The following is a 57,671-nucleotide window of genomic DNA, read 5'->3' on the forward strand; positions in this document are numbered from 1 at the left end:
CAACCCAGAAGTTGGCCGAAGTTGCGAGAATATTTACCCCAAAGGATTTTATTTCCCAATTGGTAAGCACACAGCTTACTTTACAAAAGAAGACGGCTTCATTTTAGTTGTAGCGGTACTTAGTCAGTCACAACTACCACAAAACCACTTATGATTGATTCTTCACCCTATCCTTGAATTTAGGGCGAAGATCTTGATTGGTAAATTAACAGCGTTTTAAGCGACAAGTAATTGTTTGCCAAAATGTGAAACGAAGTGGAACCGAGCAAACTGCTACGAGTCTAACTTAAAAACCCTTGTTAGGTATTTAAGTTATTAATCAAATACGTACCAATTTAAAAGTGCATGAGGTTTAATTTTCATGATGTTTATCAAGTCTATATTTACTTTTTACTGCAAGCATCAATAAAATCTTGAGGTTCAATCACTATTATTTGCCTATTGTTTCCAACTTTTTTTTCTATCTCTTTACGGTCAAAAATAATGGTACAACCTGCATTATTTGTTGCCTCAACCGTAGATAAATCTTTATCCATTTTGTCTGTTAACAGTGATGACTGTTCATATTCCCATATACTATTTTCATTCGCTTTGATTGGTTTCATTTGCAAAAAATGAGTGCCGTATTCGTTAACAAAGGTAAGCTTCACTCTAATAACGTCGTTGGTTTCATTTATAATATTTCCCCAGTAAATGTTTGAACAGGCACTGAGTAGGATAGTCATCAGTGTTATCAGTGTTATCAGTAAATATTTATAGCTTTTTATTAAGCTTTCCATAGGATTTCAGAACTCCATATTAAGCGTTTAATATCTATTTCCATGGCGATTGAATCATTGACTCTTTGAAATTTTTCTTCTTTTTGCTTGTTCTTATCGTAATATTTCATTAAATCAAGGTTACCACTCATAGGGTATCCAAGTGTAGATGATTTTATATTCTGAAATAGCGGGTTAGTAGAACCTTTATGACCCCAAGATAAACTGATACCACCAACATACATTAATACAGAATGACCAAATTCATGCGCTGAAACCAACTTAAAATCATTATCAATTTGTTTTTCTGGAATACGGTTCGCGCTCTGACCTCTTTGGTAGATAAAGCTTGCATCTATACCTAATATTGCAGGGTTTATTGACCTGCTATAATCAGGACTGTCTTCTATTTTTAAGTCAACAGGAATAGCATCACTGCTGCTTTTATGTAAAGCGTTGACTATTACGTTAAAGCGCACCCCATCAACAGTTATAGTATTAGACCAATACTGCTTAATACCCTCCATAGCGAGAGCTTTTAATTTTCTATAATCTGCCTGACTTAAATTATTTTGCTTAAAGTTAAGAAATACATTAATGCTGATGGTTCTCAAACGGCTATTAATGATTGTTTTAGCCCATGTTGCTCGGTGAGCGCCATTATGAACTTTTATTTCTCTTCTTCTGCCTTGTCTAGAAGGACCTACTCTTATCATTCGAAAGTTTGTGGTTGGTTTATCAATCGCCTTATGTAGATGTTCTTCAAATCTTTCTAAAGTAAGGGCATTTTTTTGCGGGCTTGCGCTGGCTAAATCCATTTTTATACTCCATAATATTAGGAGATTATTTAACTAAAAGGTAGCTAACAATCATCCTTGAATCCTTTAAGTGTAGCACTATATCGCTTAGGGTATTTTATTGTCAATCAATATACTCCATACCAAATTTCTTAAATCCAGCCATTAAAAATATTGATATAACCAAGGTGGCACTAGTAGTTTATAAGAACTAAAACCATCTCTTAAATACCCAACACTTTAGTACTTATCCAACACGCAGTTTGTATTGCATAATCGCTTGTTTGACTGATAAGCTATCAGCTCGGTGTGTCCGAATTGGTGTTGTTTATTCTATGACTTTACCTACAAAAAATACCTTCTAGAAAACTTAATCAAATTTGCTATATAAACAACTTTATTTACACACGCCAAAAGACTGCTACCCAGCAATTAAGCAAGGTTAAATAATTGATTTTAAATTTAAGATTTAGCAGTAACATCACAAACAAAAAAAAGCATTGTATATAGCGCGATATAAACCGCGTTCCTACAATGCTCTTTAAAGACTATTTTAAAATAACGAAGTTATTTTAGTGAGTCGTTAATTTCTTTTAGTGTTGCAACTGGGTCTGCCGATTGGGTGATTGGGCGGCCTACAACTAAATAGTCGCTGCCATCTTCTACTGCTTGTTTTGGTGTCATGATGCGTTTTTGGTCACCTGCATCGCTGCCTGCTGGACGAATGCCTGGGGTAACGAGTTTAAAGTCTGCGCCTAGTTCTGCTTTTAGCTTTTTCGCTTCTTGTGCTGAGCACACTACCCCATCAAGGCCTGATTCTTTGGCAAGGTTTGCTAGGTAAATGACTTGCTCTTCAGGCGTTTTATCTACACCTAAACGAGTAAGCTCTGCAGCATCCATACTGGTTAGTACAGTTACTGCAATCAGTAATGGAGCATCATCACCAAACTGCTCTAAAGCTTGTTTTGCTTTGGTCATCATTTCAACGCCACCAGAGGCATGCACGTTAACCATCCATACACCCATTTTTGCAGCTGCTGTTACAGCTTTAGCCACTGTGTTTGGAATATCGTGAAATTTTAGGTCTAAAAATACATCAAAACCTAAGTCGATTAGTTCCTTAACAAAGCTAGGACCAAAATACGTGAACATTTCTTTGCCTACTTTAAGGCGACACGTATCAGGCGATAATTGCTTTACAAACGCAAGGGCTGTTTGTTGATCATCATAATCAAGGGCAATTAATACTTTTTTTGAATCTTCGACAGACATAACTTTCCTAAAAACTAATGGACTAATATGAATTAAAAACCGTCTATGCCACGGCTTGGAACAATTGTTTCCCAGTGCTTACAAGATGGACATACCCAATAAATGGTATGACTAGTAAAGCCACAGTGTTGACACTGAAAATCAGGTTTGGTTGCGATATAAGACGTAACTAGCTTATCAATTTGGTCTAGCACATCTTTAATATCATTATTTTGTTTAGCAAGTAGCTGTAATAAGAAGCTAAAGCCACGAATAGTTGGATGACGCTTTAAACTATCCGTTAAAAATTTTATTGCTTGATCAATATGACCTTGTTCTAGTAAAGCTTGGCAGTGTTTTATTTTTATAAGTACCCCACCCTTATCGAGCAGCTCGTTGAGTAGCTCATGAAATTGATGAGTTAAATTAAGCTTTTCGTAACTTATAGCTAGCTGTTCAACAAATACAGGGGCAAAAAAAGTAAATTGACAAATTAGCTCACGCCAATAGTAGATTGCTTTTACGTAATCTTCTTTAATAAATGCACTGTGGCCAAGCTCATACAATGGGCGAATAGCTTTGTGGTTTAAGCTAATGGCTTTACGCATAATTTGCGTATCATTATCTTGCAAGGCCGCTTCACAGTAAAAGTTGGCAATGGCTTTTATATGTTGAGGTTTAGTGAACAAATCACTGTGTGCCTCGTACATATTAATGCCTTTTTCCCATTCACGGGTTTGTGAATAAAGATTAATAATTGGCTCTAACGCTTCTTTGTTTCCCGCCTTTACAAGCCAAACTAAGTGTTCTTCTGCGCCATCCAATAAGCCTGCCATAATATAATCTTCAGCAAGCTCAAGTCGGCTAGTAGCAGCTTGTTGCTCATCAAGGCTTGGGTGTTTTAATAACAGCTCATGAATTTTAATTGCGCGGTCAAGTTCGCCACGGCGGCGGAACATGGTGGCAAGTGTTGAGTAGTGTTCAACTGAATCAGCAGCGACTTCAAGTAGATTAATAAGGTGTTCTAAGCCTTGATCTTCTTCTCTGTCTAAGAGAAATTTAAGGCCTTTAGAATATTCAGAGGTGATTTGTCTATTAAGCTGATGAGCTTGGTTTTTAGCACTATTTTTACCCATTATCCAACCGTAACCGGCTGCAACGGGTAAAAGTAAAAACAGAAGCTCAATCATGGTTAGGTGTCTTTATTAGCAACAAGCTTTTTATTGTTTTTTTCAGGCGCTAACTTTTTCTTTAAGCGATAATTTTGCCACTTTAACTGCGAAAACAGTGTAAAGCTTATAAAACAACCAATGGCGACACCTAAAACAAAGCAGATACTTATTACAACAGCTAAGGGCAACGTATTACTGGCAATTAAATAGTTGATTTGCACCAATTGTGGATTTTGTGAACCAAGTACAAACGCAATAAATAAACACAGCGCTATTAATACAATTTTTAATACCCTAAACAAGTAACTACTCCTGTATAAAACTAGGCAATACTCTCATTTACGCGATCACGTAATTCTTTACCTGGTTTAAAATGTGGTACGTGCTTACCGTCTAACTCAACTGTTTCGCCAGTCTTTGGATTACGACCTGTGCGTGGAGAACGATAATGCAATGAGAAACTTCCAAAGCCACGGATCTCAATACGATCTGAGCTAGATAATGAACCGGCCATTTGTTCAAGAATTTCTTTAACGGCATTTTCAACATCTTTCACTGGGATGTGTGCGTGTTGTTCAGCTAGTTGTTCTATCAATTCTGACTTAGTCATAACGTTTCCTTAAAAAGAGATAAAGGAAGGGCAAAACTGCCCTTCCAATTAAAGACTATAGATTAGTCTTTTTGAGCATTTTTGAATGCTGCAGCCATTGCGTTTTCGAACGCAGGCTCTTCTTTCTTAAGCTTTTCTAGTACTTCTTTCTCTTCTGCTTCGAAAAGAGCTTTAACTGATAAGCTTAAAGTGCGGTTCTTACGATCAACACCAACGTATTTCGCTTCGATTTCGTCGCCTTCAGAAACTACAGTTGTAGCATCTTCAACACGCTCTTGAGCGATATCAGCTACACGGATGTAACCTTCAACGCCTTCGATTAGCTCAACAGTTGCGCCTTTCGCATCAACTTCAGTCACTTTACCTTTAACAATAGCACCTTTTTTGTTTGCGTCCAGGTAGTTATTGAAAGGGTCAGCTTCGATTTGCTTAACGCCTAGAGAGATACGCTCACGCTCTGGGTCAACTTGCAATACGATAGCAGTGATTTCGTCGCCTTTCTTGAATTCACGTACAGCTTCTTCGCCTGGCGTGTTCCAAGAAATGTCTGAAAGGTGAACAAGACCGTCAATACCGCCTTCAAGACCGATGAAGATACCGAAGTCAGTGATTGATTTGATCTTACCAGTAACTTGGTCGCCTTTGTTTTGTAGACGAGCAAATTCTTGCCATGGGTTAGCAATACATTGCTTAAGACCAAGAGAAATACGACGACGCTCTTCGTCGATTTCAAGAACCATAACTTCAACAGTGTCACCTAGTGAAACAACTTTTGAAGGGTGGATGTTCTTGTTAGTCCAATCCATTTCAGAAACGTGTACTAGACCTTCTACGCCTTCTTCGATTTCAACGAAACAACCGTAGTCAGTAAGGTTAGTTACACGACCAGAAAGCTTAGAACCTTCTGGGTAACGACCAGCGATAGCTGCCCATGGATCTTCGCCAAGCTGTTTAAGGCCTAGAGATACACGAGTTTTCTCTTTGTCGAATTTAAGAACTTTAACTGCGATTTCGTCGCCAACATTAACGATTTCTGAAGGGTGCTTAACACGCTTCCACGCCATGTCTGTGATGTGTAGTAGACCGTCAACACCACCAAGGTCAACGAACGCACCGTAGTCAGTAAGGTTCTTAACGATACCTTTAACTTCTTGACCTTCAACAAGGTTAGCAAGAAGTTCTTCACGCTCTTGTGAGTTTTCTGATTCGATAACTGCACGGCGAGAAACAACTACGTTGTTACGTTTTTGGTCAAGCTTGATTACTTTGAACTCAAGCTCTTTACCTTCAAGGTGAGTTGTGTCACGTACTGGACGAACATCAACAAGTGAACCAGGTAGGAAAGCACGGATTGAATCAACTTCAACAGTGAAACCGCCTTTAACTTTACCGTTGATAACACCAGTAACAGTTTCTTGCTCTTCACACGCTTTCTCAAGACGGATCCACGCTTCGTGACGCTTCGCTTTCTCACGAGAAAGGATAGTTTCACCGAAACCGTCTTCGATTGCATCTAGTGCAACATCTACTTCGTCGCCAACAGCAACTTCTAGTTCACCAGCAGCATTTTTGAATTGCTCAGCAGGGATTGCACTCTCAGATTTAAGACCAGCATCAACAAGTACGATGTTGTTCTCGATTGAGATAACTGTACCTTTAACGATAGAGCCTTGCTCTGCTTCAAAACCCTTTAGGCTTTCTTCAAATAACTGCGCAAAATTTTCTGACATTATACGTCTCTAAATAATTAAATAACCAATTAGCAACCATGCTGCATGGGGTTGTTAAAATAGCACTGGCCTCCTGCCGGCACCTTAAAAAATTTACTTTTTAGCTTTAGGAAGCTTACCTGCAAGTACTGCTTCATCTAACAAAGTTACAACTTTATCAAACACTTGCATTGCATTAAAATCACTTGTGTCGATTTCAATCGCGTCATCTGCAGGTACAAGCGGCGCAACTTCACGATTCATATCGCGATGATCACGCGCCTTTATATCCTCAAGTAGACCACTTAGTGTAACATCTAGACCACGTTGGTTCAACTCTGCAAAACGTCGACGCGCGCGCTCCTCAGCAGAAGCTGTCAAATATATCTTTAGTGGAGCATCAGGGAACACGACCGTTCCCATATCGCGACCGTCAGCAATTAAACCATTTTCAGTTCTAAATGCTCGCTGGCGGCGTAACAATGCTTCTCTAACTCGCGGCAGTGCTGCTACTTTTGAGGCAGCAGCCCCTACTTCTTCGTTTCTAATTGTGGTTGTGACATCCTCGCCTTCCAAAATAATTTTCGATGTGTGTGCTTGGCTATCAACCAAAAATTGCACATCTAAATTTGCAGCAAGAGGAACAAGACCTTCTTCATTGTCTAATTCAATTTGATGATGGAGTGCCGCAAGTGACAACACACGATAAATCGCGCCGCTGTCTAATACATCCCAACCTAATTTCTCGGCTAACAAGCGGCAAACAGTTCCTTTACCTGAACCACTTGGGCCATCTATGGTGATAACGGGCATTGATAACGCCTGCATTTATAACCTCCTGCAATGCACACCAAAATAAAACCGCGATATTATACGCCAGTTCTGATAATAGATCCGCATTTAGAGTGTAACTTTTTATATTTTCTTCTGTTTTATTGACTTGAGACAGACTCTAGTACTTTGAAAAACGTTGGAAAAGTTTTGTATGTACACTTAGGATCGTTAATGGTTATTGGCTTACCACCAACTGCCACCATCGCAAAGCACATGGCAATACGGTGGTCGTTGTAAGTATCAATCGCTACATCGTTAAATGTTTTAGGTGGTGTAATTTCGATGAAATCTTCCCCTTCAACAACCTCAGCACCTACTTTTCGAAGCTCTGTGGCCATGGCATACAAGCGATCTGTTTCTTTTACACGCCAGTTATAGATATTGCGAATGGCCGTTTTACCTTTTGCAAAAAGCGCAACAGTTGCCAGCGTCATTGCCGCATCAGGAATTGCATTGGCATCAATATCTACAGCGTTCAGCTCTCCCTTACGAACCACCAGCTTTTCATCGTACCAATCAATTTTAGCGCCAACTTGTTCCATGACTTTGGCAAAACCAATATCGCCTTGAACAGATACAGCACCTACCCCATTGATCTCAATTTCGCCGCCCGCTATTGCAGCAGCCGCAACGAAGTAAGAAGCACTAGATGCATCCCCTTCAACCATTATACGTTCAAGTGCTTGATACTGTTGACAGCCTTTAACGTAAAACGTTTCGTAATTGTCATGGCTCACAATAACGCCAAAACGCTTCATCACATCAAGGGTGATATCGATATAAGGTTTTGATACCAAGGTACCTTTAATAGTGATTTCTGTGTCGCCATTAAATAGCGGGGCTGCCATTAATAATGCAGTTAAAAATTGACTTGAAATGCTGCCATCAATCTCAACTTTACCACCGTTGATTTTGCCGCCTTTAATGGCCAGAGGCGGATAATCTTTACTTTTTAGGTATTCAACATCACCGCCAAGTGCTTGTAGCGCATCCACCAAATGGCCGATTGGGCGCTCTTCCATACGAGGCTCACCCACCAGTTGGTATTCGCCTTCAACAGCAGCTAAAACAGCTGTAAGTGGACGATAAGCAGTACCGGCATTGCCTAAAAATAGCGGCTCGCTAGGTGTTTTAAATTTACCGGCAACCCCTTCGACAGTTGCCACTGTTTTATCTTCATTAAGCGATACATTAACGCCTAAAAGTTTTAGTGCACCTAACATATGACGAATGTCATCACTATCAAGTAGGTTTTCTACAACTGTGGTGCCCTCTGCCAGCGCTGCTAACAGTAAAATACGGTTTGATAAACTTTTTGAGCCAGGCAGTGTCACACTGCCATTTACCTTTGTAATCGGTTCAAGACGAAGCTGTTCCATAATTAGCTGTTCTCCTTGGCGAATTTATCCATAAAATTAACCAAAGCTTGAACACCTTCTAGCGGCATCGCGTTATAGATACTTGCACGCATACCACCGACAATACGGTGGCCTTCAAGAGCTAATAAACCAGCTTCTTTTGACTCACTGATAAACTTGTCATTAAGCGATTCATCGTTTAACCAAAACGGTACGTTCATACGAGAACGGCAATGCTTAGCAACTTTATTATTATAAAAATCAGAGTTATCAATAAAATTGTAAAGTAGCTCTGCTTTTGCGATATTTTGCTCTTCCATGGCTTTAACGCCGCCATTGGCTTCGAGCCACTCAAAAACTTCAGCCGCTAAGTACCACGCAAATGTAGGTGGTGTGTTATACATGCTGCCTTGTTTTGCTTCTAAGGCGTAATCAAGAATACCTGGCTTTGCAAGGCCCTCGCGCTCAAGTAACGTTTTGCGGATAATAACAATCGATAAGCCAGACGGACCGATATTCTTTTGTGCACCAGCGTAAATAAGATCAAACTGATTCACATCAATTTCGCGCGATAAAATAGTCGAAGACATGTCAGCCACAATGGGAGCTGACGGATGTGAAGGCACATCAAAAATTTCAATACCATCTACGGTTTCATTTGGACAATAGTGAATGTACGACGCATCCGCAGGTAATTCCCAGCTGCTCGCTGGTTTAATAGAAAACTGACCATTTTGCTGCTCATCATCACGCACATTGATACTTTCAACGGCAGTGAATTTTGCGGCTTCTTGTGTCGCGCCTTTTGACCACACACCGTTTTCACAATAAACAGCGGTTTTATCATTAAGGTGAAGATTAAGCGGAACTGCGCTGAATTGACCACGGCCACCGCCGTGCATAAATAACACTTCAAATTCATCGCTAATATTCATTAAACGACGCAGGCTAGCTTCACATTTAGCAGTGAGCTCTATGAAATCACTACTGCGATGGCTGATTTCCATCACAGATACACCTAAACCTTGCCAATCTATAAATTCTTTTTGTGCTTTTTGCATAACTGCCGGCGGCAGCATTGCCGGTCCTGCACAAAAATTATATTTAGTCATTACTTTGCCTCATTCCAGTAATTATAGTGCTAATAAAAAAAGCGGCCGAAGCCGCTTTTTAAATCAATGTTATTCTGAAGGTGGGTTATCACCCGTTTCTTCAGGATTTGTATCGACTACTTCAACGGCCTCGCCTTCGATGGCTTCAAGCTCATCAACTTCGATTTCTTCGATACGTTGTAAACCAACTACTTGCTCTTCGTCAATAGTTCGTATCAAAATAACGCCCTGAGTATTACGACCAACCGTAGAAACCTCGTTTACACGGGTACGTACTAAGGTACCGCGATTCGAGATAATCATGATTTCGTCGTTGTCGTCAACTTGTACTGCACCAACCACAGCGCCATTACGCTCGCTTACTTTGATTGATACAACACCCTGTGTTGCACGGCTCTTCGATGGGTAATCTTCAAGTGCAGTACGCTTACCGTAACCGTTTTCTGTCACAGTGAGGATTGCACCATCTGACTTAGGTACGATTAACGACACAACGCGTTGATCGTCTGCCATCTTGATACCACGAACACCTGTTGCTGTACGACCCATTGGACGTACACCTTTGAAACGGATTTCTGGGTTACCGTTTTCGTCTAGAACTGGGTTACCGTTTTCATCAACAACAGCTGATTCTTCCGCTTCTTTAAAGCGAACAACTTTACCCGCATCAGTGAATAGCATGATTTCATTCGTGCCATCAGTGATATCAACACCAATTAGGCTATCGCCTTCATTTAGGTTCACAGCGATGATACCGCTCGCACGTTGACGGCTGTATGCTGTAAGTGGTGTTTTCTTAACTGTACCAAATGCAGTCGCCATGAAGATGTATTTATCTTCTTCGTACTCACGTACCGGTAAGATAGCAGTAATACGTTCATCAGCTTCAAGTGGTAATAAGTTAACAATTGGCTTACCACGCGCTGCACGGCTTGCAAGTGGCAACTGATATACTTTAAGCCAATACAAGCGACCTGCCGTTGAGAAACACAGGATTGTATCGTGTGTGTTAGCAACTAATAGACGTTCAATGAAGTCTTCATCTTTCATCTTCGTTGCTGACTTACCTTTACCACCACGACGCTGTGCTTCGTAGTCAGATAATGGTTGATACTTAACATAACCTTCGTGAGAAAGCGTTACTACCACGTCTTCTTCATTAATAAGGTCTTCAAGGCTAATATCGTGAGCTGCTGCACTGATTTCAGTACGACGTTCGTCACCATATTGCTCTTTAATTTCTACTAGCTCATCGCGGATAACTTCCATTAAGCGCTCTGGGCTTGAAAGAATATGTAAAAGCTCGGCAATTAGATCAAGGAGTGTTTGGTACTCGTCTAAGATCTTCTCATGCTCAAGACCCGTTAGCTTGTGTAAACGTAGGTCTAGAATTGCTTGTGCTTGTTGCTCAGATAAATAGTATTGACCGTCACGGATACCTAAATCATCAGCTAACCAATCAGGACGTGCAACGTTATCTTCACCTGCTTTTTCAAGCATCGCTTTAACAGTACCCAGCTCCCAAGAACGTGCTGTTAATGCAGCTTTTGCTTCTGCTGGTGTTGGTGACTTACGAATCAGTTCGATAATCGGATCGATATTCGCAAGAGCAATCGCTAAGCCTTCAAGCGTGTGAGCACGGTCACGGGCTTTACGTAAATCAAATACGGTACGACGTGTAACAACTTCACGGCGGTGTACGATAAACGCTTCAAGCATTTCTTTAAGGTTAAAGCACTTAGGTTGGTTGTTATCTAGTGCAACCATGTTCATACCAAACACAGTTTGTAACTGAGTTTGTGCATAAAGGTTGTTTAAGATTACTTCACCAACATCACCACGTTTAATTTCGATAACGATACGCATACCGTCTTTATCTGATTCATCACGTAGTGCGCTAATACCTTCAATCTTCTTATCTTTAACAAGCTCAGCGATCTTTTCGATAAGACGCGCTTTGTTAACTTGATAAGGGATTTCGTGGACGATGATCGTCTCACGACCGGTTTTTTCGTCCACTTCGATTTCAGCGCGAGCACGAATGTAAACTTTACCACGACCCGTTAGGTACGCTTGCTCAATACCTTTTTTACCATTGATAATCGCCGCAGTCGGGAAATCCGGGCCTGGGATATATTCAATAAGGTCAGCAATTGTCATATCAGGGTTTTGAATAAGCGCTAAACAGCCATTGATAACTTCTGTTAAGTTATGAGGTGGAATGTTTGTCGCCATACCAACCGCGATACCCGAAGAACCATTTACTAATAAGTTAGGTACTTTAGTAGGTAATACGTCAGGAATTTGCTCCGTACCGTCGTAGTTAGGTACGTAATCAACCGTTTCTTTTTCTAAGTCAGCTAATAATTCATGTGACATTTTCGCCATACGGACTTCCGTATAACGCATTGCTGCCGCAGAGTCACCGTCAACAGAACCAAAGTTACCTTGGCCGTCAACTAGCATATAGCGTAATGAGAAAGGCTGCGCCATACGAACGATGGTGTCATATACCGCGCTGTCGCCATGTGGGTGGTACTTACCGATTACATCACCAACAACACGTGCTGATTTCTTGTAAGGTTTATTCCAATCATTATTGAGTTCGTTCATTGCGAATAAAACACGGCGGTGAACTGGCTTTAAGCCGTCACGTACGTCTGGCAATGCACGTCCTACGATTACACTCATCGCATAATCAAGGTAGGAATTTTTTAATTCATCTTCAATATTGACTGGCAGAATTTCATTGGCGAGATCAGTCATTTGATTTCACATTCCTTCAGTATTGACTCATAAAGAGGCAAAGCGCCGTCTTCAGAGCTTTAGTTATTATTTCCAGACCATGCTATCACAATTTATTTAGATTTACAGGCGCTAAATCTTTGCGATTTATTAATTTACCCCTATATAATGGCCTCAGATTGACGAGGAAGTTTTTTATGACCGAACATCAAAATGTAGATAATGCAGAAATTGCAAAGTTTGAAGCCATCGCAGAACGTTGGTGGGATCGCGACGGAGAGTTCAAACCTCTTCATGAAATAAATCCTCTTCGCTTGGATTTTGTTGCCGATAAAGTGGGCGGCTTATTTGATAAGGAAACCTTAGATGTTGGCTGTGGTGGCGGCATTTTAAGTGAAAGCATGGCACGTATGGGCGCAAAAGTGACAGGCATCGATATGGGTCAAGAGCCTTTAACCGTTGCCAAACTACACAGTTTGGAAACCGGCGTGCCCGTTGATTATATTAAAGTACCCGCAGAAGAGTTTGCGGCTGAGCACCCTGCTCGCTTTAATGTGATCACCTGTATGGAAATGCTGGAGCATGTTCCAGATCCTGCTTCTATTATTCGTGCTGTAGCAGAACTTGCCAAACCAGGTGCTGATGTATTCTTTTCAACATTAAATAAAACCCCGAAAGCATACTTATTTGCCATTGTTGGCGCTGAAAAGCTTTTAAAAATGGTTCCCGAAGGTACTCATGACCACAAGAAGTTTATAAAACCTGCACAACTTATTGCGTGGGCAGAGGAAGCGGGGTTAAAAGTAAGAGCCAGTACAGGCCTTACCTATAATCCGTTTTCTAAGCAGTACAGCTTAAATGATGATGTCAGTGTTAATTACATTCTTCACTTTGAGAAACTAGCCTGATGAGTGGTGTACAGACACCCTCTATCGATTTTGATGCCTTTATCTTTGATTTAGATGGCACACTACTCGATACCGCAGATGACTTAGGTGGCGCATTAAACCGTGTGTTAGCTGATGCCAATGTGGCGCCTGTTGCCGAGCATGTTTATCGCCCCGCCGCCTCTAATGGTGCAAATGCATTATTAGAAGTAGGCTTTGGTGATAAATGGCCCGAACTTGAACAGCTCGCCTTGCGCCAACAACTTCTTGACTACTACGCCGCAGATATTGCTGTGCACAGTAAATGTTTTAAGGGTATAGAGCAACTCTTAGTTGCACTTGAACAAAAAGACATTAAATGGGGCATTATGACTAATAAACCAGGTTTTTTAACAGAGCCCTTAGTCAAAGCAATCCCTTCTTTAAGTAATGCTATGGCTGTAGTGAGTGGAGATACACTAGACGTGGCTAAGCCATCTCCAGATCCACTACTGCACACTGCTGAGATCCTTAATGTTGACCCCTGTCGTTGTTTATATATAGGGGATGCAGAGCGCGACATCCAAGCGGCAAAAGCAGCCAATATGTATAGTGCTACTGCTTTATGGGGCTATATACCCAGTGTTGATGCTGCTCTGGATTGGCAAGCTGATTTCAATTGGCATTCGCCTATTGATGGATTTAACCATATATAGTGCTATATTTAAATTTAGATACTATATATTGTGATCGGTTTGAGTTTTGAGCATTCTTTGACGATAAAAAAAACAGTCAAAATTTATTTTTAAAAACGGTAAATTTTCTAGATCTTGAGTTGATTTTTACAAATTTCATCATCAATGAATGGTCAAAGGTTAATGCTCACTAACACAATGTGCTTATCCAATAGTTATCCACAAATAGGGGCATTTCTGTCCCTTGCAAATGATCGCAGACCACACTATCTTGTGATCTGCAATTTAAAGAACACCAGATATTGTGGCTAAATGTTATTCAATTCACACAATCTAGTGTTTAATAATAAAAATTATACTGAAGAATAAGTTTTCACTAAAAATATAATTTCCCAAGGAATACAGGCAAGACTATGAACCAACAGCTATCTGTAAGCAAACGTGACGGCCGTAAAGAGTCACTTGATCTAGATAAGATCCATCGCGTGATCGCCTGGGCCGCCGAAGGTCTAAATAACGTGTCTGTCTCGCAAGTTGAATTAAAATCACATATTCAATTTTACGATGGAATTCGTACCGATGACATTCATGAAACTATCATCAAAGCGGCAGCTGATCAGATCTCTAAAGATACGCCTGACTACCAATACCTTGCTGCTCGATTAGCTGTATTCCATTTACGTAAAAAAGCGTACGGCCAATTTGAGCCACCACGCTTATACGATCACATCACGAAATTAGTTGAAGACAAACGTTATGATCAACACTTACTTGTTGATTATACCGAGCAAGAAATCGATGAGTTAGATTCTTATATTGATCACAACCGCGACTTAAACTTCAGCTATGCTGCTGTAAAACAGCTAGAAGGGAAATATTTGGTTCAAAACCGTGTTACTGGTGAAATTTACGAAAGTGCACAGTTTTTATATATCTTAGTTGCTGCAAGCTTATTCTCTGATTATCCAAAAGAGACGCGTCTTGACTACATCAAGCGCTTTTATGATGCAGTATCTACATTCAAGATTTCGTTACCAACACCAATCATGGCCGGTGTGCGTACGCCTACGCGCCAGTTCAGCTCATGTGTACTTATCGAGTGTGGTGATAGCCTAGATTCTATCAATGCGACATCGTCTGCGATTGTTAAGTATGTTTCGCAACGTGCAGGGATTGGTATAAATGCGGGTCGCATTCGTGCGCTTGGTAGCCCAATCCGCAACGGTGAAGCGTACCACACAGGTTGTATCCCGTTTTATAAGCATTTCCAAACAGCGGTTAAAAGCTGTTCACAAGGTGGTGTACGCGGCGGCGCAGCAACCCTATTCTACCCATTATGGCACTTAGAAGTTGAAAACTTATTAGTTCTTAAGAACAACCGTGGTGTTGACGATAACCGTGTTCGTCACCTTGACTACGGTGTACAGTTCAACAAATTAATGTACAGCCGTTTAATTAAAGATGATTACATCACTTTATTTAGCCCATCAGATGTACCAGGTCTATATGACGCATTCTTTGAAGATCAAGCGAAGTTTGATGAGCTATATGTTAAGTACGAGCAAGATGAGTCAATTCGCAAAAAACGTATTAAAGCGATTGAGTTATTCTCAATGTTTGCACAAGAGCGTGCAAGCACAGGTCGTATCTACTTACAAAATGTTGACCACTGTAATACACACAGCCCGTTCATTTCTACTGTGGCACCAATTCGTCAATCTAACCTATGTTTAGAAATTGCATTACCAACTAAGCCACTTAGCAATGTAATGGATGAAGAAGGTGAAATTGCACTGTGTACTTTGTCTGCGTTTAACTTAGGTGCAATTGAATCACTTGATGAATTAGAAGAGCTTGCTGAACTTGCGGTTCGTGCGCTTGATAACTTACTTGATTTCCAAGACTACCCTGTTCCAGCAGCAAAAAACGCGACTATGGGTCGTCGTACGTTAGGTATCGGTGTAATTAACTTTGCTTACTACTTAGCGAAAAATGGCAAGCGTTACTCAGACGGCAGTGCAAATGCGCTGACTCACAAAACATTTGAAGCAATTCAATATTACCTAATGAAAGCGTCAAATGAATTAGCGAAAGAACGTGGTGCATGTCCGAAATTTAACGAGACTACGTATTCTCAAGGCATTATGCCAACAGATACTTATAAGCGTGACTTAGATCAGTTCTGTGAAGAGCCACTTCACTTAGACTGGGATTCATTACGTGCCAGCATTAAAGAGCATGGTATGCGTAACTCGACGCTGTCTGCACTAATGCCTTCAGAGACATCATCGCAAATCTCTAATGCAACAAATGGTATTGAACCACCACGTGGTCATATCAGTGTTAAAGCAAGTAAAGATGGTATCTTAAAGCAAGTTGTTCCTGATTATGAAAATCTGAAAGATAACTACGAGCTACTGTGGGATATTCCTTCAAACGATGGTTACTTACAACTTGTTGGTATTATGCAAAAATTCGTTGACCAAACGATCTCTGCAAACACGAACTATGATCCATCTAAGTACGAAGGCGGTAAAGTACCTATGAAGGTACTATTAAAAGATTTACTAACTGCGTATAAACTCGGTGTTAAAACCCTGTACTATCACAACACCCGTGACGGTGCATCTGACTCTCAAGATGAGTTAACACCTGAGGTTGAAGATGACAGTTGTGCAGGCGGCGCTTGTAAAATCTAATTAAATTAATAACATAACAAAGGCGGGCTCATTAGCCCGCTTTGTCCTGACTGTTTTTTGAGAAATCACTATGTCATATACAACTTTTAGTCGAAACCATAATAACCAATTACAAGAACCGATGTTTTTCGGCCAAACGGTAAACGTGTCACGTTACGATCAACAAAAGTACCCTATTTTCGAAAAGCTAATCGAAAAACAATTATCGTTTTTCTGGCGCCCAGAAGAGGTTGACGTAAGTAAAGATCGCTTAGATTTCCAAGCGCTTCCTGATCATGAAAAGCACATTTTCTTGAGTAACCTAAAATATCAAACACTACTTGATAGTGTGCAAGGTCGCTCTCCAAATGTTGCCTTACTGCCGATTGTATCAATCCCTGAGCTTGAAACATGGATCGAAACATGGGCATTCAGCGAGACTATTCACAGCCGTTCTTATACGCATATTATTCGTAACGTAACGCAATCTCCTGAGCTTATCTTCGATGATATTGTAAGCAATGAAAAAATCAGTGAGCGTGCTGATGCGGTTACTAAATACTATGATGACTTAATCAACATGGTATCGCTATATAATTTATATGGTGAAGGTAAGCATGTTATTAATGGGAAAGAAATTAAAGTAAGCTTATTTGATCTTAAAAAGCAGCTTTATCTTGCTATGATGTCGGTTAACATCCTAGAAGCCATTCGTTTTTACGTAAGTTTTGCGTGTTCATTTGCTTTTGCTGAGCGTGAATTAATGGAAGGTAATGCGAAAATCATCAAGCTAATCGCCCGTGATGAAGCACTGCACTTGTCTGGCACGCAGCACATTCTGAACATTATGCAAGATGGTAAGGACGATCCAGAAATGGCGATCGTTGCTGCACAATGCCGCGAAGAAGCGATCCAAATGTTTGTCGAAGCTGCTGAGCAAGAAAAAGATTGGGCAGAATACCTGTTCAAAGATGGTTCTATGATTGGTCTTAACAAAGATATCCTATGCCAATACGTTGAATACATTACTAATGCACGTATGACTGCGGTAGGCTTACCTGCTCAGTTTGAAAGTAAGAGCAACCCTATCCCTTGGATCAACTCTTGGTTGGTATCAGACAATGTACAAGTTGCCCCTCAAGAAGCTGAAATTAGCTCTTATTTAGTTGGTCAAATCGACTCTCAAGTTGATGCATCTGACTTTGGTGACTTCGACCTGTAATGAGCACTAACACCACTGCACAGGTTATCCTTGCAGGAACAGACAGCCAGAATGTAGAGTTTGATTCTGGCTGTTCATCTCTCCTTGAATGCCTAGAACAACAAAAAATAGATGTCCCCTACCAATGCCGAGAAGGTTACTGCGGTGCATGCCGTGCGAAATTAGTTGAAGGGAGCGTCAAGTATAATCAAGAGCCGCTTGCTTTTGTGCGAGAAGGCGAAGTTTTACTATGTTGCAGTAAGCCCAATGGTAAGATAACCATTGAGCTTTAATGCCACACTAATTGCTTACTCTGATAAAAACCAAGCTTATCTGCAACACTGATTGCATGCTCATCAATAGTGACATCCCACTGTAGGTTTTTAGTTAGGTGCGACGCTAAATCATCGATAAATTGATGATCGAAGGCAATCAAATGTCCATTGCTGATCAGGTCAAGTGAATGCTGATATTCATTCAGCCAATCACCATCCAATGTTGTCACTACCCATAATTCATCTACCCTTTTTGCCACCTTACTGAGAGTGGGAAAATCGGGTTCATCAACGGCTAACCAAGTTATATAGTGCTCATCTAATGCTTTGATAGCAACATCAGGCTCTGAACGATCTGATTTTGCATTAAGCACAGCATCCTCATTATATGAAAATACACAATAACTTAATAATTTAAGAACAAAGTGCTGGTAGCTTTCTGAGCGCTCGCACGCAGTAGTAAATACCGTAGAATGATTACGGTGCTGGCGTAAGTCAGCAATACTAAATTGTGCCTTGAATACCCTATTTTTATCAGACATAGCTATAAACCTTTACACGAGTAAGGTGTATTGAGTATAGCGGATGTATGGTAAATAGCGACAAAACAAAAGTTATACTATAACGTCATTGTTTTACCATAAATGAGGTGTTATATTATATCAAGATTATTAATAATAAACTCAGAAGTAGGAACGATGAATAAACTTACAGTACTTTCAAGTGCCGTTGCAGCAGCTTTATTTTCACATTCAAGCTTTGCAGCTGTTATCTCAGGTCAAGTTCTAGACGATAAGCAACAACCCATTGCAAATGCCGAAATTCATGTTCACGGTAAATCACAAACAGTGGTAACGGACAAATCAGGTCAATTTAAAATTGATGTAGATAACAAAGGCCAACTCCACATAAGTAAAGACAACTACATTGATAAACGTATAGAAGTTTCTGGTGACAGCCAATCAGTTGTCGTCAATCTAACACCGACGTCAGTTGAAACTGTTGTTGTTTATGCGTCAGCCCTACATAAAAATAGTTTAGAGATGATCTCACCGGTTAATGTACTTGCTGGTGATAATTTAAAAAACAAAGCCAAGCCAACTTTAGGTGAAACACTAAAAGGCTTACCTGGTGTGAATGCGAGCTATTTTGGCCCAGTTTCATCAAGCCCAATTATTCGTGGCTTAGATGGTCCACGTGTAAAAATCACTCAAAATGGTCTTGATAGCAGCGATGCCTCACGTATTGGCCCAGATCACGCCACATCTAACGACAGCTTAGCTGCTGAACAAATCGAAGTACTTCGTGGCCCTGCTACCCTACTTTATGGCTCAGGCGCGATTGGTGGTGTGGTGAACGTTGTTGATAACCGTATTCCTACCGATAACATTGAGTCTTTAACCGGTGCTGCTCAATACACTCACGATACAGTATCAAATACCAATACCTACGCCGCTAAGTTAGAAACGGGTAATAACGGATTTAATTTCCATTTTGACGGAACTAAGCGTAAAGGCCACGATTATGAAACACCTACCTTCGAGCTTCCTGAAGAGCACGAAGAACATGAAGGTGAAGAGCATGAAGAGCACGAAACAGCTAACAGCGTAGAAAACACATTTATCGACAGCGAAACTCTAAATTTTGGTACTAGCTATGTAGGTGAACATTTAACGGTAGGCATGTCCTATGGTCGTATTGAAACTGACTATGGTATTCCAGCTCATGAACACCATCATCATGAACATGACGAGCATGAAGAAGGTGAGCATCATGAAGGTGAAGAAGAGCACGAAGAATCAGTATTTGCACGCTTAGAACAAGACCGTTGGCAAGGTTACATGAGCTATGCATTGCACGATAACTGGATCGAAAATATTACGCTTCGTGTCGGTTACACTGATTATCAACATGCTGAAATTGAAGGTGGAGAAATCGGCACTGTTTTTCATAACGAAACAACAGAAGCACGTGCCACCGTTGAGCATACATTAGGACAGTGGCATGGCATAGCAGGCTATCACTTTTATGAGTCTGATTATGATGCAGACGGTGAAGAAGCCTTTACCCCTGCCAGTACCACAACTTCAAACGCATTATTTTTACTCGAAGAAAGACAATTTGGTGACGTTACGGTTGAGCTCGGTGCACGAATCGAAGATTACAAAATTGACTCTGATGTCACCATGAGTGAACACCATCACGATCATGAAGATGACCACGAGGAAGAAACACACGAAGAAGCTGAAATTATCAGCTACAGCGAAGATTTCACTAACCTTAGCTTATCTGCAGGTGCGATTTGGCAATATCAAGAAGGTCAAAGTGTAGCTCTAAGTGTGTCACGTTCAGAGCGTGCACCACTCAGTGCTGAGCTACTATCAAATGGTGTGCACATTGCTACTAGTACCTATGAATTAGGCCTTGGTTATCACATTGAAGATGGTGAAATTCATTTTGAACCGGAAAATATTGCTCAAGAAACTGCCACCAATTTTGATTTAAGCTTCCGCCGTTTTATTGGCGATTTTGGTTACACAGTTAATTTCTTCTATAACGATATTGAAAACTACTACTACCAACAAAATACAGGCTTAGTATTTGATGAAGAGCACGGGTTAGAATCAGCAGCGGATGCTGATGAAGATGCAATGGCGGTTTATCAATTCGTGAGTAAAGATGCAAAACTTTACGGTGTTGAGTTTGATGTTCATTACCAAGTTACACCGAGTGCGTTGGTAAAAGTATTTGGTGATTCAACAACCGCAAAATTAAAAGATGGTGAAGGCTATTTGCCGCGTGTGCCAGCCAATAAACTTGGCTCTGAATTACAATATACATTTGCAGATTGGCAATTTAGCTTAACAGGTACACATTATTTTGAGCAGTCAGATATCACAGCCTATGAAACAAAAACTGATGGCTATACTTTGTTTGATGCATCTGCTAACTACCAGCTTGATTTAGGCCCTGTAGATACACAGCTTTACATTAATATTGATAACTTAACCGATGAGCTAGGTTTCGTACACAGCTCATTTATTAAAGAGAAAGCACCACTACCAGGTCGTAATTTCAGCTTGGGTATTCGCGGTTATTTCTAACTTGACTTAACTTTTAATCGTTATAAAAAAACCCTTTCACTTTAAAAGTGAAAGGGTTTTTTATTAAGCTTAGAAACTTAAAAAATTAGTTAAAGGGTTCAGCCCTTTTGTTCAATCTTCGCCCATGAATCACGAAGACCCACAGTTTGATTGAATACTAATGTTTCAGCTTTGCTATCACGACAGAAGTAACCCGTACGCTCAAACTGGAAGCCCTGCTCGGCTTGTGCGTTGGCAAGTGACGGCTCAACTTTAGCGTTCGCAAGCACTACGAGTGACTCTGGGTTCAAAGTTGCGTTAAAGTCTTCTGCAGCGGCTGGGTTTGGTACGTTAAATAAGCGGTCGTACAAACGTACTTCAGCTGTGATTGATTCACTTGCTGATACCCAGTGAATTACACCTTTAACCTTACGGCCATCACTTGGGTTTTTACCCAGAGTTTCAGGATCGTAAGAACAGAAGATAGTTGTAATTTCGCCGTTTTCGTCTTTTTCAACGCGCTCAGCTTTAATGACATAAGCACCACGTAAACGTACTTCTTTATCAAGAACTAAACGCTTGAACTTGTTATTTGCTTCTTCGCGGAAGTCTTCACGCTCGATATAAAGTTCACGAGTGAAAGGCACATCACGACGCCCCATCTCTTCTTTATTTGGGTGATTTGCAACAGATAACGTTTCTACTTTATCTGCATCATAGTTTTCGATAACAATCTTAACCGGATCAAGAACAGCCATTGCACGCGGTGCATGTTCATTTAGGTCTTCACGGATACACGCTTCTAGCATACCCATTTCAACCATGTTTTCTTGTTTAGTGATACCGATACGAGAACAGAACTCACGTACTGATGCAGGTGTATAACCACGACGACGTAAACCAGCAATTGTTGGCATACGTGGATCGTCCCACCCTTCAACATGACCATTAACCACTAAGTCGTTTAATTTACGCTTAGACATAATGGTGTACTCAAGATTTAATCGTGAGAACTCGATTTGTTGCGGATGACACTCAAGGCTGATGTTATCCAATACCCAATCGTATAAACGACGGTTATCTTGGAACTCAAGCGTACATAATGAGTGTGTAATGCCTTCTAGCGCATCAGAAATACAATGCGTAAAGTCGTACATTGGGTAAATGCACCACTTGTCACCTGTTTGGTGGTGATGAGCAAAACGGACACGATATATAATCGGGTCACGTAATACCATGAATGAGCTTGCCATATCGATTTTTGCACGAAGTACACACTCGCCTTCTTTGAATTCGCCATTACGCATTTTTTCAAATAACGCTCGGTTTTCTTCAATCGATGTATCACGGTATGGGCTATTTTTACCTGGCTCTTTTAACGTACCACGGTATTCACGCGCTTGATCGGGCGATAAGAAACACACATATGCAAGGCCTTTTTCGATAAGCTCAACAGCATAGCCGTATAACGCGTCGAAATAGTTAGATGAATACTTGATTTCACCATCCCACTTAAAACCTAACCACTGCACATCTTCTTTAATCGAATTTACGTAATTGATGTCTTCTTTTTCTGGATTCGTATCATCAAAACGTAAATTACAAAGACCTTGATAATCTTTGGCAATACCAAAGTTTAAGCAAATCGACTTTGCATGACCAATGTGTAAAAAACCGTTTGGTTCTGGTGGAAAACGCGTGTGCGTAGTCGCATGCTTACCGCTTGCGAGATCTTCATCAATACGCGTTCTAATAAAGTTACTTGGGCGATTCTCAATTTCCGCCATAGGAGCATAATCCTCTGAATATTGCATGGTGACAAAACTAATGCATTATTACAAAAACAAACCTTAACATACAGTAGTTGAATCATGTTTATTGAAGATATTAAGCCGATCGTTGAATACATAGTTCACAGACTCGACAAAATCGGTAAAAAAATTGTTCTAACGCAATAAAATGATCATCCAGTAGCGATATAGTCCCGACAGTTTTACTTTTTATAAGGAAAAAAGATGGCTTCGCTCAATCAACATCGAGTCTATATTCCAAGCTCAGCACGCGCAAACCAATATGTGCTAGTTGAATTTAAACCAAACGATGAGTTTTTCGCGCAGTTTAGCTCAGTTAACTGCAGTTATAAGCGTCTTGCAAGGGAATTATTTGCACTATGCGACGAATACGAACTTCACAATGTTCATCTAATCGCAAATGATAAACTACCCGTGGTTCGTTATCACGATGAAGCATATAGCTTAGAAACCGCTAAACAAATTCTGTTTTTTTACAATCCTCAATACCATGAAGCCCACACTATATTTGCTTCGGATGATGAAAAATGTAAAAAGATTCGCTTCTTATTCTTAGCAACCGGTGAAGAAATCAGAGCAAATGCAGCCCAGTTTCATCATAAAGTACAGCGCGTTATTAGCAGCTTACAAGATAAGCTGTTAAGCAATCAATCTTCACTAAAAATTCGCGATCACCAACATCTTACTTATGACATGTTTGCAAAAGCAAAAGGCCATAAAGAAAGCTACGGTTATAAATTAAGAAGCCTCTACCCTCGTTATCAGTCTCGTCAATGTCACTTACCAGGTGAGCACAGTGAAATGACCTATGCGGGATTCTCAATTCCAGTCACGCGTGCGATTAAAACGCAGTTCCAGCATATGCTTAACGAAGCAAACTACACACAATTTTATCAGTATATTTTTGATGCGTTTAAACGCGCATGTGAAAAACGCCAATTAACACTAGGGGCTTTTATCGCTAATGGTACCCGCCCTATAGTGCGCAATAGTCATATAGATAATGCTCAAAGCAACAGTGAACTACAAAAATTGACCTTTGATTGCAACACCAAGGAACCTCAATTACAGCATTACTGGAATGCCAATAGTTTAGTTGACGTGCTACATTTTGTGATTGCAGCCGCAGATAAAGATAAGCATGATATTGGTTATGGTCGGTTTATGAACCAAGTTCAAAGTGCAATTAATGAAGTGACCGATGAGCTGGCGTTCAACCCAACTCGACAAGATTTACGTGTGCGTTTTTATCAGCACATTAACTATCAATATTAGATAAATACAGTATTGAAAACGAAAGGTGACGCGCATGCGTCACCTTTTGGTTACCTGTTTTTACTCAGCTTAGTGAGGTCCAAGCGCAATACCTTAGACCGGCGTTCATGGTTATAAAGCGCTTTTTTCTTTGCCGGCAACTCATCAACTGTCACTATTTCAAAGCTTTGCTCTAAAAACCAGTGAATACTCCGTGTAGTCAGTGCGAATAAATGCGAGTAACCCGCACGCTTGGCTTTATTAATAATAAACCTCAGTAGATAACTGCCGCGATCGGCATCTCGGTACTGAGGATGAACAGCCAAGCTTGCGAACTCCCCTACTTGCTCATCTGCAAACGGATACAAAGCTGCACAGGCAATGATAAGTCCATCACGTTCAATAACTGTAAATTGCTCAATTTCAATTTCAAGCTGCTCTCGTGAGCGACGCACTAAATAGCCTTGCTGCTCAAGGGGTCTAATAAGGTTAATGATACCGGTTATATCAGAGATAGTCGCGCTACGAAGTTGCTCTGAACTTTGTGGTGCGATTTGTGTACCAATACCATCTAAAGAGAACAATTCTTGTAGTAACGCGCCATCTTCTTTGTAACTCACTAGGTGGCAGCGATGCACACCGCCTCGGCAAGCATCAATTGCTGCTTGTAAGAAAACAGTCGCACTTAAACAGGAATCAGCTTGCTTGCGGTAATTCGCTAAAACACGCTCCGCTTCGTTTGGCATCAGCTCAGCGATTGCTTCGCCATTTTCATCTAAAATACCGGCTTCTTCACAGAAACCTAGCATTTTATCGGCACGCAGTTTTAACGCAACTTGAGTAGCAATTTCTTCTGCGGTTAAATTAAAACTTTCACCGGTAACCGATGCCGCAATCGGCCCTAATAACACAATACCGTTATTATTTAACTGATGGCGAATACCCTCTACGTCGATGCGCCTCACTCTTCCTGAGTGATGATAATCAACCCCTTCATCCACACCTAGTGGCTGTGCTATGACAAAGTTACCACTTACCACATTTAAAAATGAGCCTGACATAGGTGTACTACTTAGAGACGTTGATAGTCGTGCCGTAATATCAAATTGCATCGCACCTGCGACTTTTTTAATGACATCAAAGGTGGCGTTATCCGTTACGCGTATCTCATTATGGAACTGACTAGTTATGCCAACTTGCTCAAGTGCTGCATTAAATTGTGGTCGTGCGCCAAACACTAAAACAATTTTAATACCTAGGCTGGTAAGTAATGCAACATCGTTGATAATGCTGCGACAACCAGGCTGATCTATTGCCTCTCCACCAAGCATTACAACAAAAGTTTTGCCTCTGTGAGCATTAACATAAGGAGTTGACTGACGAAATCCATCGACCAATTCAGTGGTACGCACGTAATATTTACCTTGTAATATCAGATGTTTTTAATAAAAACGAATAAACAAGGTACCAGTCTAAAGAATTTATATTCACAAATAAAGCATTATTATTCTTATTTCATGAATAAATTTTGACATCGATTAGTAACAATATACAAGATACAAAAAAGGCTCGCATAAGCGAGCCTTTTTAAGAGATTAAAACTGATTACCAGCCTGTTTTCTCTTTAAGTGCATTACCGATATCAGCTAATGAACGTACAGTTTTTACGCCCGCAGCTTCTAATGCAGCAAATTTCTCATCAGCAGTACCTTTACCGCCTGCGATGATTGCACCAGCGTGACCCATACGTTTACCTGGAGGTGCAGTAACACCCGCAATGTAAGAAACAACAGGTTTAGTCACGTTGTGCTTAATATACTCAGCAGCTTCTTCTTCTGCAGTACCACCGATTTCACCGATCATAACGATTGCTTCAGTTTGCTCGTCTTTTTCGAACATTTCTAAAACGTCGATGAAGTTAGTGCCTGGGATTGGGTCACCACCGATACCAACACATGTTGATTGGCCGAAACCAGCATCAGTCGTTTGTTTAACCGCTTCGTAAGTAAGTGTACCAGAACGTGATACGATACCTACTTTACCAGGCTTGTGGATATGACCAGGCATGATACCAATCTTAGTTTCACCCGGAGTGATAACACCTGGGCAGTTAGGACCGATCATACGAACACCAGTTTGGTCAAGCTTAACTTTAACGTCAACCATGTCTAGTGTTGGGATACCTTCAGTGATACAAACGATAAGCTCGATGCCTGCATCGATAGCTTCTAAGATAGCATCTTTACAGAAAGGAGCTGGTACGTAAATAACAGATGCAGTTGCACCTGTTGCTTCTACAGCGTCACGTACTGTGTTGAATACTGGAAGACCTAGGTGCGTTTGACCGCCTTTACCTGGGCTTACACCACCAACCATTTGTGTACCATACTCAAGCGCTTGCTCTGAGTGGAAAGTACCTTGGCCACCTGTGAAACCTTGACAGATAACTTTTGTATCTTTATTGATTAATACAGACATTATTTGCCCTCCGCAGCAGCAACAACTTTTTCAGCTGCGTCTGTTAGTGACTCAGCAGCGATGATGTTAAGGTCAGAACTTGCAAGAACTTCACGACCTAGTTCAGCGTTAGTACCTTCTAAACGTACTACTACAGGAACATTTACACCTACTTCTTTAACTGCGCCAATGATACCTTCTGCGATCATGTCACAACGTACGATACCACCAAAGATGTTAACTAAAACAGCTTTAACGTTGTCGTCAGATAGGATGATCTTGAATGCTTCAGATACACGCTCTTTAGTCGCACCGCCACCAACATCTAGGAAGTTAGCTGGCTTACCACCGTGTAGGTTTACGATGTCCATAGTACCCATTGCTAGGCCTGCACCGTTAACCATACAACCAACGTTACCGTCTAGTGCAACGTAGTTAAGCTCGAAGCTAGCAGCGTGAGCTTCACGCGCATCTTCTTGTGAAGGATCGTGCATTTCGCGGATTTTAGGTTGACGGTAAAGCGCGTTACCATCTACACCGATTTTACCGTCTAGACAGTGAAGATTACCTTCGTCTGTGATTACTAGCGGGTTGATTTCTAAAAGAGCGAAATCGAAATCGTTGAACATGTTAGCAAGACCCATGAAGATCTTAACGAACTGTTTCATTTGAGTTGGGTTTAAACCAAGTTTGAAACCTAATTCACGAGCTTGATAAGCTTGAGGGCCAACTAGTGGATCGATCTCAGCTTTGTGAATTAATTCTGGAGTTTCTTCTGCAACTTGCTCGATTTCCACACCACCTTCAGTAGATGCCATGAAAACAACTTTACGAGAAGCACGATCTACTACAGCGCCAAGGTATAATTCGTTAGCGATGTCAGTGCAGCTTTCAACAAGGATTTTAGCTACTGGCTGACCATTTTCGTCTGTTTGGTAAGTAACTAAGTTTTTACCTAACCAGTTCGCAGCGAACTCTTTCACTTCGTCGATTGTTTTAACTAGCTTAACACCGCCAGCTTTACCACGGCCACCTGCGTGAACCTGTGTTTTAACAACCCACATATCACCGCCAATTTTCTCAGCAGCTGCTGCAGCTTCTTCAGGTGTATCGCAAGCGTAACCGTGAGAAACTGGTAAACCATATTCGGCAAAAAGTTGTTTTGCCTGATACTCATGCAAATTCATGATGCTTTATCCAATTTTTTATACTAAAAGAGCTGAATATTTATGCAAATAAACAGCTATCCCAAATTGCGCACCTAGTATAAATCCCAAGGCTCGACATGAAAACCCCAGTTAGACCAAAGGCGCAAAAAAAAAGCTGCGAACATGGTTCACAGCTTAGTTTTTATACAACTAGATTAAACATCTAGTAATAATCGAGTTGGATCTTCTAGTAACTCTTTAATTGTCACTAAGAAGCCTACAGATTCTTTACCATCAATTTGGCGGTGATCGTAAGATAACGCTAAATACATCATTGGTAAGATTTCAACTTTACCGTTAACAGCCATAGGACGATCTTGGATTTTGTGCATACCTAAGATTGAAGACTGTGGTAAGTTGATGATTGGTGTAGATAGTAATGAACCGAATACACCACCGTTAGTGATAGTGAAGTTACCACCAGTCATATCATCTAGAGATAATTTACCATCACGACCTTTAAGTGCTAACTCGCGGATGCCCTTCTCAATTTCAGCAACTGATAGCTTGTCACAGTCTTTAAGAACTGGTGTTACAAGACCACGTGGTGTAGAAACCGCGATGCTGATATCGAAGTAGTTGTGATAAACGATATCATCACCATCGATAGATGCATTAACTTCAGGGAAACGCTTAAGTGCTTCTGTTACTGCTTTCACATAGAAAGACATGAAACCTAAACGGATACCATGACGCTTTTCGAATACTTCTTGGTACTGCTTACGAAGGTCCATGATTGGCTTCATATTAACTTCGTTGAACGTCGTTAACATCGCAGTTGAGTTTTTAGCTTCAAGTAGACGATTAGCAATTGTTTTACGTAAACGTGTCATAGGCACACGTTTTTGTGTACGGTCACCCATAGGCGCAGCTGGTGCAGATGCTTCAGCTTTTGGTGCAGCAGCAGGTGCTTTTAAGAATTTATCTACATCTTCTTTAGTTACACGGCCATTTTTACCAGTACCTTTGATTTTAGATGCATCAAGACCTTTCTCAGCGATTAAACGACGTACTGACGGTGTTAATACGTCAGAGCTGTCACTTGAGTCGCTAGAAGCAGCTGGCGCTTCTTCTTTAGCAGCAGATTTAGCTGGCGCAGCACCGGCTTTAACAGTACCGATTACTTGCTCACCTAGCACAGTTTCACCTTCTGCGTGAATGTGCTCACCCATGATACCGTCATCTTGAGCAACAACTTCAAGAACAACTTTATCAGTTTCGATGTCAACTAAGTTTTGGTCGCGAGTTACCGCTTCGCCTGGTTGTACATGCCATGTAGCAATTGTCGCGTCTGCGACTGATTCTGGAAGTACAGGTACTTTAATGTCCACTTCTTTACCTTCTGATGCTGGTGCTGATTGCGCCGCAGCCGGCGCGTCTTCTTCTGATTTAGCTGGTGCTGATTCTTTAGCAGTGTCATCACTTGCTGGTGCTGCATCTGCATCACCAAGTAAAGCAATTACTTGCTCGCCAAGAACAGTTGCACCTTCTTCTTGTGAAATTTCAGTAATTACACCGTCATTTGGTGCAACAACTTCTAAAACAACTTTGTCTGTTTCAATATCTACCAAGTTCTGGTCACGGCTTACTTTATCGCCAACACTTACGTGCCAAGTCGCTACGGTAGCATCAGCAACCGACTCAGGAAGTACAGGAACTTTAATTTCTGTGCTCATTGCTTATCCTTTCTTTTCAATAGTAAGCGCATCTGCAACGAGCGCTTGTTGTTCTTTTGTATGCACTGACATGTAACCACATGCAGGCGATGCCGAAGCTTTACGACCAGCGTAAGTCAATTTAGCGCCTTGTGGGATTGCATCAACAAAATGGTGTTGTGAACAATACCACGCACCTTGGTTTTGCGGCTCTTCTTGGCACCACACAAAGTCTTTAACATGCTGGTAACGTTGCATGATTGTATCCATCTCATCATGAGGGAATGGATATAGCTGCTCAACGCGAACAATAGCGATGTTATCTAATTCTTGCTTACGACGCTCTTGTAGTAGCTCGTAGTAAACTTTACCACTACAAAATACAACGCGTTCCACTTTATCAGCGGCAATATCATCGATTTCATCGATCATATTGTGGAACACACCTTCAGATAACTCTTCCAGTGTTGATGTTGCCAGTGGGTGACGAAGTAACGACTTAGGTGTCATAACAATCAATGGACGACGAAGTGGGCGTACCGATTGACGACGCAGCATTGCATATACTTGCGCAGGTGTTGAAGGTACACACACTTGCATATTGTGATCAGCACACAATTGCAAGAAACGCTCAAGACGTGCTGAACTGTGCTCAGGACCTTGACCTTCATAACCATGAGGAAGTAAACATGTAAGACCACATAAACGGCCCCACTTTTGCTCACCTGAGCTTAAAAATTGGTCAAATACAACTTGCGCACCATTAGCAAAGTCACCAAACTGTGCTTCCCACATAACAAGTGATGTAGGCTCAGCGGTTGCATAACCGTATTCAAATGCAAGGACTGCTTCTTCAGATAATACAGAATCGTATACTTCAAATGCACCTTGATTCTCACTGATGTTTTGCAGTGGTAAGTAGGTAGATGCATCTTGTTGATTATGAACAACAGCATGACGATGGAAGAACGTACCACGACCAGAATCTTGGCCTGTTAAGCGAATGTCAGTACCCGCATCAACAAGGGTTGCGTAAGCAAGTGTTTCTGCCATACCCCAATCAAGTGGTTTTTCACCGGCAGCCATTTGTTTACGATCATCGTAGATTTTCTTAACACGTGATTGCGCTTTGTGGCCTTCAGGGTAGCTAGCAACGATATTGCCAAGTTCTTTAAGCTTTTCTACTGAGACTTTTGCGTCATACTCTACATTCCAATCGTGACCAACAAATTTAGCCCAATCAGAAGAGTGTGATGTTTCTGGTTGAATTTCTTCAACAACACAATTACCACCGTCAAGGCCATTACGGTATTCATCAGCAAGTGCTTTTATTTCTTCTTCTGAGAATGAGCCTTCAGACACTAGTTGGTCTGCATAGATAAGACGCGGTACTGGGTGCTTTTTGATTTTTTGGTACATAAGAGGCTGAGTCGCATTTGGCTCATCCGCTTCGTTATGGCCGTGGCGGCGATAACATACTAAATCAATCACTACGTCACGTTTAAATTGATTTCTGAAATCAAGGGCGATTTGTGTAACAAATGCAACTGCTTCAGGATCGTCAGAGTTAACGTGGAAAATTGGTGCCTGAACCATTTTCGCAATATCAGTACAGTATGGTGTAGAACGTACATCCGACTGTTTCGATGTTGTAAAACCAACTTGGTTATTAACAACGATACGGATACTACCACCACAACTAAATGCATTAGTTTGCGATAAGTTAAATGTCTCTTGAACAACACCTTGACCTGCAATCGCAGAGTCACCGTGAATAGTAATTGGTAATGCTTTGATACCTGACTTATCACCTAAGCGGTCTAAACGCGCACGAACCGAGCCCATAACTACTGGGTTTACGATTTCAAGGTGAGATGGGTTAAACGCAAGTGCCATATGCACATTGCCACCCTTAGTTGCAAAGTCAGATGAATAACCCATGTGATACTTCACATCACCTGAGCTTAATGTGTCTTTGTGTTTACCAGCGAACTCATCAAATAAATCAGAAGGATTTTTACCTAATACGTTTACTAGTACGTTCAAACGACCACGGTGAGCCATACCAATAACGGCTTCTTTTTGCCCGCTTTCGCCTGCACGATGAATTAGCTCTTTAAGCATAGGTACTAATGCATCACCACCTTCAAGTGAGAAACGTTTAGCACCAGGGAATTTTGCGCCTAAATACTTTTCAAGACCATCAGCAGCAGTTAAACCTTTAAGGATACGCAGCTTTTCATCTTTTGAAAAAGTAGGACGTGATTGCACTGATTCCAAACGCTGTTGTAACCAACGTTTTTCTTCAGTTGAAGTGATGTGCATGTACTCAGCACCAACTGACCCACAATAGGTCGTTTTTAGTGCTTGGTATAACTCACCAAGAGGCATGGTTTCGCGACCTACGGCAAACGAACCCACATTGAATTCACGGTCAAAATCAGCTTCTGATAATTCGTGATATTCCAATTCAAGATCACGAACACGTTCGCGTTGCCAAATACCTAATGGATCTAGGTTGGCATTTTGGTGACCACGGAAACGGAAAGCATTAATAAGTTGCAGCACTTTGACCTGTTTAGGATCGCCAGAGCCACCCTCTGCTACCACTACTTCTCTATGCTTGTTTTTAGCAAGCTCCGCAAATTGTGCACGAACTTCTGAATGTTTAACGTCAACATCCACACCATCAACTTTTGGTAATTGTTCGAACACTTCTCGCCATTCTTCTGGCACAGAAGTCGCATCATCTAAGTACGCTTCATAAAGCTCTTCTACGTAAGCAACGTTACCGCCGTTTAAGTGAGAAGATTCTAGCCATGCCTTCATCACACCTTCGTGCATTTATAAGCCCTTTTCTTTAGCGCAGAAATTAATTGTTATAAAAACAAGGTGGTTAATAAATTAACCACCTTACATATTCAATATCCTTAAACCGAGCGGTTTAAAAGCATTGATTTGATTTGTCCAATCGCTTTGGTCGGATTAAGACCTTTTGGACACACGCTAACACAGTTCATGATACTGTGACAACGGAACACGCTGAACGCATCGTCAAGGTCTGCTAAACGCTCTTCAGTTGCTGTATCGCGGCTATCTGCCAAGAAACGATACGCATGAAGAAGGCCTGCAGGACCAATGAACTTGTCTGGATTCCACCAGAACGAAGGACACGATGTTGAACAACATGCACATAAAATACACTCATACAAGCCATCTAACTTATCACGCTCTTCAATTGATTGAAGACGCTCACCCGCCGCAGGCGTGTCATTAATTAGATAAGGTTTTACCTTTTCGTATTGAGTGTAGAACTGACTCATGTCAATAACAAGGTCACGTACCACTGGTAAGCCTGGTAAAGGACGAATTACGATTTTACCTTTGCCACCTTTTAGTAGCGTTGATAAAGGTGTAATACACGCTAAACCGTTTTTACCATTCATGTTGATACCGTCTGAACCACACACACCTTCACGGCATGAACGACGGAATGATAATGTTGGATCTTGCTCTTTTAATTGCATAAGCGCATCCAATACCATCATATCTTGGCCTTCTTGCGTTTCTAACGAGAAGTCCTGCATACGTGGTGCATTATCAACATCTGGATTGTAACGATAAACCGAAAATTGTACTTGTGCCATCGTCTCGCTCCTAGTATGTACGTGCTTTAGGTGGGAAAGCTTCACGCAGTTTCGGCGCGTAGTTTACATCACGTTTGCTCATTTCTTCGCTCTTAGGATCGTAGATTGAGTGACATAACCAGTTTTCGTCATCGCGATCTGGGTAGTCAAAACGAGAGTGTGCACCACGGCTTTCTGTACGGAAGTTTGCAGCTACTGCAGTTGAGTAAGCTGTTTCCATCAAGTTATCTAGCTCTAAACATTCGATACGTGCAGTATTGAACTCTGTTGACTTGTCGTCAAGACGCGCATACTGAAGACGTTCACGAATTTCTTTAAGCTCTTTAAGACCTGTTGCCATTGCATCACCTTCACGGAATACCGAGAAGTTAAGTTGCATACACATTTGTAGATCTTTCTTGATTTGTACTGGGTCTTCACCTTGGCCAGCTTTAGAATTTTCCCAACGGTTAAAGCGTGCAAGTGATGCTTCAAGGTCTGATTCAGACGCATCTTTACCTGCTTCAACACCATTAAGGTACTTACCTAAGAAGTTACCAGCAGCGCGGCCGAATACAACTAAGTCAAGTAGCGAGTTACCACCAAGGCGGTTAGCACCGTGTACAGATACACATGCAATCTCACCAACAGCGAATAAACCTTCAACTACTTTCTCTTGGCCGTTTGCATCAATTTGTAATGCTTGACCATTTACGTTAGTTGGAACACCACCCATCATGTAGTGACATGTTGGGATAACTGGAATTGGTTCTTTAGCTGGATCAACGTGTGCGAATGTTTTCGCAAGGTCACATACGCCCGGAAGACGTAAGTTAAGTGTTTCTTCACCTAAGTGGTCAAGCTTAAGCTTGATGTGTGGACCGTAAGGACCCTCACAACCACGACCTTCACGGATCTCAGTCATCATTGAACGCGCAACAACGTCACGAGACGCTAAGTCTTTCGCATTTGGCGCGTAACGTTCCATGAAGCGTTCGCCGTCTTTATTTAGAAGGTAACCACCTTCACCACGACAACCTTCAGTTACCAGTACACCAGCACCGGCGATACCTGTTGGGTGGAACTGCCACATTTCCATATCTTGCATTGCAACACCAGCACGTGTAGCCATACCAACACCGTCACCAGTATTGATGTGAGCATTCGTTGTCGATGCGTAGATACGGCCTGCACCACCTGTTGCTAATACAACAGCTTTAGATTTGAAGTAAACAACTTCGCCAGACTCGATGTCGATTGCTGTACAACCAACAACGTGACCGTCGCTGTTTTTAACTAAATCTAGTGCATACCACTCAGAGAATACGTTTGTTTTGTTTTTAACGTTTTGTTGGTAAAGACAGTGTAATAACGCGTGACCAGTACGGTCAGCTGCTGCTGCAGTACGTGCAGCCTGTTCACCACCAAAGTTTTTCGACTGACCGCCGAAAGGACGTTGGTAAACACGGCCATTTTCAAAACGAGAAAATGGTAAGCCCATGTTTTCTAATTCAGTAATAGCTTCTGGGCCTGTTTTACACATATATTCGATAGCGTCTTGGTCACCGATAAAATCGGAACCTTTAACCGTATCGTACATGTGCCATTCCCAGTTATCTTCATGCGAGTTACCCAAAGCTACCGTAATACCACCCTGTGCAGACACAGTGTGAGAACGTGTAGGGAAAACTTTTGAGATAAGTGCACAGGTTTTGCCTGATTCAGTGATAGCAAGAGCTGCGCGCATACCCGCACCACCTGCACCAATCACTACAGCGTCAAATTCACGAACAGAATAATTCACTTAAACACCCCATAAAACGATTAGACCAATTGCTACGTAAGCAACAGCCATAAGGTTTAATACAAAGCCTAAAACAGCACGTAATTTAGCGCATTTAACATAGTCAGTAAGAACTTGCCAAAGGCCGATACGGGTGTGAACCATAATGCAAACTAGGGTAATTAGCGTAAACCCTTTCATTGCTAGGTTTGAAAAAAGGCCTTGCCAGGCTTCGAAAGTGACTTCAGGCGTGCATAAGAAATAGCCGATAATAAAAATCGCGTAAGCGCTGATTATTAAGGCTGTCGCACGAAGCGATACGTAATCTTGTACACCATCACGTTTAAGAGTTGCTTGATTTAAAACCATATCCACACTCCTGCTAGAATTGCAGCTACAACGCCTAAAGCTAATGCAACTTTAGCGCTGAAGTTTCCTGACTCAAGTTCTTCCCAGTGACCCATATCCATAATGATATGACGGATACCACCGATTAAGTGATACGCCAATACAGAAATAGTGCCCCATGCTATGAATTTGGCAATGAATCCGCTGAACAGACCCTTGACGAATTCAAAACCTTCTGCAGAAGAAAGAGACTCAGACCACGCCCAAATGACAAACGTTAAAGCAAAAAATAATGCAACACCGGTGACGCGGTGAAAAATTGATGCTTTAGCCGTTGCCGGCATAGATATAGTTGTTAGATCTAGATTTACAGGTCTTTGCTTTTTCACAGTTACTTGCCCATCTTGCCCACATAGGGGCTCATCTACTTGTTTTTCTAAAACCCATCAAAATGAATTTCGATGGAACTATCTAAGTAAACCGTGTTGATACACAAAAAGTTCACACTTATGCAAAACTCAAATGTAAAAATAAAGTTTACCTACAGACAATACGGTATAAAACCTTGGATAGTATATATAGCCAGAGGTCTTTTTACAATTCTTGTTTAGTAAGAGTCGTTTGCGAATTAGCCAATGGTATAATATTTAATCCTGACAGAATATTTATTATCCATTTGTGCATAATGTTTATAAAAATTGACTTTAACCCCCTCTTTCACGTTAAAATGAAAAGAATGTGCTTAAACAGATTCAGAACATAACAATCAGAGTTGTTATCTTAATAGGAGATAAATAGATGGCGGATAAGAAAGCCACGGTCCATATTGATGGTCTTGATCCAATCGAACTTCCAATTTACCAAGGCACTGCTGGCCAAGACGTAATCGACGTACGTACGCTAGGTTCTCACGGTCACTTTACTTACGACCCAGGTTTCATGTCGACCGGTTCTTGTGAATCTTCAATCACTTACATCGATGGCGGTAAAGGTGTTTTATTACACCGCGGCTACCCAATCGAACAACTTGCTGACGAGTCTAACTACGTTGAGCTTTGCTACTTACTATTAAACGGTGAGTTACCAACGAAAGAACAGTACGAAGCATTTGCGCAAGAAATCACGCACAACACAATGCTAGATACTAAGATTGCTAACTTCTTCCAAGGCTTCCGCTTTGATGCTCACCCAATGGCGATGCTATGTGGTGTTGTAGGTGCGCTTTCATCGTTCTACCATGAAGACTTAGACATCACTGATGCAACACAGCGTAAAACAAGTGCTATCAAACTAGTTGCTAAGCTGCCAACAATCGCAGCAATGGCTTACAAATACAATGTAGGTCAGCCATTTGTTTACCCACGTAACGATTTAAGCTTTGCTGAAAACTTCTTACACATGATGTTCTCAGTACCAGCTGAAGAGTACAAAGTTAATCCAGTGCTTGCTAAAGCAATGGATAAAATCTTTATGCTTCACGCTGACCACGAGCAAAACGCATCAACGTCAACAGTACGTTTAGCAGGTTCTTCAGGTGCTAACCCTTACGCGTGTATCGCTGCGGGTATCGCATCTTTATGGGGCCCTGCGCACGGTGGTGCTAACGAAGCATGTCTTAACATGTTAGAAGAAATTGGCTCTGTTGACCGTATCGACGAGTATGTTGCTAAAGCTAAAGATAAATCAGATCCTTTCCGTCTTATGGGCTTTGGTCACCGCGTTTACAAAAACTTCGATCCACGCGCAACAGTAATGCGTCAAACGTGTCACGAAGTACTTGCTGAGCTAAACATTCAAGATCCACTTCTTGATATCGCAATGAAGCTTGAGCAAATTGCGCTAGAAGACCCATACTTTGTTGAGAAGAAACTTTACCCTAACGTAGATTTCTACTCAGGTATCATCTTAAAAGCAATCGGTATTCCAACAAGCATGTTCACTGTAATCTTTGCAATGTCACGTACTGTTGGTTGGATCTCTCACTGGGATGAGATGCTTTCTCAACCTGGTCACAAGATCAGCCGCCCTCGCCAGCTTTATACTGGTGAAACAAAGCGCGACTACGTATCAACGGACAAGCGTTAATTTTTGCTTAAATGCTTAAATGCTTAAAAAAGGCCGCACAGCGGCCTTTTTTATTGCCCTAGACTTGTCTATTTATACAAAATAATTAAAATCGTCGCATTCACGCTGTAAAAGGGCTTCCATGTTTGATATTGCAAAAATACGTGCTGACTTTCCTCTGCTTAAGCAACAAATTAATGGGCAGCCATTAATCTACTTAGATTCAGCAGCCACATCACACAAGCCTCAAACGGTCATTGATGCACTCTCGCATTTTTACAGTGCCGAAAACGCTAATGTACACCGTGGTCGTCATACTCTTAGTGACAACGCAACTCGTAAGTACGAACAAGCCCGTACAAGCCTTGCCGACTATTTTCAGGTAGAAAGTAATGAGCTAGTCTGGACGAAAGGGGCGACTGAGTCGATTAATTTAATTGCGAACGGCTTAACATCTAAACTGAAAGCGGGTGATAAAGTCGCTATTTCAGCTATTGAACATCATGCGAATATTGTGCCTTGGCAACAACTTGTGAAGCGCATTGGCGCTGAATTAATTGTTTTACCAATTACGAGTGATTTGGTCATTGACGCTCAACAGTGCGCAGAGTTTATCGAACAACATAAGCCCAAAGTCGTTGCTATCACACATGCATCAAACACGCTGGGGAATATCACAGACTTAGCCCCTATCATCAAAGCGTGTAAAGATATTAATGCTATTTCAGTCATCGATGGTGCACAGGCTGCAATGCACTTACGCCCCAACTTACGAGAAATTGGTTGTGATTTTTATGTGTTTTCCGCACATAAAATGCTTGGCCCAACAGGCTTAGGTGGCTTATACGGCCGCTTTGAATTGTTAAATTCACTTGATGCTTACCAAACAGGTGGCGAAATGATTGAAACAGTGAGCTTAACACAAAGTACTTTTCGAGAGGCACCAGGAAAATTTGAAGCAGGAACCCCAAATATTGCGGGTGTCATAGCCTTTAATGAGGCAATTGAATATTTAACTTCGTTAAATTTTCAGCAGATGCGTCAACATGAGCATACAGTTTTCAGTTATGCGATAAAACAATTATCAGCAATTGATGGGATTACCATTTACTCTCAACATCACAATAACATTGGTAACATCAGCTTTAATTACAAAAATGAGCACCCTTTCGATTTAGCGACTTTGTTAGATGGTTTTGGTGTTGCTGTACGAAGTGGTCATCACTGTACCCAACCGATTATGAGCCAATTATCAATTTCGGGTACTGTTAGAGCCAGCTTCGCTTTATACAATACTAAAGAGGACGTTGATGCACTTGTCACCGCCCTTAAAAATAGTATTGAATTATTAGATTAAACTTGGATAAAACATGAATTCACCTTTTCAAGCCGTAACAAAAGACATTGAAAATGCAGCAGGATGGCAACAAAAGTACCGCCAAATAATGCTATTAGGTAAACAGCTACCCGTTATGCCTGAAGCGCTAAAGGTAGATGATGCGTTAGTTAAAGGCTGTGAAAGTAAAGTTTGGTTATATATTGAGTTTGATCACACGGAGAATAGCCTAGTGTTGGCTGGAGATTCCGATACTCGAATTGTTAAAGGGTTACTGGCATTAATTTTAGCCTTATACAATGGTCTAACACCACAGCAAGCAACTCAAATAAATGCGTATGATGAATTTGAACAACTTGGTCTAATTAGCCATTTAAGCCCTTCTCGTGGTAATGGCATAAAAGCCATGGTCGATAAAATTCAAACCATGGCCGAGCAAAAGCGCTAAAAAACGTTACTTTAAACTACGCTGTTTTTTATCTAAGTACTTTCTAATCGCTTTGGCTGCAACAAAAAAGCCAAAGCTGCCTGTAACCATGGTTGCAGACCCAAAACCGTTGTTACAGTCCATATTCATTGAACCATCTGCACCTTGTTTTGCTTGGCAAACGTCACCTTCTGAGGTTGGATAGACAAGCTGCTCGGTCGAATAAACGCAATCGACGTTAAACTTACGCTTAGGATTGCTACTAAAGTTGTACTGTTTTCGTAAGATATAACGGACTTTTGCAAGAAGTGGATCATGCGTTGTCTTAGCAACATCACCAAAACTGATTTGACTTGGATCGGTTTGTCCACCGGCGCCACCGGTTGTGATAACGGGTAATTTTATACGTTTACAATGGGCAATTAGCGCCGCTTTTTCTTTCACGGCATCAATACAATCAATCACATAATCAAAACCTTGAATATGCTCACGAATATTATCTAGCGTTATGAAGTCATCAATAACATTAATTTTAATATCTGGGTTAATCAGCTCACAACGTGTTTTCATTGCTTCGACTTTTGCTTCACCTACGGTGCCAGTCAAAGCGTGTATTTGACGATTAACATTGGTTGCGCATATATCATCTAGGTCTATCAATGTCAGTTGACCAACCCCCGTACGTGCTAACGCCTCAGCAGCCCAACTGCCTACACCACCAATACCTATGACACAAAAATGTGCTTGTTGCAGCCAATCAAATTGTTGATGACCATATAAACGCTTAATACCGCCAAAGCGAATGTCTTGTGTTGTTTCTTTCATTTACCAATCCAACGTCCAAGGAGTCTGCCACTCTTTGAATTCGTCTGCGTTAAAAACTTCATTGAGATATGCGCCAGTTGTATGCGCATACCGATATTCTTTAAGCTGCCCTTTATAGCTAAACTGCAATGCATAGGCATGCAAGTTAGTTCGCTCATCCAAGCTCCCAGCATAAGTGGCATCACCGAGTATAGGGGCACCAATACTTTTCATTGCCACTCTTAATTGATGTGTCTTACCAGAAAATGGTTTTAATAAATATGCACGCAAGCCTGGGCGAATACTCTTAGAGTAAAAGCGAGTAACCGCTGGGTTTTCTTGGCTTTTTAGTAACTTAAATGACCCTCGGCGACTTTTTTGCATATCGCCTTTAATCCAGCCTTGCTTTTTTTTAGGCTTAGTATCGCTAACGGCTATATAAAACTTATTAACCAGATGCGCTGTGAAAAGCGTTGTAAACTCCGCTGCGGCCTGTTTGTTTCGAGCTAAAATAATTAACCCCGAAGTCACTTTATCGAGGCGATGAACAGGAAATAACTTTTCGTTCACTAGTTGCTCTGCAAGCACGACAAAGCCAGCACATTCTTCACTGTGAAAGCTAACACCTGCTGGTTTGTAAAAAACAAAAAAGTCATCTTCACGTGCATGAAGATGAACCCTATTCATTTCAGTCATTGTTACTAGTTGCTCAAAGCGGCTATCACACGTGTGAGATCTTCAGGTGTATCCACACCGGCTTGAGGCTCACACACAGCTCCTGCAATTTTAATTTTATAACCATGGTATAAAACACGTAATTGCTCAAGTGACTCAAGCTGTTCTAGACGCGACTCAGGTAGCGCAATATATTGTTGAATAAAGCCTGCGCGATAAGCGTAAATACCAATATGACGCGCATAGTCAGCAAGATTTAGTTTACTATTATCATCGTTCATCATTGCTTCACGATGGTAAGGAATGGGGGAACGCGAAAAATACAGGGCATTTTTTTCTGTATCACTGACAACTTTGACACAATTAGGATTGAAAATGTCATCTATGTCATTAATGTTTGCACTTAACGTTGCCATGGGTGCATCTGACTCTGCCAGTAATTTTGCAACTTGACTTACGTTTTCACTGGCAAGTAATGGCTCATCACCTTGTACATTAACAACAATAGTATCACTTGTAAGATTGAGCTTTTCAACAACTTCGGCAAGACGTTCTGTACCAGATTGATGATCTTCTCGTGTCATTAATACGTTATCTGTAAAGCCCTTTACAACATCAAACACGGCTTGATGATCGGTAGCAATATACACCGCACTGGCACCCGATGCAGCCGCTTTTTCATAAACATGCTGGATCATCGGTTTACCACATATATCCGCTAAAGGTTTACCAGGCAAACGGCTAGAAGCGTAACGTGCAGGGATGACTACTACGAATTCCACTTATCAACCTCTTCTTGGCTTAGTTCACGCGCTTCGTTTTCAAGAAGTACTGGAATATCATCTTTAATCGGATAAGCTAATTTCGCAGCTGTACTAATAAGCTCTTGATTTTCTTTATCAAGGCGCAACTTACCCTTACACACTGGGCAAGCAATAATTTCAAGTAATTTTGTATCAAAGGCCATGGAGGATCCCTTTTTGTTTTAATAATGAATTTAATTTTTCAATAACAGCGGCTGTTGGCCTAGCGTCTACGGGTAAATAATACCAATTTGACTTAGCAAAACTAAAGCATTTTACGGCGTCTTTTTCAGTCATAAACACGGGCTCATTTCCAAATGCTAAAAAGTCAGTTGCTTGATAATTATAATGGTCCCGAAAATGATGTGTCGATAATAAATTTATACCTTGTTTTTCAAGGCTCAACTCAAAGCGTACCGGATTGCCAATGGCGCTAATAGCGTGTCCGTTTGTTGGCGTTTCTGTAACTTGTTCAGACGACGATACTAATCTAAATTGACTTGCATTCAAATCATAACGGTATGCTGTTTCGCCACCATTTTCGACAACTAAATCAACTGACTTTAACCGTGCTTTCGCTTCTCGAAGTGGGCCTGCCGGCATTAAAAGTCCATTACCAAATTGACGTTCACTATCTACAATACAGCACTCTATATCACGCGCCATTTTATAATGTTGCATACCGTCATCTGAAATAATGATATCGATGTCGTGGTTTTGTAACTGCTCGATACTTGCTTGGCGATCGGGGCCAACCATCACAACACAGCCTAAACGACGTTTAATAAGAACCGGTTCATCACCCGCTTCACTTGTGGCTGTATCATCAGTGACTAAAAGCGGATAACTTGCTGACTTACCACCATAACCGCGACTGATCACTGCGACCTTCAGTCCCTGTTGTTGCAAATACTGCGCTAACCAAATAACAAACGGCGTTTTACCATTACCCCCCACACTAATGTTACCAACAACAATTACTGGCACATGGGCTTTAAACGCTTTGAGTATATTAATTTTATAAAGGTATTTTCGCAGTGTTGAAATCAACCAAAAAATAACACTTAGCGGCAAGAGTAAAACAGTTAATAGGCTTGGTTTTTTATACCAGCTTTTTTCAATGACACTCACTACTGCTCACCAAACTGCATTTTACATAAGGCCGAATAAGTACCGTCTTTACTTAAAAGCTCAGAATGCGTGCCTTTTTCGATAACCTGACCATGATCAATTACATAAATACAATCACTGTTTTCTATAGTCGATAAGCGGTGTGCAATCACTATCGATGTTTTCTGCTTCATCAAAGTATCAAGTGCTTGTTGAATTAGTTTTTCAGATTCAGTATCCAGTGCAGATGTAGCCTCATCTAGAATGAGAATAGGCGCATCTTTTAAGATAGCACGCGCGATGGCAATGCGTTGACGCTGGCCGCCTGATAGCATCACACCGTTCTCGCCAACCATGGTATTTAAGCCTTCTGGTAAATCCTTAACGAACTCCCAAACATGCGCTTGTTTAGCAACGGCCATTAATTCATCATCTGATAAAACACGATCTAAACCATAGCAAATATTATTAGCAATTGTGTCATTGAACAGAACAACCTGTTGCGACACTAAAGCAAACTGTTTGCGCAAATCAGTTAGTTTATAATCAGACAATGGCACCCCATCTAATAATATTTTACTCTCTCCTTCGAGCTCATAATAACGGGGTAAAAGGTTCGAAATTGTTGACTTTCCTGAGCCAGAGCGCCCTACTAATGCAATGCTTTCTCCTGCTTTAATTTCAAGTGATAAGTTTTTTAAAACAGGTTCATCTTTTGTAGGATAACGAAAGGTTACGTTTTGAACGTCAATGTGCCCTGTCACTTTATCGGCTTTATGCGTTCCTGTGTCTTTTTCTACTTCTTCATCAAGCACTAAAAAGATACTTTGCGCGGCAGAAATACCACGTTGCAAGTCACTGTTGACATTAGACAACTGCTTTAATGGGCGTAGTAGCATCATCATTGATGAAATTAGTAATACGAAATCACCTGAGCTAATGGTGTCAATCATCGAAGGCATAGACACAACCCATAAAATCACTGCCATCGCGCTCGCAGCGAGGATCTGAATAACAGAAACACTGAGCGCTTTAGTGGCATCCATTTTTATGCGCTGCTGACGGTTATGGTTATTGATTGCCGAGAATTGAGAAATTTCTTGTTTTTGACCACCAAAACCATGGATCACTTTGTGACCCGATAGCATTTGCTCTGAGCTACGTGTAACTTGCCCCATAGCTGATTGAATTTTTTTTGAAATTTTGCGAAAACGTTTTGATACGAACGCAACAATCACTGCGACTAAGGGGATAATAACTAAGAATATTAGCGATAATTTCCAGCTGGTATAAAACATGTTGAATAGTAAAAAGACCACGAAGGCGCCTTCCCTAACAACAATAAGCAATGCTTTTGTAATTGCCTGCTGAACTTGCTCAGTATCAAAGGTGATTTTTGAAATTAGATCACCGTTTGAGTTTTTATCATGAAAAGAAACAGGCAGATGTAAGATATGCTCAAACAATTGCTGACGTAAGCTTCTAACAACTTGTGAGCCTACATAGCTTAAGCAATACGATGACATATAATTAAACATGCCACGACCTAACACCAATGCAATAACCACGAATGGTGCATAAGTTAGAACTTGCGTGTTACGGGCATTCAAACCTTCATCAATAAATGGTTTCATCAAATTGATAAACAATGCATCCATTGCTGAGTAACCAATCATGCCGACAATAGCAAAAAATGCAATAAGCTTATAATCACTCACATAACTAATTAAGCGCTTATAAATTTGGGATGTAGTTTGATCCATAACACTCTCTTATTCATAGACTTCGACTATTGTAGCCTTATGGGGGTAAAAACAAAACGTCAATCTTCTTCGAACCAATAACTTTGTGACTTACGAGCAAATTCTAGCTGGTAATCATTTTGATAAAAGGTGATTCGTATATGACCTAAGTTGGCCGTTGTAAATTGAGGTATATGGTGCTGCTGATAACGCTTTACAACCTCTGGATGAGGAAAATTCCACTGCCCTTGATAAGCAGCAGAGTGGATCACAATATCAGGCGCGACTCGCTCTATAAACTCAGAACTTGAAGACGTATTACTACCATGATGTGGACTTACCAAAACAGTGCTTTGTATACGCGCATTACTATCAACTAATGCTTGCTCTACCAATTTAGAAATATCGCCAGTTAATAATAATTGATGATTTTTACTCTCCACCATGACTATACAGGACTGATCATTTTTGTTGGTCGACAACGTGGAATGATTGATAGTTCTAACACTTAGATTTTCAATCTGAAAAAACACATTTTCACAGGCCTGATCAAGGCCATTTGGATGAAATGTACTAAGCGTTTTACCAAAACCAGCAGCTTGCCAACTTTCAAGACCTCCTGCATGATCATTATCTTGATGGCTAACAACCGTTGCTATAACCTCAATATTATGACGTAAAATATAAGGACGCAGTACTGAGTTTATGTAATCAAACCGTCCAAAGTAGCGCGGTCCTAAATCGTAGATAAGTGCTTTTTGATTTGCACTAACCATAATCATAAGCCCATGACCAACATCAAACACATCTAACTTAAATTCACCTTTAGGTGTTAAATGCCAATCAATCAGTGCTAACGTTAATGGAATAAAAACCAGTCGCTTATAAGGTGAGAAAAAGAGTATTAGTAAAATGACATAGAACAATAAGAGTAAATTAAAACTGGGTAAATAAAAGTTTAGCCATCGCCAATCTGAAGGTATTGACGTTAGGTATTGGTAGCCTTGATACAAAAATGCATCAAAAAATTGCCATAAAAAGCCCATATCTACCAGTATTGATAAAAAGCTGTATGCTACTAATAGTGGCATTAATATTATGCCTAGTAACGGCACCGCAATAAGGTTTATGACCAAACCAATGACGCTAATCCCAGCAAAATAATAAAGCGTGATCGGTAACAACCCTAAAAACAAACCACATTGAATTATGACTAACTGTACCACCCCCCTTGCTAGCTTGAATTTTGGGTAAAAGCGATAGTTCAATGTTAAAAAAATAATTATTACTGCAATAAAACTAAAGTAGAGCCCTGGATTTAATAAAGAAAAAGGATCAAAAAATAATAAAATAGTTAAAGCATACAGAATGGCTCGCCACCTTAGAGGCTGCTTTGCAAAGCTATAAATTATTAAATAGCAAGCTAGCATCAACAGTGCCCGCGTTGCAGAGACAATAAAACCACTAAGGTAGACATAAAAAAATGCAAGCAATAACCCAATAACTACAAATAACTTATTAAGGTTATTTTGTTGATTATGCTTTACAGAAAATAGACCAAACAATAACTTACTGGTATAAAAACCAATCGCGAATATTAGACCAATGTGTAAACCGGAAATAGCCAGTAAGTGACTTAAACCAAGTTCTTTTAAGTGAACTTTATCAGCGTCTTTGATTTTACTTCTGTCACCGGTCAATAATGCATAATACAGCCACTGCATCTTCATATTGTCTGTGATAGAAAATATAAAACCGCGGTATAACTCACGGGTAGTAGATTTTTTCTGAGCTGAGACTCGCACGCTTTGACCTACAGAACGGCCCTCATATAATACACGTTCAGACAGTGCAAAGCGCTCTGCATCAAAAACATCAAAGTTCTTTACACTCCTAAATGGCTTTAGCTTTAATTTGCTGGTTAACACATCCCCTACGTTAAGTTCATTGTCACTAATGACACTCAACATAGCAAAAGGCGTCGCCTTGAAGTTTTTATCCTGTTCTGATAAATCAATAATCTTCGCTTTTACGTAAAATGGAGATTGGCTTGAGTGAATGGATACGATTTCAATTTTTGCATCTACGACCTCATTTCTTTTCAAGTCCTTGTAAGGAAGACTATAAAAATAGTGGTAGTTAAGAAGTACAACCAAAATAGCGCAAATAAATCCTAACAAAACTGACGAAAAAGGCTTAAAATAGGCACCAGCTAAAACAATAGCAAAACTGAGTATATAAAACGCCGCAGTGTGCAAGGTATAAACGGTTATAAAACAACCGAATATAAACCCACTGCATAACCAAATAGATGTAAATGGTTGCTTTAAATGGCTAAAAAAACGATCCAACGGTTTTTACCCGATCATAACAAGGTAAGAGATCATAAATATTTAAGAATTTTTGGTCGTTTGTTGCATGATGCAAATTTATGGCATCTTAATCGACGCTCAGCCCGTGGAGCATTTGCAGTCGGTTTGTTTTTTGCTTTCATCCCCGTTCCTTTTCAAATGGTTTTAGCTGCCGCACTTGCTATCCCTTTACGCGTTAATTTACCTATCTCGGTTGCGACGGTTTGGATAACAAACCCGCTGACTATGCCACCTATTTTTTATTGCTCGTATATCGTTGGCACTATTGCACTTGCGCAACCACCACAACATTTTCAGTTTGAACCTAGCTGGCAATGGTTTTTAGACAGCCTGACAACAATTGGACCGGCATTTCTTGTAGGTTCACTCATCTGCGCCACAGCTGCAGCTATTATTGGTTATTTTGGAATCGATATGCTGTGGAAACGCTCGGTGCGCAAAGCTTGGCTACATCGCCATAAATAAAGTACCTAAATCAACAACGGATGTATAGACAAAAAACCCAGCGAAAGCTGGGTTTTTAATGGTCACTCATTTTATACCAACATATTTAAGTATTATCGCATGTTGGTATCAGATTATTACTTTCTGAACGCGCGGCGTGCTGCAGCAAGTGGCAGTAATAATAAAGTGTACCAAGGGAAGCTTGATGATTGACGCTCGTATTCTTCAATCTCTTGCGCAGGGCATTCTTCAACACTACCGCTGGTAGGTGTTAATTTAACGGCAACAGCAACACTTTCATATTCAATATTACCGTCAACGTCTAACACAACATTACCAAATGAGTCTGTCTTCTCAACCGTTTTAGTTGCAACACCAAAAATCTCATTGTTGTTGTTAATTGCTTTCGCCTCAGCAACAGTATACTTAAAACGGGTCTCGCCATCAGCTTCGTAACAAGGTAGTAAGCTATTTATGTTAACAATTTTGTCTTCACCAATTGTGTACATAAAGCCTTCTCGACGACGACTTGATGAATTGAAAATATCAGTTTCACCTTCACCAACAATCACACCGTTGTCGTTAATGTCGTTTGCTAAAGAACTAGAGCTTGTGAAAAAGTCTGTCGGAAAAACAACGCTATTACTATTCTTATCGAAATAGAAGAACTTAGTACGAGTTCTATTTTCTATACGCTTATTGGCATAGCCAACAATGATATTATCATTATTAATTGCGAGCGCTTTACCGCCAACCCAGTCATCATCTTGGTTAATAAATTGTTTTACTTCGCCATTCTCAAAATAAACAGGCATCGAATAACGTCTATCGTCGTAACGTACATCGGATGTGCCGGCAATCAGACCATTTTCATTTACAGCTAAGGCATTACTTCTAAAGGCAAAATCTTCGTCATCTTCAGGTGTAATTGCTAAGCCAAAAACCTCTGTATTAGTAATGTTCAAGCTATTATCAAGTGTCCATTTAACTGCACGTTTATCAAATAAGCCTGTTGATATGTTTCTATCTAAACTTTCAATACAGTCCGATACTGGTTCATCTTCACCGTCACAGTTATCGTCAATGTCTTCTTGGCGGTCAACAGGTATGCCTGTCGATACGCTACCAACTACAACGTAACCATTATTGCTTTGCACGATATCAGTCGCGATACTTGTACCACCATACTCATTAAACTCGGGTACTAATGACACCTTTACACCGTCAGGGCTTATTACAATACCACGGCTGATAAACTCACGTAAAAAATGCGTTTCTTCTTCGTCTTCATCCGTTTGCGTAAAGGCTGTTTTTTCGTAAGGCGCACTGCCCCAACCAACCATTACACCATCATCGGTGACTGCGTTTAATAAATTAGACGTTGAGCGAGTCAAGCCGTCATAATCAAGTGACTGTTCATCAAAAAGAACTTGCTCTGAAGAGCCTTCAGGTGTGTATACCGTAGTAAGCGCACTTGATATCTTTTGATACTCTGAATTAGTTAAACGACCAGATTGAGTATTTGTTACAAAAGAGATCATAAACGCATGTGCGTCTGCATTGGTATTTACAGCATCGTTATTTTCAATATCATCGAGTGTAAATGTGATCTCTTTGTCGATAAGTTCATAGCTAGCTTTGGCTGCATCGTATGCATTTCTAATCGCGCTATCTTCAAAATCGATATAAGAGATATCAATAGGTAGTCGATAAATACCATTCGCTAAACCAATAATATGACCGTTTTCACTAACATCGGTAACATAGTTGTGTTTTGCACCGTCTAATCGACCTAGCTCAGTCAATTGATAAGTTGCGCTCATTGCTGAGGTGCTAAGAGTCGCTAATATACTGGCAGCGAGTAATTTATATTTCATTTTAATCCTTACTACTGATTCTTTAAATCTTCGAGTTCTTCCCAGCGCTCAAATGCGGCTTCAAGCTCAGACTCTAACTGGGCTAATTGGTTCAATGCGTCTGTTGTAATTGCAGCGTCTTGCTTAAAAAAGTCAGGGTCATTAACGACAATTTGCTGAGCATCGAGTGCTTTTTCTAGTTGCTCCACTTTACTGGGTAATTCTTCTAATTCAAGTTTTAATTTGTAAGAGAGTTTATTACTTTTCTTTTGTGGTTTTTCTTGCTGACTACTCGCTTCAGGCTTTTCCTGTTTTATCTGCTGTAGTTGCTTTTCTTGTTCTGCTAAATAAGCAGCGTAGGCCTCGTAATCACTATAGCCTCCTACGATATCTGTAATTTTTCCTTGGCCTTCAAATGCCCACACAGAACTACAGGTATTATCGATAAACTCACGGTCATGGCTAACAATTAATACCGTGCCCTGATATTGATTAATAATATCTTCAAGTAATTCTAGGGTTTCAATGTCTAAATCATTGGTTGGTTCATCAAGTACCAGAATATTAGACGGTTTTAAAAATAACTTCGCTAACAACAAACGATTTTTCTCACCACCTGAAAGCGCTTTAACAGGCGTACGCGCTCTTGCCGGTGGAAATAGAAAGTCCTGAAGGTAACCTAATACATGACGAGAGCGCCCGCCCATCATCACCTCTTGTTTGCCTTCAGCAACATTATCTTGCACGGTTGCTTCTTCATCAAGTTTTTGACGGTACTGATCAAAATACGCAAACTCGAGGTTTACGCCTTGCTTCACACTGCCACTATCAGGTGCTAAATCACCAAATAAGATTTTTAGTAAAGTGGTTTTGCCAATACCATTCGGACCGACAAGGCCAATACGGTCGCCACGCATAACAAGTGTTGAGAAGTCTTTCGCAATCACTTTATCCTTAAATGCATGGGCAATATGTTTTGCCTCAAATACCAGTTTTCCTGAGCGATCGGCCGTTTCTATATTGAAATCTGTTTTACCAACTTGATCAACACGCTGTTTGCGCTCTTTACGTAGGGCTTTAAGTGCACGAACTCGTCCCTCGTTGCGGGTTCTTCGTGCTTTGATCCCTTGGCGTATCCACGCTTCTTCCTCTGCTAGACGTTTATCAAATAACGCATTTTGTGTTTCTTCAACTTTTAAATCATGCGCTTTTTGCTCAAGGTAAGTGGCATAGTTACCAGGGTATGAAACGAGCTTACCGCGATCTAAATCAAGAATACGGGTTGCAACAGCACGAATAAAAGCACGGTCATGAGAAATAAAAACGATACCGCCTTTAAACTCTTTTAAGAATTGCTCAAGCCAAATAACACTACTCATATCTAAGTGGTTAGTCGGCTCATCAAGAAGGAGTAAATCAGGCTCACTGACAAGTGCTCTGGCTAGAGCGACCTTACGCAACCAACCGCCAGATAGCGATTCCAGCTTTGCTTCTGGGCTTAATTCTAAGCGAGATAAAACCAGTTGAATGCGCGTATCAAACCGCCAACCATCAACCGTTTCTAGCTGATTAGATAAACGCTCTAATTTATTCAGCAGTTTATCGTTATAATCTGTTTGCATTTGATTGCTAACTTGGTGATATTCAATCAGTAAGTTCGCTATATCAGGCATGCCTTGAGCAACATAGTCAAAAACCGTCCCTTCGGCTCCTTTAGGTGGATCTTGCTCTAAACGCGAAATACGGATACCGCCTAATTGGTTTATTTCACCATCATCTAATGTTACTTGGCCATCGAGCACTTTCAGTAAGGTCGACTTACCCGCGCCATTTCTACCAACAATACAAACACGTTCACCCGACTCAATGACTGCATCAGCATCATCAAGCAGTGGGTGTGTACCATAAGCAAGTTGTGCCTTGGCTATTCTGATTAAATCCATCGTGATTACTACTCTTATTCTTTGTTATCAGCAATAAACTGCGCCAATGCGACAGTATCAAAAGGCCAAAATAATTTATTGCCTTGGCTGCTTTCAACAACCGGAATACTTGTTTGATAAAGCTCAATTAATTGTTCATTATCCATAATATCTTTTGCTGCAAACGGTATATTTGCAGCACTTAATAACTCACCTGCCAGCTCACATAAATGACAACCATCGGTGTGATACAAGGTAAAATTAGCCATGGGTAATAAGCCAACTATTATGAATTTGCTTATTACGCTTAAAGTCTGGCGACAGTGTTTTTGCTGAAATATTTTCAGCTTTTAAACCTAAGCCCATCAGCCCGACTTCGTCTAAGTTAAAGCCTCGTTTATTGTTAGAAAAAATCAACGTGCCATTCGGACTTAAAATTTTCTTAACCCATGTGAGTAACTTAATATGATCGCGCTGTACATCAAATGCATCTTTCATACGTTTTGAATTCGAAAACGTCGGAGGGTCTAAAAAGATGAGATCGTATTGGCCCTGCGCATGCTCTAACCATTTTAAACAATCGGCTTGCTCAAAACGATAGCGAGTATTGCTAATACCATTGAGGTCAAAGTTTTCTTGCGCCCACTTTAAGTAGGTTTTAGACATATCTACCGTAGTAATCGCTTTTGCACCGCCAATAGCTGCGTGAACCGAGGCACTGCCAGTATACGCAAACAAGTTTAAAAAACGTTTACCGTGTGCATTTTGCTGAATATAACGTCGTGCCAAACGGTGGTCTAAAAACAATCCTGTATCTAGATAATCAAATAGGTTAACTTTGAATTTAGCGCCAAACTCTTCAACCACTTGCGTACGGTTTTGTTTTGATACCTTGGTATATTGCTCTTCGCCTTTTTGTTTTTTACGCACTTTAACAGCGATATTTTCAGGCGCGACTTCTAACTGCTCTGCGGTTAGACTGATTACATCTTGCAGACGTTTTTGTGCTGTATTGTCATCAATCTCTTTTGGAGCAGCATATTCAAAAATAACTGCTGAATCATTGTAAATATCAACAGCTACGTTATATTCAGGAATATCTGCATCGTAAACACGATAACAGCTCACTTCATTTTGCTTTAACCAGTTCTTTAAGTTTTGTTTATTTTTCTTTAAGCGGTTTGCAAATGCTGTTGAGCCTTCATAATTAAGCGCAGGCTTGTCTTCTTTGCTTAACTCGACTTGTTTATCGTCAAGTTGATAGAGATTTAGAACAACATCTAACGGACCATTTTTAAATTTATAACGTTTAAGTTTTACTAACTTTAACAATTTAAATAGGCTTTCGTCAGCCCCAAGCAAGGCTAGCTTCCAATGATTAAAGTGCTTTTTGAAACCCACACCTAAACCTCGGTGTAAGTTAACTAACTCTGCCATCGAGCCTAAACGTTCACCATAAGGTAGGTTAGAAATCACCACGCCTGGTAGTTTAGCCACGGATGTTAGCTTACTCGCATCACTTTGCTTAAACTTAATAATAGTGCCGAGGTCTGCACGCTCAGCATTTTCTTGCGCCTTTGCGATTACACTGCCATCAATGTCATGACCAATAAGCCACAATTTAGGATCAGTAATTTGAGCCGTTAACTCCGCTTTTAATTCTTTGTATTTTTGTAAGCGGAAACTAGGTAAGCGCTCAAAAGCAAACCCCTCACGGAATAACCCTGGCGCTTCATTGCGTGCCATGCTGGCCGCTTCAATCAAAATAGTGCCTGAACCACAACATGGGTCAAACAATGGTTGTTGTACGTTCTCAAGCCAACCACTTCGTTTTACTAGAGCAGCAGCCAAATGTTCTTTGATTGGTGCTTTACCTTGATCTTGACGATAGCCACGCTCAGATAAACGCGGGCCTGAATAATCAATATAAAGGGCAACACCGTGACGATTCAGCCGTGCAACCACTCTTACGTTTGCATTAAATTTATCGACATTTGGACGTTGTTCATAAAGATCTGCAAAATAATCAACGATGGCATCTTTAACAACCAGCCCAGAAAACTGCGTGTTTTTTAGATCGTGATTTGTACCTGTAAAATCCACTGCGAATGTTTGCTTTGGACCAAACCATTCTTGCCAAGGTTGTAAGCGCGCAAAATTGTAAAGGCTTTCTTTGTCCTTAACACCTTCTTTTTCTTCTATCAGCATCATGATACGCGTCGCAAAACGACTCGATAAACAGATCTTTTGTGCTAATAAACTATCTGCTTCAAAACGTACAGAGCCCACGGTTTGTTTAGAGACTTCTGCACCGAGTTCGGTAAGTTCATCAACAAGTAAATTTTCAATTCCGATAGAAGTAAGTGCGATAAATTGCAAAGTAAAAACCCTTAAATGCTAATTGCGCAGGATTATAGCATAGCTTAGCGAACAAAAACGCCATCAATTAAAGGGATATTATGCTGTTTTGAAGTGTTTTTGCTGGATATAAACAGGATGGATACGATTGTTAAGAACTTTAATAGCTTCAAACTGTTGCAATGACAAGTTTTCATCTAACTGAAAGTGCTCACTTAAGTTAATACATACAGACGCATCTGATGAATGGTCAACAATCAGAAACTCGCCTTCTTGTGCTTGTGAGCACAACTTTACTACAGCCTCAACACTTGGCTCGCTACCCATATATTCATGGAAAAACCAGCTTTTAGCTAGCACAGGCTTTAAATGAAACTTAACAGCTGTCGCATTGAGTGAAATTTGGCAAAGCTCTGCAGGATTCCATAACGAAAAGGTTTCAAGATACTGATAGACTTGCTGATAAAATGCAGCATCTTCAAGGCTGAAATTAGGCTCTTCAAGAACAGCATCGGTAAGCTGACGAAGTTTATAGGGCGTGCAGAGTTGCATGTTTTGGTCAAGGTCGACCAAAAGGCGATTATTTTTAGAACAAGCAAGCCACTTCCATTGCTTTGATGCTTGTAACATGACTCCTCCTTAAACTAAAAATTCCTCTTTACTTAGCACACTATTATAACGAAAGTAGACCATTAATAAAATGATTTTTTAGAACATTTTATTAATGATCAATCGCTTAGATAACCGATCCTTATAAGCCGTTAAGGATCGTTTTTACCAATTCTGGGCCTTTATAAATAAAGCCAGTATAAACTTGAACAAGGTCTGCTCCTGCTGCAAACTTTTCTTTTGCAGAGTCAGCATCATCGATACCACCCACACCGATGATAGGTAGCTTGCCTTCGGTTAAGCGCTTAAGCTCACTAACCACGTGGGTTGAGCGCTCACGTACTGGCTGACCAGAAAGGCCGCCCGCTTCATTTGCGTATTGTTGGCCTTGTACCATAGCGCGCTCAAGTGTTGTGTTTGTCGCAATAACACCGTCGATCTTATTATTGATCAAAGACTCACTGACTTGCGCAATTTGAACTTCATCCAGATCTGGAGCGATCTTAACCAGCATTGGCACTTGTTTATTATGCTTAGCAACCAAATCAAGCTGCTCATTTTTTAAACTTTGCAATAAGTCATCTAGTGCTTCACCATATTGTAAATCACGAAGACCTGGCGTATTTGGTGATGAAATATTTACTGTGATATACGATGCATGCTCAAATACTTTACGCATACAGTGAATGTAATCATCTTTCCCCTGCTCGTTTGGTGTATCTTTATTTTTACCAATATTGATACCTAGAATACCGTCATATTTCGCTGCTTTAACATTGTTAACTAGGTTATCAACGCCCTTATTGTTAAAACCCATACGATTGATAATCGCATTTGATTCAGGTAAGCGGAAAATACGAGGCTTGTCGTTACCTGCTTGCGGGCGTGGTGTAACAGTACCAACTTCAACAAAACCAAAGCCCATTTGTGCAAAGGCATCAATACACTCTGCATTTTTATCTAAGCCCGCGGCTAAACCTACTGGATTTTTAAACTCCAGCCCTAAAAAATTAACGGGCTTATTAGGGACAGTTTGTGACCACGCAGCACTCAATGGCGTATCAGCAAATCGGCGTAAGTTATTAAGTGCAAATTCATGAGCCCACTCCGCATCACGGGTAAACATAAAACGGCGAGCTAAATCATAAAACATGGCTTGTTGTTCCTTAGGTAAAAATAAACAAGGTAGCCGCTTAAAACGGACCATTGCAAATTAAGGGCAAAAAAATACCCCAGCGAGCTGGGGTATGTATTTTAACGACTTTTCATTTATTTGGAAGTGTCACAGTTGTGGCTTAACAACATTAGTTCACGAAGTGCTACTGAGAACTTCGCAAAATCGTGACTTTGCGATGTTTTAAACTCAGATAACATTTGTTTCCAACGTTGTAATAGTAGATCTTGGTTGTCCATCCACTCATCGATTTGTGCATCAATATCTTTGCTGTCTGCTGCAAAGCTATTAAGTACTACAGCTGATAATGTACGTTGTTGCCAATCAAGCTCTTCACGGTATGACGCACGGGCAAGTGCTTGCCAATGGTTCGCAACCGGTTGATTAGTAATTTGATCCAAGAACCAATGTAAGCCCATACGTGCACCAAGCTTGAAGTAGGTATTAGATACCATATCAATATCGCGATTTGAGTTATTGGCAATTTCTGCTAAATCCATTACAGAGAATAAGCTAGAAAGTGACACTACACGTGTTGCAAGCGCTTTTGGAACACCGCTTTCAATTAATTTATCAGCAGCTTTAACTAGACGCTCACTTTCTTTGTCAACCATGTAGTTGTTTAAGTTATCACTTAAATCAGCAAATGTTGGTGCAAAGAATTCAATTGCTTGCTCAATGGTTTGTGCTTTGTTGCGATGACGTAAGAACCAACGTGTTGCACGACGAACCGTACGGCGAAGCTGATAAAGCATTTCTGTTTGTACAGCTGCTGGAATCTTATTATCTAACGCAACAATTGATGACCACGTTTCTGGCATTTGGAATACTTCTTTCGCAATTGAGTAGCAAAGTGCGATTTCAGCTTCGTTTGCACCTGTTTCTTCGTGCATACGAACCATGAAGTTAAGGCCCATATCATTAACGATATTATTAGCAAGTTTCGTTGCGATAATTTCTTTACGAAGTGGGTGGTTATCCATCGCATCGTTGAACTTCTCACGAAGTGGTACTGGGAATGAGTTAACCAACAGCTGACGGTAATATGGGTTCTCAGTAATTTCATCTACAACAAGCGACTCTTTAAGAACCATCTTCGCATAAGAAACAAGTACAGATAGCTCTGGACGAGTTAAATCTTTACCCGCCGCAGCGCGCTCTGCAAGCTCTTCATCTGTTGGAATAAACTCGATTGCACGGTTTAGTTTACCCTCTTTTTCAAGAGCGTGAATAAAGCGTACTTTCTCTTTAAGCGTTGATGCGCCTTTAGATTGTGTAATCGACAAAGTATGTGTTTGACGGTAACAATCTTTCAATACTAATTGCGATACTTCATCAGTCATCGAATAAAGCAGCTCATCACGTTGTTTACGTGTTAAGTCACCTTCAGCCACTAAGCCGTTTAGTAAGATCTTAATATTTACTTCGTTATCTGAACACGCAACACCACCTACGTTATCGATGAAGTCCGTATTTACGCGACCACCTTTGGCAGCAAACTCAATACGACCCAGTTGCGTTGCACCTAAGTTACCACCCTCACCTAAGATCTTCGCACCAAGCTCTGCGCCATTGATACGTAATGCATCATTTGCGCGGTCACCCACATCTGCATCCGTTTCTTTAGAGTTCTTGATGTAAGTACCGATACCACCATTCCACAGTAAATCAAACTCCATCATTAACGCTGCTTTGATTAACTCGTTAGGTGTCATGCTAGCTTTTTTAGTGCCAAGCATTTTCTTCATTTCTGGGCTTAAGCTAATTGATTTAGCCGCACGAGAGAATACGCCACCACCTTGCGAAATTAGGTCTTTATTGTAATCTTCCCATGAAGAACGCGGTAAGTTAAATAAACGCTCACGCTCAGGGTAAGATGTTGCTGCATCTGGATTCGGATCAACAAAAATGTGCATGTGGTTGAATGCCACTTGTAAGCGAATATGCTTAGAAAGCAACATGCCGTTACCAAATACGTCACCCGCCATGTCACCGATAGCAACAACTGTGAAATCAGTCGTTTGACAGTCAATATCCATCTCACGGAAGTGGCGTTTAACAGATTCCCACGCACCTTTAGCTGTGATACCCATTTTCTTATGGTCATAACCTACTGAACCACCTGATGCGAATGCATCACCTAGCCAGAAGTTATACTCATTTGCGATACCGTTTGCGATATCAGAGAAAGTTGCAGTCCCTTTATCGGCAGCAACAACTAAATATGGGTCATCTTCATCGTGACGAACAACATCAACTGGTGGAACAATCTCACCGCGTTCAATGTTATCTGTGATATCTAATAAACCACGGATGAAAATTTTGTAACACTCTTGACCTTCTTTGAAGAACGCTTCACGGTCAGTCGGTAGTTGTTTACATACGAAACCACCTTTTGAACCCACTGGTACAATAACGGTATTTTTAACTTGTTGCGCTTTAACAAGACCCAGTACCTCAGTACGGAAGTCTTCACGACGGTCAGACCAACGTAAGCCACCACGTGCTACTTTACCACCACGTAAATGCACACCCTCAACGCGTGGCGAGTATACGAAAATCTCGAACGCAGGCAGTGGTAATGGCATTTCTGGGATCATTGAAGGCTGAACTTTGAACGATACATATGACTTAAATTGGCCATCAGCTTCTTTTTGGAAGAAGTTCGTTCTTAAGGTTGCATTGATCA

Annotated in this window: 48 protein-coding genes (2 of these 48 running past the window's edge); 12 read left to right on the forward strand and 36 right to left on the reverse strand. The window is 40.8% G+C overall.

From position 1 onward, the window contains the following. Positions 1-154, forward strand: partial view of a type II toxin-antitoxin system RelE/ParE family toxin gene (locus L3V38_RS05130; RefSeq protein ID WP_237118605.1) — the 3' portion only. 143 nt of this gene lie to the left of the window's left edge; only the last 154 of its 297 coding nucleotides appear in the window; its start codon lies beyond the left edge, outside the window; the stop codon is at positions 152-154. Between the two features lie 229 nt (positions 155-383). Here the strand turns inward: L3V38_RS05130 and L3V38_RS05135 are convergent, their stop codons facing one another. The 11 genes from L3V38_RS05135 to gyrA all read right to left on the reverse strand — a co-directional run bounded on the left by L3V38_RS05135 (position 384) and on the right by gyrA (position 12,367). Beyond that, on the reverse strand, positions 384-779 hold the full coding sequence (locus L3V38_RS05135; RefSeq protein ID WP_237118606.1) for a hypothetical protein: 396 nt from the start codon (positions 777-779) through the stop codon (positions 384-386). Beyond that, the gene (locus L3V38_RS05140) at positions 767-1,576 is read right to left on the reverse strand and encodes a hypothetical protein (RefSeq protein ID WP_237118607.1); all 810 of its coding nucleotides are present in this window, start codon (positions 1,574-1,576) and stop codon (positions 767-769) included. Before L3V38_RS05140 ends, L3V38_RS05135 begins: the two co-directional genes overlap by 13 nt. Before the next feature lie 546 nt (positions 1,577-2,122). Continuing rightward, positions 2,123-2,827, reverse strand: a complete 705-nt coding sequence (gene pyrF, locus L3V38_RS05145) for an orotidine-5'-phosphate decarboxylase (protein ID WP_063705476.1) — start codon at positions 2,825-2,827, stop codon at positions 2,123-2,125. A 32-nt stretch (positions 2,828-2,859) separates the two neighbouring features. Beyond that, positions 2,860-3,996, reverse strand: coding sequence for a lipopolysaccharide assembly protein LapB (gene lapB / locus L3V38_RS05150; protein ID WP_130149815.1), 1,137 nt, complete (start codon positions 3,994-3,996; stop codon positions 2,860-2,862). 2 nt (positions 3,997-3,998) lie between these two features. Beyond that, positions 3,999-4,280: a LapA family protein gene (locus L3V38_RS05155; RefSeq protein ID WP_062569028.1), complete on the reverse strand. Its 282-nt coding sequence runs from the start codon at positions 4,278-4,280 to the stop codon at positions 3,999-4,001. A 20-nt stretch (positions 4,281-4,300) separates the two neighbouring features. Further along, a complete protein-coding gene (gene ihfB / locus L3V38_RS05160) occupies positions 4,301-4,588 on the reverse strand; it encodes an integration host factor subunit beta (protein WP_062569027.1) in 288 nt (95 codons plus the stop codon). Positions 4,589-4,650: 62 nt separating this feature from the next. Next, complete coding sequence (gene rpsA / locus L3V38_RS05165) at positions 4,651-6,318, reverse strand: 30S ribosomal protein S1 (RefSeq protein WP_062569026.1); 1,668 nt, start codon at positions 6,316-6,318, stop codon at positions 4,651-4,653. A gap of 93 nt (positions 6,319-6,411) precedes the next feature. Next, a complete protein-coding gene (gene cmk / locus L3V38_RS05170; RefSeq protein WP_237118608.1) occupies positions 6,412-7,125 on the reverse strand; it encodes a (d)CMP kinase in 714 nt (237 codons plus the stop codon). Between the two features lie 104 nt (positions 7,126-7,229). After that, positions 7,230-8,510, reverse strand: a complete 1,281-nt coding sequence (gene aroA, locus L3V38_RS05175; RefSeq protein WP_237118609.1) for a 3-phosphoshikimate 1-carboxyvinyltransferase — start codon at positions 8,508-8,510, stop codon at positions 7,230-7,232. Between the two features lie 2 nt (positions 8,511-8,512). Beyond that, the gene (gene serC, locus L3V38_RS05180; protein ID WP_130149812.1) at positions 8,513-9,601 is read right to left on the reverse strand and encodes a 3-phosphoserine/phosphohydroxythreonine transaminase; all 1,089 of its coding nucleotides are present in this window, start codon (positions 9,599-9,601) and stop codon (positions 8,513-8,515) included. Between the two features lie 69 nt (positions 9,602-9,670). After that, positions 9,671-12,367, reverse strand: coding sequence for a DNA topoisomerase (ATP-hydrolyzing) subunit A (gyrA, locus tag L3V38_RS05185; RefSeq protein WP_237118610.1), 2,697 nt, complete (start codon positions 12,365-12,367; stop codon positions 9,671-9,673). Positions 12,368-12,543: 176 nt separating this feature from the next. On the opposite strand from gyrA, the gene ubiG reads away from it, so the two are divergent. The 5 genes from ubiG (at position 12,544) to yfaE (ending at position 18,079) form a co-directional block, all read left to right on the forward strand. Then, positions 12,544-13,254, forward strand: a complete 711-nt coding sequence (gene ubiG / locus L3V38_RS05190) for a bifunctional 2-polyprenyl-6-hydroxyphenol methylase/3-demethylubiquinol 3-O-methyltransferase UbiG (RefSeq protein WP_237118611.1) — start codon at positions 12,544-12,546, stop codon at positions 13,252-13,254. Then, positions 13,254-13,928: an HAD-IA family hydrolase gene (locus L3V38_RS05195; RefSeq protein ID WP_237118612.1), complete on the forward strand. Its 675-nt coding sequence runs from the start codon at positions 13,254-13,256 to the stop codon at positions 13,926-13,928. The genes ubiG and L3V38_RS05195 overlap by 1 nt, the downstream gene beginning before the upstream one ends. Before the next feature lie 392 nt (positions 13,929-14,320). Then, positions 14,321-16,606 (forward strand): class 1a ribonucleoside-diphosphate reductase subunit alpha, encoded by a 2,286-nt coding sequence (gene nrdA, locus L3V38_RS05200; RefSeq protein ID WP_237118613.1) that lies wholly within the window; start codon positions 14,321-14,323, stop codon positions 16,604-16,606. A gap of 70 nt (positions 16,607-16,676) precedes the next feature. Next, the gene (nrdB, locus tag L3V38_RS05205; protein WP_062569018.1) at positions 16,677-17,807 is read left to right on the forward strand and encodes a class Ia ribonucleoside-diphosphate reductase subunit beta; all 1,131 of its coding nucleotides are present in this window, start codon (positions 16,677-16,679) and stop codon (positions 17,805-17,807) included. After that, the gene (gene yfaE / locus L3V38_RS05210; RefSeq protein ID WP_130149807.1) at positions 17,807-18,079 is read left to right on the forward strand and encodes a class I ribonucleotide reductase maintenance protein YfaE; all 273 of its coding nucleotides are present in this window, start codon (positions 17,807-17,809) and stop codon (positions 18,077-18,079) included. Before nrdB ends, yfaE begins: the two co-directional genes overlap by 1 nt. On the opposite strand, the gene L3V38_RS05215 is transcribed toward yfaE, so the two are convergent. Further along, positions 18,076-18,603 (reverse strand): YaeQ family protein, encoded by a 528-nt coding sequence (locus tag L3V38_RS05215; protein WP_237118614.1) that lies wholly within the window; start codon positions 18,601-18,603, stop codon positions 18,076-18,078. The two genes, yfaE and L3V38_RS05215, sit on opposite strands and share 4 nt — an antisense overlap. Positions 18,604-18,759: 156 nt before the next feature. Between L3V38_RS05215 and L3V38_RS05220 the strand changes: the two genes are divergently transcribed. After that, positions 18,760-21,165, forward strand: coding sequence for a TonB-dependent receptor (locus L3V38_RS05220; RefSeq protein ID WP_237118615.1), 2,406 nt, complete (start codon positions 18,760-18,762; stop codon positions 21,163-21,165). A gap of 98 nt (positions 21,166-21,263) precedes the next feature. Here the strand turns inward: L3V38_RS05220 and glnS are convergent, their stop codons facing one another. Beyond that, a complete protein-coding gene (gene glnS / locus L3V38_RS05225) occupies positions 21,264-22,931 on the reverse strand; it encodes a glutamine--tRNA ligase (RefSeq protein WP_237118616.1) in 1,668 nt (555 codons plus the stop codon). Between the two features lie 228 nt (positions 22,932-23,159). On the opposite strand from glnS, the gene L3V38_RS05230 reads away from it, so the two are divergent. Beyond that, positions 23,160-24,230 (forward strand): DUF3083 family protein, encoded by a 1,071-nt coding sequence (locus L3V38_RS05230; RefSeq protein ID WP_237118617.1) that lies wholly within the window; start codon positions 23,160-23,162, stop codon positions 24,228-24,230. 50 nt (positions 24,231-24,280) lie between these two features. On the opposite strand, the gene argA is transcribed toward L3V38_RS05230, so the two are convergent. From argA to sdhC, 9 genes are all read right to left on the reverse strand, one after another. Beyond that, positions 24,281-25,621, reverse strand: a complete 1,341-nt coding sequence (argA, locus tag L3V38_RS05235; protein ID WP_237118618.1) for an amino-acid N-acetyltransferase — start codon at positions 25,619-25,621, stop codon at positions 24,281-24,283. A 193-nt stretch (positions 25,622-25,814) separates the two neighbouring features. Continuing rightward, entirely contained in the window at positions 25,815-26,687 is an 873-nt protein-coding gene (sucD, locus tag L3V38_RS05240) for a succinate--CoA ligase subunit alpha (protein ID WP_062569011.1), read from the reverse strand. Further along, positions 26,687-27,853 (reverse strand): ADP-forming succinate--CoA ligase subunit beta, encoded by a 1,167-nt coding sequence (gene sucC, locus L3V38_RS05245; protein WP_062569010.1) that lies wholly within the window; start codon positions 27,851-27,853, stop codon positions 26,687-26,689. The genes sucD and sucC overlap by 1 nt, the downstream gene beginning before the upstream one ends. A 176-nt stretch (positions 27,854-28,029) precedes the next feature. Beyond that, complete coding sequence (gene odhB, locus L3V38_RS05250) at positions 28,030-29,550, reverse strand: 2-oxoglutarate dehydrogenase complex dihydrolipoyllysine-residue succinyltransferase (RefSeq protein ID WP_130149801.1); 1,521 nt, start codon at positions 29,548-29,550, stop codon at positions 28,030-28,032. A 3-nt stretch (positions 29,551-29,553) separates the two neighbouring features. Then, positions 29,554-32,373 carry a 2-oxoglutarate dehydrogenase E1 component gene (locus L3V38_RS05255; protein ID WP_130149800.1) on the reverse strand — a complete coding sequence of 940 codons (2,820 nt, stop codon included), beginning with the start codon at positions 32,371-32,373 and terminating at the stop codon, positions 29,554-29,556. A gap of 86 nt (positions 32,374-32,459) precedes the next feature. After that, the gene (locus tag L3V38_RS05260; protein ID WP_062569007.1) at positions 32,460-33,176 is read right to left on the reverse strand and encodes a succinate dehydrogenase iron-sulfur subunit; all 717 of its coding nucleotides are present in this window, start codon (positions 33,174-33,176) and stop codon (positions 32,460-32,462) included. Between the two features lie 10 nt (positions 33,177-33,186). After that, the gene (sdhA, locus tag L3V38_RS05265) at positions 33,187-34,959 is read right to left on the reverse strand and encodes a succinate dehydrogenase flavoprotein subunit (protein ID WP_130149799.1); all 1,773 of its coding nucleotides are present in this window, start codon (positions 34,957-34,959) and stop codon (positions 33,187-33,189) included. Continuing rightward, on the reverse strand, positions 34,960-35,307 hold the full coding sequence (gene sdhD, locus L3V38_RS05270; protein WP_062569005.1) for a succinate dehydrogenase, hydrophobic membrane anchor protein: 348 nt from the start codon (positions 35,305-35,307) through the stop codon (positions 34,960-34,962). Continuing rightward, positions 35,298-35,675, reverse strand: a complete 378-nt coding sequence (gene sdhC, locus L3V38_RS05275) for a succinate dehydrogenase, cytochrome b556 subunit (protein WP_082401567.1) — start codon at positions 35,673-35,675, stop codon at positions 35,298-35,300. The genes sdhD and sdhC overlap by 10 nt, the downstream gene beginning before the upstream one ends. A 409-nt stretch (positions 35,676-36,084) precedes the next feature. Between sdhC and L3V38_RS05280 the strand changes: the two genes are divergently transcribed. The 3 genes from L3V38_RS05280 to L3V38_RS05290 all read left to right on the forward strand — a co-directional run bounded on the left by L3V38_RS05280 (position 36,085) and on the right by L3V38_RS05290 (position 39,134). After that, entirely contained in the window at positions 36,085-37,371 is a 1,287-nt protein-coding gene (locus L3V38_RS05280; RefSeq protein WP_062569004.1) for a citrate synthase, read from the forward strand. A gap of 121 nt (positions 37,372-37,492) precedes the next feature. Further along, positions 37,493-38,707, forward strand: a complete 1,215-nt coding sequence (locus tag L3V38_RS05285) for a SufS family cysteine desulfurase (RefSeq protein WP_237118619.1) — start codon at positions 37,493-37,495, stop codon at positions 38,705-38,707. Between the two features lie 13 nt (positions 38,708-38,720). Continuing rightward, positions 38,721-39,134: a SufE family protein gene (locus L3V38_RS05290; protein ID WP_237118620.1), complete on the forward strand. Its 414-nt coding sequence runs from the start codon at positions 38,721-38,723 to the stop codon at positions 39,132-39,134. 6 nt (positions 39,135-39,140) lie between these two features. On the opposite strand, the gene tcdA is transcribed toward L3V38_RS05290, so the two are convergent. From tcdA to L3V38_RS05325, 7 genes are read right to left on the reverse strand one after another with little or no spacing between them, the layout of a single operon-like run. Further along, positions 39,141-39,938, reverse strand: coding sequence for a tRNA cyclic N6-threonylcarbamoyladenosine(37) synthase TcdA (tcdA, locus tag L3V38_RS05295; RefSeq protein WP_062569001.1), 798 nt, complete (start codon positions 39,936-39,938; stop codon positions 39,141-39,143). Continuing rightward, positions 39,939-40,613 carry a TIGR01621 family pseudouridine synthase gene (locus L3V38_RS05300; RefSeq protein ID WP_130149795.1) on the reverse strand — a complete coding sequence of 225 codons (675 nt, stop codon included), beginning with the start codon at positions 40,611-40,613 and terminating at the stop codon, positions 39,939-39,941. Between the two features lie 5 nt (positions 40,614-40,618). Beyond that, entirely contained in the window at positions 40,619-41,374 is a 756-nt protein-coding gene (gene kdsB / locus L3V38_RS05305; RefSeq protein WP_237118621.1) for a 3-deoxy-manno-octulosonate cytidylyltransferase, read from the reverse strand. After that, a complete protein-coding gene (locus L3V38_RS05310; RefSeq protein ID WP_036968654.1) occupies positions 41,362-41,559 on the reverse strand; it encodes a Trm112 family protein in 198 nt (65 codons plus the stop codon). Before L3V38_RS05310 ends, kdsB begins: the two co-directional genes overlap by 13 nt. Then, a complete protein-coding gene (gene lpxK / locus L3V38_RS05315; protein ID WP_237118622.1) occupies positions 41,549-42,526 on the reverse strand; it encodes a tetraacyldisaccharide 4'-kinase in 978 nt (325 codons plus the stop codon). Before lpxK ends, L3V38_RS05310 begins: the two co-directional genes overlap by 11 nt. Beyond that, positions 42,526-44,268, reverse strand: coding sequence for a lipid A export permease/ATP-binding protein MsbA (gene msbA / locus L3V38_RS05320; protein ID WP_062568997.1), 1,743 nt, complete (start codon positions 44,266-44,268; stop codon positions 42,526-42,528). The genes lpxK and msbA overlap by 1 nt, the downstream gene beginning before the upstream one ends. Before the next feature lie 59 nt (positions 44,269-44,327). Further along, the gene (locus tag L3V38_RS05325) at positions 44,328-46,352 is read right to left on the reverse strand and encodes a DNA internalization-related competence protein ComEC/Rec2 (RefSeq protein ID WP_237118623.1); all 2,025 of its coding nucleotides are present in this window, start codon (positions 46,350-46,352) and stop codon (positions 44,328-44,330) included. A 225-nt stretch (positions 46,353-46,577) separates the two neighbouring features. Between L3V38_RS05325 and L3V38_RS05330 the strand changes: the two genes are divergently transcribed. Beyond that, the gene (locus L3V38_RS05330; RefSeq protein WP_062568995.1) at positions 46,578-47,084 is read left to right on the forward strand and encodes a DUF2062 domain-containing protein; all 507 of its coding nucleotides are present in this window, start codon (positions 46,578-46,580) and stop codon (positions 47,082-47,084) included. 116 nt (positions 47,085-47,200) lie between these two features. Here the strand turns inward: L3V38_RS05330 and L3V38_RS05335 are convergent, their stop codons facing one another. The 7 genes from L3V38_RS05335 to L3V38_RS05365 all read right to left on the reverse strand — a co-directional run. After that, positions 47,201-48,940: a DUF3466 family protein gene (locus L3V38_RS05335; protein WP_237118624.1), complete on the reverse strand. Its 1,740-nt coding sequence runs from the start codon at positions 48,938-48,940 to the stop codon at positions 47,201-47,203. Between the two features lie 11 nt (positions 48,941-48,951). Next, positions 48,952-50,862, reverse strand: coding sequence for an ABC transporter ATP-binding protein (locus tag L3V38_RS05340; RefSeq protein WP_237118625.1), 1,911 nt, complete (start codon positions 50,860-50,862; stop codon positions 48,952-48,954). Between the two features lie 14 nt (positions 50,863-50,876). Beyond that, the gene (locus tag L3V38_RS05345; RefSeq protein WP_237118626.1) at positions 50,877-51,110 is read right to left on the reverse strand and encodes a glutaredoxin family protein; all 234 of its coding nucleotides are present in this window, start codon (positions 51,108-51,110) and stop codon (positions 50,877-50,879) included. After that, positions 51,103-53,220: a bifunctional 23S rRNA (guanine(2069)-N(7))-methyltransferase RlmK/23S rRNA (guanine(2445)-N(2))-methyltransferase RlmL gene (gene rlmKL, locus L3V38_RS05350; RefSeq protein WP_237118627.1), complete on the reverse strand. Its 2,118-nt coding sequence runs from the start codon at positions 53,218-53,220 to the stop codon at positions 51,103-51,105. Before rlmKL ends, L3V38_RS05345 begins: the two co-directional genes overlap by 8 nt. 78 nt (positions 53,221-53,298) lie before the next feature. Then, on the reverse strand, positions 53,299-53,829 hold the full coding sequence (locus L3V38_RS05355) for a cell division protein ZapC domain-containing protein (RefSeq protein WP_237118628.1): 531 nt from the start codon (positions 53,827-53,829) through the stop codon (positions 53,299-53,301). 121 nt (positions 53,830-53,950) lie between these two features. Beyond that, positions 53,951-54,961 (reverse strand): quinone-dependent dihydroorotate dehydrogenase, encoded by a 1,011-nt coding sequence (pyrD, locus tag L3V38_RS05360; RefSeq protein WP_130149787.1) that lies wholly within the window; start codon positions 54,959-54,961, stop codon positions 53,951-53,953. 116 nt (positions 54,962-55,077) lie between these two features. Beyond that, on the reverse strand, positions 55,078-57,671 hold the 3' portion of the coding sequence (locus tag L3V38_RS05365; RefSeq protein ID WP_237118629.1) for an NAD-glutamate dehydrogenase. 2,245 nt of this gene lie beyond the right edge of the window; only the last 2,594 of its 4,839 coding nucleotides appear in the window; its start codon lies beyond the right edge, outside the window; it ends in the stop codon at positions 55,078-55,080.

Source organism: Pseudoalteromonas sp. L1 (assembly GCF_021728095.1).
Lineage (GTDB): Bacteria > Pseudomonadota > Gammaproteobacteria > Enterobacterales > Alteromonadaceae > Pseudoalteromonas.

Excerpts from the sequence above, each read along its gene's own strand:
- nrdB (WP_062569018.1), top strand. The coding sequence starts at position 16,677 with ATGTCATATACAACTTTTAGTCGAAACCATAATAACCAATTACAAGAA.
- L3V38_RS05330 (WP_062568995.1), top strand. The coding sequence starts at position 46,578 with ATGGCTAAAAAAACGATCCAACGGTTTTTACCCGATCATAACAAGGTA.
- L3V38_RS05195 (WP_237118612.1), top strand. The coding sequence starts at position 13,254 with ATGAGTGGTGTACAGACACCCTCTATCGATTTTGATGCCTTTATCTTT.
- rpsA (WP_062569026.1), bottom strand. The coding sequence starts at position 6,318 with ATGTCAGAAAATTTTGCGCAGTTATTTGAAGAAAGCCTAAAGGGTTTT.
- odhB (WP_130149801.1), bottom strand. The coding sequence starts at position 29,550 with ATGAGCACAGAAATTAAAGTTCCTGTACTTCCTGAGTCGGTTGCTGAT.
- L3V38_RS05310 (WP_036968654.1), bottom strand. The coding sequence starts at position 41,559 with ATGGCCTTTGATACAAAATTACTTGAAATTATTGCTTGCCCAGTGTGT.
- yfaE (WP_130149807.1), top strand. The coding sequence starts at position 17,807 with ATGAGCACTAACACCACTGCACAGGTTATCCTTGCAGGAACAGACAGC.
- L3V38_RS05355 (WP_237118628.1), bottom strand. The coding sequence starts at position 53,829 with ATGTTACAAGCATCAAAGCAATGGAAGTGGCTTGCTTGTTCTAAAAAT.
- L3V38_RS05220 (WP_237118615.1), top strand. The coding sequence starts at position 18,760 with ATGAATAAACTTACAGTACTTTCAAGTGCCGTTGCAGCAGCTTTATTT.
- L3V38_RS05290 (WP_237118620.1), top strand. The coding sequence starts at position 38,721 with ATGAATTCACCTTTTCAAGCCGTAACAAAAGACATTGAAAATGCAGCA.
- msbA (WP_062568997.1), bottom strand. The coding sequence starts at position 44,268 with ATGGATCAAACTACATCCCAAATTTATAAGCGCTTAATTAGTTATGTG.
- L3V38_RS05280 (WP_062569004.1), top strand. The coding sequence starts at position 36,085 with ATGGCGGATAAGAAAGCCACGGTCCATATTGATGGTCTTGATCCAATC.
- gyrA (WP_237118610.1), bottom strand. The coding sequence starts at position 12,367 with ATGACTGATCTCGCCAATGAAATTCTGCCAGTCAATATTGAAGATGAA.
- glnS (WP_237118616.1), bottom strand. The coding sequence starts at position 22,931 with ATGGCGGAAATTGAGAATCGCCCAAGTAACTTTATTAGAACGCGTATT.
- serC (WP_130149812.1), bottom strand. The coding sequence starts at position 9,601 with ATGACTAAATATAATTTTTGTGCAGGACCGGCAATGCTGCCGCCGGCA.
- pyrD (WP_130149787.1), bottom strand. The coding sequence starts at position 54,961 with ATGTTTTATGATTTAGCTCGCCGTTTTATGTTTACCCGTGATGCGGAG.
- L3V38_RS05285 (WP_237118619.1), top strand. The coding sequence starts at position 37,493 with ATGTTTGATATTGCAAAAATACGTGCTGACTTTCCTCTGCTTAAGCAA.
- ihfB (WP_062569027.1), bottom strand. The coding sequence starts at position 4,588 with ATGACTAAGTCAGAATTGATAGAACAACTAGCTGAACAACACGCACAC.
- tcdA (WP_062569001.1), bottom strand. The coding sequence starts at position 39,938 with ATGAAAGAAACAACACAAGACATTCGCTTTGGCGGTATTAAGCGTTTA.
- L3V38_RS05300 (WP_130149795.1), bottom strand. The coding sequence starts at position 40,613 with ATGACTGAAATGAATAGGGTTCATCTTCATGCACGTGAAGATGACTTT.
- cmk (WP_237118608.1), bottom strand. The coding sequence starts at position 7,125 with ATGCAGGCGTTATCAATGCCCGTTATCACCATAGATGGCCCAAGTGGT.
- L3V38_RS05135 (WP_237118606.1), bottom strand. The coding sequence starts at position 779 with ATGGAAAGCTTAATAAAAAGCTATAAATATTTACTGATAACACTGATA.
- sucC (WP_062569010.1), bottom strand. The coding sequence starts at position 27,853 with ATGAATTTGCATGAGTATCAGGCAAAACAACTTTTTGCCGAATATGGT.
- L3V38_RS05255 (WP_130149800.1), bottom strand. The coding sequence starts at position 32,373 with ATGCACGAAGGTGTGATGAAGGCATGGCTAGAATCTTCTCACTTAAAC.
- L3V38_RS05230 (WP_237118617.1), top strand. The coding sequence starts at position 23,160 with ATGGCTTCGCTCAATCAACATCGAGTCTATATTCCAAGCTCAGCACGC.
- pyrF (WP_063705476.1), bottom strand. The coding sequence starts at position 2,827 with ATGTCTGTCGAAGATTCAAAAAAAGTATTAATTGCCCTTGATTATGAT.
- L3V38_RS05215 (WP_237118614.1), bottom strand. The coding sequence starts at position 18,603 with ATGTCTGATAAAAATAGGGTATTCAAGGCACAATTTAGTATTGCTGAC.
- sucD (WP_062569011.1), bottom strand. The coding sequence starts at position 26,687 with ATGTCTGTATTAATCAATAAAGATACAAAAGTTATCTGTCAAGGTTTC.
- ubiG (WP_237118611.1), top strand. The coding sequence starts at position 12,544 with ATGACCGAACATCAAAATGTAGATAATGCAGAAATTGCAAAGTTTGAA.
- lapB (WP_130149815.1), bottom strand. The coding sequence starts at position 3,996 with ATGATTGAGCTTCTGTTTTTACTTTTACCCGTTGCAGCCGGTTACGGT.
- L3V38_RS05140 (WP_237118607.1), bottom strand. The coding sequence starts at position 1,576 with ATGGATTTAGCCAGCGCAAGCCCGCAAAAAAATGCCCTTACTTTAGAA.
- nrdA (WP_237118613.1), top strand. The coding sequence starts at position 14,321 with ATGAACCAACAGCTATCTGTAAGCAAACGTGACGGCCGTAAAGAGTCA.
- L3V38_RS05335 (WP_237118624.1), bottom strand. The coding sequence starts at position 48,940 with ATGAAATATAAATTACTCGCTGCCAGTATATTAGCGACTCTTAGCACC.
- aroA (WP_237118609.1), bottom strand. The coding sequence starts at position 8,510 with ATGGAACAGCTTCGTCTTGAACCGATTACAAAGGTAAATGGCAGTGTG.
- sdhD (WP_062569005.1), bottom strand. The coding sequence starts at position 35,307 with ATGGTTTTAAATCAAGCAACTCTTAAACGTGATGGTGTACAAGATTAC.
- L3V38_RS05260 (WP_062569007.1), bottom strand. The coding sequence starts at position 33,176 with ATGGCACAAGTACAATTTTCGGTTTATCGTTACAATCCAGATGTTGAT.
- L3V38_RS05345 (WP_237118626.1), bottom strand. The coding sequence starts at position 51,110 with ATGGCTAATTTTACCTTGTATCACACCGATGGTTGTCATTTATGTGAG.
- L3V38_RS05340 (WP_237118625.1), bottom strand. The coding sequence starts at position 50,862 with ATGGATTTAATCAGAATAGCCAAGGCACAACTTGCTTATGGTACACAC.